Raw genomic sequence first — 56,101 nt, 5'->3', positions numbered from 1 at the left:
GGCGGCTCAGGTCGTGAGCCGGGTCCAGGATCATCTGGAAGGAACGACGGTGCAGGGCGTCGAGCTCGGCGTCGTTGGTCTGAATGACGGAGGCCAGCTCCAGGTCCCGCGTCGAGATGAGGCGGGCGACGTCCCTGCCGGCGCGCACCGCCAGGTCCGCCATCTCCAGGATGAGTCCCAGGACCGGCTCGGGCAGCGGTGGCTCGGGGTAGCGGCCGCGGGCGATGGCCGCCACGTGGCGAGCCAGGTCGCCCTGGCGCTCCAGGGTCTGGGCCATGCGCAGCGCGGACAGGACGTTGCGCAGGTCCCCGGCCACCGGCTGCTGGCGGGCCAGCAGCATGACGCACAGGTCGTCGATGTCGCGCTGGAGGTCGTTGATGCGCTCGTCGGCGTCGATCACCTGCTCGGCGATGACGATGTCCCCCTGGCGCAGGGACTCCGCGGCCCGCTCGATCGCGGTGGCGACCTGGTTGGCCATGGACTCGAGGTCGGAGCCCAGCTGCTTGAGCTCCTGGTTGAAGATGGCGCGCATGAGGTTGCTCCTGTTCCGGGCGAGGACCGATGGCTCGGGCCGGTCGGTGAGGTGGCGGGGCGGCGCTGCTCGACGATCCGGTCGAGGCCGCCGCCAAGGATGTTGTCCCTAAGCACAGCAGCCCTGCGACGCCGCCGCAAGCGGCACGCCCACAGGCGGTGCCGGCCGGTGGGTGCCGTCGGGGCTCAACTACCCTAGAGGCGTGGGCCTGACCGTCATCGTTCTCCTCCTCGCCGCCGCCGCTTTCACGTGCCTGGGGGCGGCGATCGGTGTTGCGCTGTCCCGGCGCGAGCGCAGGGCGGCCACGAGCGCCGCAGACCTGGCAGGCCTGGCCGGGACCGACACGGCCGTCCCGGTGCTGGCGGCACTGCGCTCGACAGTCGTCGTCCTCGATGACGACGACGAGGTCCTGCGCGCCTCGGCGTCGGCCTACACCTTCAACATCGTGCGCGACGACGCCGTCATCGAGCCGACCGTGGCGGCGATGGTGGGGCGCGTGCGCGCCTCAGGCCAGGCGCAGGACGCGGCCGTCACCGTGGCCCGGGGGAGGGTGCCGGGCGCGGGCCAGTTCCACCTGCAGGTGCGCGCGGCCGGCATCGGCCAGGGGCGCGTCCTCATCCTCATCGAGGACCACACCGCCGCCCGCCGGGTGGAGGCCATGCGTCGCGACTTCGTCGCCAACGTCTCCCACGAGCTCAAGACCCCGGTCGGCGCGATCCAGCTGCTCGCCGAGACCGTCGAGGCCGGCGCCGACGACCCCGACTTCGTGCGCGACTACTCCGGGCGCATGCGCAAGGAGGCCCGCCGCCTGGGCGTCCTGGTCCAGGAGATCATCGAGCTCACCCGCCTCCAGGAGGGTGACGCCCTGGCCGAGCCCGAGGTCGTCGACATCGACGACGTCGTCGCCGAGGCCGTGGACCGGGTGCGCGTCGAGGCCGACGGCCGCCAGATTGCCCTCGTGGCCGGCGGAACCAAGGGACTGCGGGTGCGCGGCGACGCCGCCCTCATCACCACCGCCGTGCGCAACCTGCTGGACAACGCCATCCGCTACTCCGAGCCGCGCACCCGGGTCTCGGTGGGCGTCTCGCTGGACGCGGAGGACCCCGACATCGTGCGCATCGCCGTGGTCGACCAGGGCATCGGCATCCCCAAGGAGGAGCAGGAGCGCGTCTTCGAGCGCTTCTACCGCGTCGACAAGGCCCGCTCGCGCGCCACCGGGGGCACCGGCCTGGGTCTGAGTATCGTCAAGCACGTGGCCGCCGACCACGGCGGCACCGTCGAGCTGTGGTCCGCCCCGGGACGCGGCTCCACCTTCACCCTCGTGCTGCCGCGCCTGGGCGAGGGCGAACCGGTGAAGGGCGAGTCGGTCGGGGCTGGTCCGGTCCAGGACCAGCCCGCCGACGTCGCAGCGGAGCACACCCCCGGGAGCGGGTCATGAGCCCGGCAGAGCGCTCCGCAGGGACGGGCGCAGAGGCTGGTGCGGCGTCGGGTGCGGGGGCGCCCGCCCCCTCCGGTGCACCGGCCGCGTCGTCGATGACGCCGGTGAGCGGCCCAATGCGGATCCTCCTGGTCGAGGACGAGGAGAACTTCCGCGACCCACTCGCCTTCGGCCTGCGGCGTGACGGCTTCGAGGTGGTTGAGGCCGAGGACGGCCAGCGCGCCGTCGAGATCTTCGAGGCCTCCCGGCGCCCCGGCGGCGTCGGCCCCATCGATCTGGTCCTGCTGGACCTCATGCTGCCCCGCCTGGACGGGATCGAGGTGTGCACCCGGATCCGGCGCTCCTCCTCCGTGCCGGTCATCATGCTCACCGCCAAGGACACCGAGCTGGACAAGATCGTCGGCCTGGAGATCGGGGCCGACGACTATGTCACCAAGCCCTACTCCTACCGGGAGCTCCTGGCGCGCCTCAAGGCGGTCCTGCGTCGTAGCCGTGCGGCCGCCCCGGAGCCCGAGCCGGTGCTGGTCGCCGGCGGGGTGCGGATGGACGTCGAGCGCCACGAGGTCAGGGTCAACGGCGAGGTGGTCGCCATGCCGTTGCGGGAGTTCGAGCTCCTGGAGCTGTTTCTGCGTCACCCCGGCCGCGTGCTCACCCGCAACCAGATCCTGGAGCGCCTGTGGGGGCCCGATTACGAGGGCGACACGAAAACTCTGGACGTCCATGTCAAACGGCTTCGCGGCAGGATTGAGGCCGACGCCTCCAAACCGGTTCTCATCACCACGGTCAGGGGGCTCGGCTATCGCCTGGACGGGGATTCTGAGCACTGATTCTCCATTGCGGGTGGCACCGCAGTTCTCGCCGCCGGTCCCGGGCCGCGCCCGCCGTGACCTCTGTGAGATACGTCCCCGATCTTTGCGCGGAATGACCTGATAAACTAGAGATCCGCAAACCAGTCTGGAGAGTCATCCTTATGACCTATGAAGTCGGTGAGACTGTCGTCTACCCGCACCACGGGGCCGCCCGGATCATTGATATCCGGCAGCGCAAGGTACGCGGTGAGGAGAAGACGTATCTGCAGCTCGAGGTGGCCCAGGGTGACCTGACCATCTTGGTTCCCGCCGAAAGCGTTGAGCTCATCGGCGTCCGTGACGTGGTTGATGAGACCGGTTTGGAAAAGGTCTTCGAGGTGCTGCGGGCGCCGCTGACCGAGGAGCCCACGAACTGGTCTCGCCGTTTCAAGGCCAACCAGGAGAAGATCGCCTCCGGGGATGTCATCAAGGTTGCCGAGGTCGTGCGGGATCTCTCCCGTCGTGACACGGACCGCGGCCTGTCTGCCGGCGAGAAGCGCATGCTCGCCAAGGCCCGCCAGATTCTCGTCTCCGAGCTGGCCCTGGCCCAGAAGACTCCCGAGGAGGAGGCCGAGTCCCGCCTGGACGAGGTTCTCGCGTCCTAGTACCGCGCAGCGCTCGTGCTCAGGTTGTCGAGGACGCGGTAGCGTCCTGCCCGTGAGCACCAGCCCTTCATCCCAAGCATCCGCCCCGCCCGAGTCTGCTCCGGGTGGGGCGGTCGCCGTTCTCACCGCGGCGGGCTCCGGCTCCCGCCTGGGCGCCGGGGTCCCCAAGGCCCTCGTCCCGGTGGGCGGCGTCAGCCTCCTGCGGCGGGCGGCGGCCGGGCTCGTCGCCTCGGGCGCCGTCAGCCACGTCGTCGTCACCGCCCCCGCTGAGGAGGTCGACCGGTTCCGCGCCGAGCTCGAGGGCCTGCTGGACGCATCGGCCGGGGCCGTGGCGGGACGATGCGGCGGGATCGAGGTTGTTGCCGGCTCTCCCCGATCCAGGCAGGCCTCCGTGGCCCTGGGGCTTGCAGCGGCCCTGGCCGCCGTGCCGCAGGCCGACGTCGTCATCGTCCACGACGCCGCGCGGGCGCTGACGCCCCCGGAGGTGACGCAGCGGGTGGTCGCCGCCGTGCGGGCCGGACACGAGGCCGTGGTCCCGGCGCTGCCCGTGACCGATACCGTCAAGGAGGTCGAGCCCCGCCGGGAGGGGGAGCCCGAGCCCGTCGTCGGCACCCCCCGACGCGACCGGCTCCGGGCGGTCCAGACCCCCCAGGGATTCTCGACCCCCGTGCTCGTCGCCGCCCACCGGGCCGGGGCCGGGCGGGCCGGAGACGAGGCGCTCGCCGCCTCCGACGACGCCGGCCTCGTTGAGGCCTGCGGCGGCAGCGTCGTCGTCGTCGCCGGTGACGAGCGCGCCATGAAGGTGACCACGCCGATGGATCTGGCCCTGGCCGAGCTGCTCCTGGAACAGCGGTTCGCCGGGGGGAGGCGCCCTGCGCAGGCCAGTGGGGAGAACTGACAATCAGGTCTGTTCCCCTTTCGGTACCGCTGCCGGCCCGGATGGTTCTATCGTCTCTCCCATGAGCACGACAGTGACTGCTCCGACGCAGGCCGGCTCCCGCACCCGGCTCCTGTCCTGGCCCGTCATCGCCTGGGGCCTGTGGGACTGGGGGTCGGCGGCCTTCAACGCGGTCATCACCACCTTCGTCTTCACCGTCTACCTGGTCAGCGACTCCTTCGGGGCCAAGGCGGACAACGAGTCGGCGCTGTCCCTCGGGCTGGCCATCGCCGGGCTGTTCATCGCCCTGCTGGCGCCGGTGACCGGGCAGCGCTCGGACCGAGGCGGGCGGACCGTCTTCTGGCTCGGGGGCTACACCGCGGTGGTGGTGGCGGTCTCGGCGGCCCTGTTCCTGGTACGACCTGAACCCGGCTACCTGTGGTTCGGCATCGTCCTGCTGGGGATCGGCAACATCTTCTTCGAGCTGGCCTCGGTCAACTACAACGCCATCCTCAACCACCTGGCCTCCAAGGACCGCATCGGTGCCGTCAGCGGCCTGGGGTGGGGGATGGGCTACCTCGGCGGCATCGTCCTGCTGCTCATCCTCTACGTCGCTCTCGTGGGGCCGAGCCCCCTGGTCTCCTTCTCGGCCGGAAGCGGGATGGGGGTGCGCGTCGCCATGCTCGTGTCAGCGGCCTGGTTCGGCCTGTCCGCACTTCCCGTCCTCATCAACCGCTCCCGCAGGCTCGGGCGCTCCCGCGCCGAGGACGTCGGGGAGGTCAGCGAGGGGATGACGACCGCTGAACCGGGACGGGACCGGGCCGCCATGGAGGCTGAGCCGGTGGAGGCCGTCTCCCACCAGGGCAGGCGCAAGGAGTCGATCCTGACCTCCTACAAGCTGCTGTGGCGCACCCTGCTCTACCTGCACAACTTCCAGCCGCGCCTGCTGTGGTTCCTGCTGGCCGCCGCCGTCTTCAGGGACGGGCTGGCAGGGGTCTTCACCTACGGCGGCATCATCGCCCAGAACACCTTCGGCTTCTCATCGGGCGACGTCATCATCTTCGCCATCGTGGCCAACATCGTGGCCGGCATCGCCACCATCTGGGCCGGGCGGCTCGATGACCGCTTCGGGCCACGCAACGTCATCATGGCCAGCCTCATCATCCTGGTGGTGGCCGGACTGCTGGTGTTCTTCCTGCACACCGCCGGGGCCGTGGCCTTCTGGGTGCTGGGCCTGCTCCTGTCGGCCTGCGTGGGGCCGGCCCAGTCGGCCGCCCGTTCCTTCCTGGCCCGCCTCATCCCCGAGGGGCAGGAGGGAGAGATCTTCGGGCTCTACGCGACCACCGGGCGGGCGGTCTCCTTCATGGCGCCCGCGATGTACGGCATCTTCATCTACCTGGGGACGCGCCTGGTCGGGCCGGGCGCGAACTACTGGGGGATCCTCGGGATCGTCGCGGTGCTGGCCATGGGGCTGCTCCTCATGCTGCGCGTGGGCGACCCCGTCGCCGAGGAGGAGTCGGCCGCGTAGGCCGCCGTCGCGTTCGTCCCTTGTGCCGCGCGTTCGGGGGTTCAGGGTACGAACTCGCGACCTACCCTACGAACGCGAGGCGCTTCATCACGGCGAGGCCCTCCTCGGCGCCGAAGCCGAGCGCCCTCACCCCGGCCCGCCTGTGCCCCGAACCGGCCTACTCCACGAGGGTGGGGATCTACTGGCCGCGGGTTGTGTGTACTGCACGAAGGCCCCACCTACCTGGAGTACTCCCGACCCTCCTCCAGTGGCACCCCACCCTCGTGGAGTGGGCATGGCCAGCAGCTTGGTGTCCATGACGCTGACATCAGCTCCGCACCGACGCGGCACGCCGAAGACCAACCGCGGAATTTCAACGATTCTCAAGGGGGCTTCAAGGGTGGGCTCGTTGATGTCAGCGCTGTGGACACTGGGCGGAGGACGGGATCGACTCCGTGGAGCCTTGGAAGCGAAGCCGGGCGCGAACTACTGGGGGATCCTCGGGATCGTCGCGGTGCTGGCCATGGGGCTGCTCCTCATGCTGCGCGTGGGCGACCCCGTCGCCGAGGAGGAGTCGGCCGCGTAGGCCGCCGTCGCGTTCGTACCTTATGCCGCGTGTTCGGGGGTTAAGGGTACGAACTCGCGACCTACCCTACGAACTCGCGGTGTTTCAGTTATCGGCGTGCAGACGGGCCGATAACCTCCGAGAAAGGACTCGGCCCGCGGTTCGGAAGTCCGAACCGCGGGCCCAAGCCTCGCGAGGTCCCACCTGCAACCCGGGGTCCCATGCACCCGAGGAGGCGGTTCCTCCTTCGCCGAAACGATGATGTCAGGCTCCCTATGACCCAACTTCATCTCAGGGGATCGATCTGTCACTGGGCTCCCCAACCCTCGAGACCGTTCCTGTCCGGCGGCGACTACTATGTAACGCCCTCACCCTGTGAGGATGAGGGGCAGATCCCTGGGAAAAATCTGGGAAATTCGCGGACGGGTTGGTTCGTTGACTCAAGTCTTCCCCTGAGGGGGATTGGGGCTCAGTTCCGCTCAGGAGACAGGGGAGAACCGCACCGCGGTGCCTGAAGCGGTCACCATGAGCATGCCGTTGTCTGTCCCCAGTGCCTCGTAGTCGATGTCGACGCCGACGACACCTTCAGCGCCGAGCTCCTGGGCACGCTGCACCATCTCCGCCAGGGCTGTCTCCCGGGCCTGGATCAGCTCTTCCTCGTAGGACTGGGAACGGCCACCCACGAAGTTTCGGAACCCCGCGGCCATGTCCTTGAGGAAATTGACTCCTGCGACGGTCTCACCGCAGACGACTCGCAGGTACTGGGTCACGGGGTAACCCTCGACGGTGGGGGTGGTGGTCACGAGCATGACGACGATTCCGTTCTTGTGGGGTGGTGGTTGGTGCAAGCACCCTACAGGAGGCCTTATGATGCGGCCCGCTTCGCCAAGCGCAACAGGCGGCTGTAGCGCTCGCTGATCCGCGCATGGGGGACGGGCTCCCCGTCGAGGCTCCAAGCCAGGAGGTGCTCCAGGCTGAATCGAGAGGCGCAGCGCGAACATGAGACGGGTGAGGTTGGACGGCGCATGCGGTCCACCTCGTGGCCCGCCGGGCACCTGCCCACCCAGCGTCCCCGTAGCCGCGGAGCCTGGGCGTCAATGAGCCGCCGGCCTGTCGCTCCCAGTCGAGTCGCCTCGGCGGCCCAGACGGCGTCGTGCCCGTGGTGGGGGCCGACGCGGGCATGGGCGATCTCGTGCAGGATCGTCTCGCGGACCTGGGCCTCGTCGTACAGGCTCATGAGATGGCGGCTGAGCGTGAGCCGACGTCGTGCATGATCCGTCTGGCCGGCCCGCCGACGCGCCCGGTCGAAGGCCAGATCCCAGTCGCCGACGTCGGCCTCCTCCATGAGGGAGCGCGCCAGGCTCAGGACGTCGGGAAGATTCACGGCCCCACGGTATGCGACGGCGGACTCACCCGGCCGACGGCGGTGCTGTGGGACGCATCGCCTCCCGTCGAATCCCGGTCGGACAGTCGTCTTGGGAAGCCCGGGCTGCTTCGGGCCGTGCATCGGCCCGTTATGTGACACGATGGCGCTGATGTCCCACCATCCCTCCGGCCGACGTCCGCGGCCCCAACGAAGCACCGCAGGATCCGGCTCGCCTCAGCCCGCACGAGCGCCGCGCAGTGCCCGCCCGGCCGCGCAGCGCGGTACCGATCACGCCCGGCGGGAGGATGCGAGTCGCCGTTCCGGGCGGGCGAAGAGGAGTCGAGGAGGCCGTGGGCGCTTCGGGCTCCTGCGCGCCGGTGCCAGACGGAGGCGGGGGCGCAGGGGCGGTGTCCGTCATCCCTTCCTGAGAAGCCCGATCGGCGTCGCCCTGGTCGCCTTCCTGGTCACGCTCCTGGTGGGACTCATTGTGCTGCGTGCAACCGGTTCCTCACTGGGTGGCTTCGCTCTGGGGTGGGGACGGGCCTCTGATACCGGAACAGCTTCTGCGCCAGCACCCCTGGTGCCCGACGCCAGCGGCTTCAACGCCGCCCGCATCATTGATGACGAGGTCTTCTACGACTCCCAGGCCATGACGCGCGAGGAGATCGCCGCCTTTCTCACTAAAGTCAACGCTGGCTGCCAGCCGGGCAGTGACGGCACCGAGTGCCTGGCCACCGCCACCTTCTCCGTGCAGGCCCGCCCGGCCAGCACCTTCTGCCCCGGAGGCATCGAGGCCGCCTCCGGTGTCAGCGCGACCGACGTCATCTGGGAGGTCTCCCAAGCCTGCGACATCAATCCCCAGGTGCTCCTCGTCCTCATTCACAAGGAGCAGGGGCTACTCACCGCCTCTGGCGCGAACCTGAACGCTCGCGACTATGAGGCCGCAGCCGGTTACGCCTGCCCCGACCACGGGACCTGCGACCCCCAGTGGGCCGGCTTCCCCTCCCAGCTCTACGGGGCGGCCTCCCAATTCCATCGCTACCGTCTCGACCCGGGCAGCTACGACGTCGTGGCGCAGCAGCCCAGACAAATCGCCTACTCGCCCGATGTGCTGTGCGGCAGCGGCGAGGTGACGGTGGCCAACCAGGCGACGGCGGGCCTGTACAACTACACGCCCTACCAGCCCAATGAGGCCGCCGCCCATGGCGGGGACCAGTGCACCTCGTGGGGCAACTGGAACTTCTACGGCTACTTCAAGACGCTCTTCGGCGCTCCGACGTCGGCCTGAGGGTGTCCAGTGCAGGGGCGGATTCCGCAGTATTTCAAGGGGTTTGAGGGAGGGCGGCAGCACGTTCGGAAGACCGTGACCGTATCGTCATCAAGCGTCACCATTTAGATGCGCGATTTCCAGTCTTCTCTCAGACAGCATCGGCAGAGTCGTAGTCACCGCTGAACGGTGGCGACCGTGAGGTACTGGGGAGTACCACTGACCGGCCATCACTGAGTCCGGGCCACAGCCAAGGGAATGTGCTCGGACGTTTCGGTGAAGGAGGACCCGCTGCCGAATGGGAACCGGTAAGCGACCTCGTTGCGAAGGGCCCGACCCGGTGGTTCAACCGGGGCGGGCCTTCGCAGTGCCTGGGCGCAGGACCACCCGGTCCGCGCCCAGGTATGTTTGCGGGGACCTGTCAGTGGGCATGACATGATGCGAGTATGACGCTGCCGCCGGTACTGGCGACCACCTGGGTCGTCATCGAGTACCTCATCAAGATCGCCGCACTGGGCACGGTTCCGGAGAACCGCCGCCCGTCGTCGTCGACCGCCTGGCTGCTGCTCATCTTCCTGCTGCCCGTCGTGGGGCTCCCGCTCTACCTGCTCATCGGCAGCCCGTGGGTGCACGGCACTCGGCGCCGCCAGCAGCACACCGTCAACGAGATCACCCTCGACTACACCCGCTCCATGCCGGACCTGCCCAAGGGCGCCCGGCCCTCGACCTACCTGGCCGGGGCGGTGCGTATGAACCGCCGGTTGACCGGCCTGCCCTGCGTCAGTGGTGAGGTGGTGGCCGTCCACGCCGACCCCCGCAGCACCTATGAGGCCATGGCCCGAGCCATCGACGCCGCCACCGACCACATCCACGTCGAGTTCTACATCATGAGCTGGGACGAGGTCACCGACGTCTTCTTCGTCGCCCTGGAGCGCGCGGTGGCCCGCGGGGTCACGGTGCGACTCCTCCTGGACCACCTGGGCAGCCGCAAGTACCCCGGCTGGAAGCAGTTCTGCCAGCGCATGACCGACGCCGGCATCCGCTGGCGTCTCATGATGCCGCTGCTGCCGCTCAAGCGCCGCTGGCGCCGCCCGGACCTGCGCAACCACCGCAAGATCCTGGTCATCGACGGCGAGAAGGGCTTCATCGGCAGCCACAACGTCATCGACCCCTCCTACCGGACCCGGCGCAATGTGCGGGCCGGGCGCCGCTGGGAGGACCTGTCTGTGGAGGTCACCGGCGAGATCGTCCTGGAGGCTCAGGCCGTCTTCGCCATGGACTGGTTCTTCGAGGCCGGTGAGCAGCTCGAGGCCTTCGACCTGGCTCTGGGGACGCCGACCGAGACCCTGCCGGAGATGGTGGGGCTGCCGGGCATCCCGGTGGGCACGCCGGCCCCCAGGCCTGGGCGGCCGGGCGCCGTCGTCAACGCCATGCAGCTCATCCCCTCCGGGCCGGGATACCCCACCGAGCCGAACCTGCGGATGTTCCTGGCCCTCATCCACGGGGCCAAGCGGCGCGTGTCCATCACCAGCCCCTACTTCATCCCCGACGAGGCGCTGCTGGCGGCGATGACGTCAGCCGCCTACCGGGGGGTGGAGGTCGAGCTGTTCGTGGGCAAGGAGTCCGACCAGTTCATCGTCAGCCACGCCCAGCGCTCCTACTACTCGGCGCTCCTGGCGGCGGGGGTGCGGATCTACCTCTACCCCTCGCCGACTGTCCTGCACTCGAAGTACATGACGGTCGACGACGAGGTCGGGGTCATCGGGTCCTCCAACATGGACTTCCGCTCCTTCGCCCTCAACTACGAGGTCATGCTGCTGGCCTTCGGCGGGGACCTCGACGACCTGCTGCGCACCAACGACGCCGACTACCGGGCTACCTGCACCGAGCTGACCCCCGAGCTGTGGGCCACCGAGCCCTGGTACAACCGCTACGTGGACAACGTCTGCCGCCTCATGTCCGCCGTGCTGTGACGATGGCGGGGTGAGTGCTGCTCCCAGCCGCGTTTCAGATTTATAGAAAACATACAATGTGTGGCCGCTTGGGTCGTGTGTGCCATAAGGTCGGATTTGCTGGAAGGATCCGTGTGAAAACGACTGTCAGGGGGCGAGTGTAGGAATCGCCAATATTTGTCACATTATCTGATGTGGAGTGTTTGTGTGGAGGGGTATGATGGTAACACCATTTACCCAATCGGTATATTGTGGTGAATGGCGGGCGGGGTGTTTGCTATCCTGCCTGGGTTCGATGACTTCGAAGGAGAGATCACGATAAGTGTGGGACGAGTGCTGGGGCGGATTGGTGCTCCGGTGATGGCTTTTGTTGTGGCGATCGGAATGTTCTTTGGTGCGGCGGGTCAGGCTGTGGCTGCACCTCATCCGGTTGCGCAAAGTTCTGAGCAGGCGAAGGTGGCGGAGCTTCAGGCCGAATATAAGGCGGAAGCTTCGGCTGAGGACTACCAGAAAGCCGTTCAGACCTATGATCGACTGGTCGCGGGGAAGCCTGACCCTACCGAGGTGCCGGCCTCGACATGCGTCACCATCCCCAAGTGGGCTGTTGTTGCCTATGGCTGGTATCTGATGACTGCTGGTGCGGTAACGGGTGTCGCTGGAGGTGCTGCGGATGGGACGATCGTCGGTCTTCCTGCTGGTGTGGTGCTCAATGGTATTGGTGCTGCTGAAGGGCTTACTGGGGGTGCGCTCGTGTATTGGACCGATCACACCTCTTGGCCTAAGCGGATCTGCGTTTGATGTGGGTCTTTGATGCTGAGATCGCGGTGCAGGTTTGGTGCTAGTTGTGCGCAAGCCTGCACCGGGGCTCTCGCATCAAAGAATCTGAGTATCGCTCCGAGTTTGAGGGGTTGCTATGTTGTCATGGCTAATTGGGATGATTATTTTCTGGCTGTGCATGCTAGCTGGGGGGTTGATTCGCTATTATCGCACTCGACAGAAAAGTGAGTATCGGCATCGAGGTGATGATGCGCAAGATTGAGATGTCAGCTGTTCCGTTCTGAATTAGATGAACCTGGCGGCGGGGTGAGGAGGTGTTGCCATGGATATCCCGCAGTGGGTGTGGGCGCTAGCAGTTGGTTGGAGTGGAGTTCTGGTGGGGACGGGAGTCCGTCTGTACCGGACCAGGCGCTCCTGGACGCGCAAGTACCGGGAAGACCAGCCTCGGCGCTGAACGATCCGGGCTGTCCGCATGGACGTCGTCGGCCCCCGCACCGCGATGGTGCGGGGGCCGACTGTGTGGAACCGGAGAAAGAGTCTGATGGGACGCGTGAACCGGTGACTCAGGCGTCGCGGTGGGTGAAGACGACCGCGGCGATCGCCAGCGGGACGACGGCCCAGACGGCGAAGATGGCGATGGCCTGCCAGTGCTGGAGGAAGACGGCGGTGCCGGCCTGTCCCCACTGGTGAGCCAGGCTGAAGGGGTCGGAGACGGCGGTGGACAGGGTGTCCGGCAGGAGTCCCAGGACCTTGTTCGCCCACTTCCAGTGGCCGGCTATGAGGTTGAAGGGAATCGGGACGACGAACAGCACCGACACCACCATGGTGATGGCCCCCGCCGTCGAGCGAGTGAGGTAGCCGACCCCCTGAGCCATGAGCGCGATGAACGCGAAGACCAGGCCGGTGCCCCAGAACAGCCCCAGGTAGTGGGCGTCGGTGAGAGAACCGGCGTGGCCCTTCATGAACGGGTAGGAAACGGCGTAGGACAGCGCCACGCAGAGGACCCCGAGGATGAAGGAGAAACCCGATACGACGAGCGCCTTCGCTGCGAAAAGACGTCCGCGGCGGGGAACGGCCATCAGTGAGGAGCGGATCTGCCCCGAGGCGTACTCGCCGGTGATCATCAGGGCCCCTAGGACGGCGACGACGACCATGCCCAGCACCGAGCCCATGGTGATCATGGTCTTGGCCTCGTCGACCCGACTGGGGGAGCCGGCGTAGTTCACGGCCAGGCCCGCGCCGAACATGACCGTGATGACGACCGTGATGCCCGACGTGACCCAGGTGGAGGTTAGGGTACGCAGTTTGATCCACTCGGCGCGCACCGCGCCTAAGAAGGACTGCCGACCATCCACGCGGGGCCGACTGGGCCAGATGGCGGCCTCCCGGACCCGCTCCCGTCTGGCGCGGGGTGTCCGAGAGACGGGGGTGGTTTTCTGGGGGGCCTCGAACCGGTTGACGCCCATGGCCGGGCCGGCTGCGGCGTCGATAGTGGTGGTCATAGTGCGTCAGTCCTCGGGATGCTCGTGGCCTTTGTTCTTCCTGAACGATTCCAGGTTAGGAGGGCTGGGTCCCGGTGTGATCGTCCCGGTGGCTGAACACGGTAGGGGCGGTCTCCTCCCCCTGACGGAGGAGGGGTCGTCTGCGGGGATGATGAGTCGTTGCTTGGTCCGCGGGGTGCCCGGTGGCCGCGGGGCGAGGGGTCGGGCGGTCAGCTGATCTGGGCGCAGAGTTTGGTGATGCGCTGGAGGCTCACCTTGCGGCTCGTGCCCAGAGTTTGGGCGAACAGGCTCACCCGCAGCTCCTCCACCATCCAGCGGGCCTCCTCCAGGAGGGCCTCGCGCTGCGGGTCCGCCGGCAGCGAGGCCGCCTTGGCGCGGGCCTTGTCCACCACCTCCTGGGCCTGGGAGACCTGGAAGGCCAGGGCCGCATCCTGGGAGGTGGCCGACGGCGATGAGGCCGCCTTCTCCACCCGCATCACCAGGGCCCGCAGGTAGCGCTCCAGATGCGCCAGGTGCTCCGGCGGGGTGGCGGTAATGAAGCCGCCCGGAACCAGAGAGGCCGCGTGCTCGCGCACCTCCTGAAGCGTGCTCAGCAGCGTCAGGGAGGTGTGCTCACCCACCACGCGCTCCACCTCCCGGGCCGCCGTGAGCGCCGCGGCCGCATACCGAGCCACCCGGTAGACCTCGTCCTCGAGCTCATCGCGCATGACCCCGACCAGCGCCTCGAAGACCTCCCGGCTGCGCACCTCCGCCAGCGCGCAGCCGGAGGCCGACGCCGCCCAGTGCCCGGCCACGATGCGTGCGGCGGCCGCCTGCACGTCCTCCACAAGAGCCTCCGTCGTCCGGTAGGGGCTGGCCGCCAGGATGAGCGACTCCTGGGCACTCCACCGGCTCGTCACCCGAGCCGCCGGCAAGGCCGTGCGCGCCAGGGCCAGCGCCGTCACCCCGGCGCCATGAGCACCCAGCTGGGCGGCGGCGTCGGGCAGGATCCGCAGGTCTGCGCTCCTGGCCCCGTTCGCCACCAGGGCGGGGTAGCCGCGCACCACCAGCCCGGCCCGGCCCGCGGACTCCACCGAGGCCGGGATCGTCGAGGCATCCGGGTCGCCCAGGCCCGGCACGCCCCGAGGCCAGTCGGTCAGACCCCGGCGCTCCTCCAGGCCGGCGCCGCTTCCAGCAGCGGCCCCTGAGCCTCCTAAGACCCCTGCGGTCCCAGCGGCGCCGCCCGGACGCTGGGCGGCAGCCGGCCGCCCATCCTTCTTCTTACGGCCCTTGCGGCCCGACTTCCCGCCCTGCGCGCCCTGACGCTCCTGGGCCTCGGCCATCGCCTGGGCCAGCGCACCGCGTACCACCGAGCGCACAGCAGCCTCCGTCTTGCCCGACAGCCGCTGCTGGAGCGCAACCAGGTCCCGGCCACGGCCAATAACCCGCCCCCGCGCATCCAGGGCCGCGAAGCCCATCGCCAGGTGATCCGGCAGCCGCTCTGCCGCCTCGGCCCAGTCGGCCTCCGTGATCTCCACGCCCTTGAGGCGGAGCACCACCCGGCTGAAGGCCTCCTCGAAGGGCACCTCGGGGCAGCTCGCACCCGGCGGCGTCGGGAACTCCTGGGCGATCTGGGCCCACACCTGGGCACCCACGTCCGGGGCCGGCACCAGCTGGCGGCGCACCCGCTTGGGCAGCGCCCGGATCGTGGCCACGCACAGCTCGGCCCGCATCCCCGGCACCAGCCAGTCGAAGCCCTCCGGGCTCAGACGCCCCAGCACCTCCACCGGCACCTGGACACTGACCCCGTCCTCGGGGTGGCCCGGCTCGAACACATAGTCCAGGCCCAGGGTCAGGTCCCCCTGCACCCACGTGTCCGGGAAGCCGCTCGCGTCGCCGCCACCGGGCAGCAGCAGCTCCCGGGTGAAATCCAGCAGGTCCGGGGTGGCGCGCCGCTGCTCCTTCCACCAGGCGTCGAAGGCCACCGCGGAGGTCACCTCCTCGGGGACGCGGTCGTCATAGAAGTCGAACAGGGCGGCGTCGTCGGCCAGCAGGCCGTGCTCGCGCCGACGCCGCTCCACATCCTGAAGCTCCTCGATGAGTTCCCGGTTGCGCTCCACGAAGCCGTGACGGGCGTGCCAGCCGCCCTCCACCAGGCCCGAGCGGATGAACATCTCCCGGGCGACCTGGCGGGCCGAGTCCGTCCCCACGCTCGCCAGCGTCGCCGGCCGGTCCGCCACCAGCGTCATCCCGTAGAGCAGCACCTTCTCGTGAACCATGGCCGCCCCCTGGCGGGTCGACCAGTAGGGCTCACCGAAGACGTGGCGGGTCAGGCCCGCCCGGTCCGCCACCTGCTCGATCCACCGGGAGTCCACCTTGGCCACGGTGCGGGCGAAGAGCCGGGAGGTCTCCACCAGCTCGGCGGTCATCACCCAGTCGTAGGTCTTGCGGCGCAGACCCGAGCCCGGCCAGATCGTGAAACGGGTCCCGCGCGCGCCGGCGTACTCCCGACGACGCTCGTCCCAGTTGCCCACATTGGACAGCAGCCCCACCAGCAGCGAGCGGTGGATCGCGTCGGCGTCGGGAGTGTCCGCGCTGCGCCCCAGGGCCACGACGGCGGTCGCCACACCCCCGTTGGCGATCTGGGCGGCGTGGCTGCCAGGCTCCAGGGCCTCGGTGGCCGCCCGGATCGAACGGGCCGTCGGCAGCTCCACCGGGGCAGCGTCCAGGCCCAGGGGGCGTGCCAGCTGGCGCAGCTGGGTGTGGACGTCCTGCCACTCGCGCACCCGCAGGTAGTGCAGGAACTCGGCGCGGCACATGCGCCGGAAGGCCGAGCCGGACAGCTCGCGGCTCTGCGTGCGCAGGTAGCGCCACAGGTTCAGGTAGGTCAGGAAGTCACTCGTCGGGTCCGCGAAGCGCCGGTGCAGGGCGTCGGAGGCCTCCTGCTTGTCCGCCGGGCGCTCACGCACGTCCTGGATGGACAGGGCCGCCACGATGACCATGACCTCCCCGACACAGCCCAGCTCACCGGCCTCCAGGAGCATGCGCCCCAGACGCGGGTCAATGGGCAGGCGCGCCAGGCGCCGCCCGATCTCCGTCAGGCGCGGCCCCCTGCGGCCCCGGTCGGGGGCGTCGTCGGAGCGGGCCGAGGCGGCCCCGGCCGGCTCGATGGCGCCGATCTCCGTGAGCAGCTGCAGACCGGAGCGGACCTGGCGGGAGTCCGGGGCGTCCAGGAAGGGGAAGTCCTCCACCGCCCCCAGCCCCAGGGCCGCCATCTGCAGGATGACGCTGGCCAGTGAGGTGCGCAGGATCTCCGGCTCGGTGTACTCCGGGCGCGCCTCGAAGTCGGCTTGCGAGTACAGGCGGATGGCGATGCCGTCGGCCACGCGCCCGCAGCGGCCCGCCCGCTGGTTGGCGCTGGCCCGGCTGATCGGCTCGATCGGCAGGCGCTGGACCTTGGTGCGGTTGGAGTAGCGGGAGATGCGCGCCAGGCCCGGGTCGATGACGTAGCGGATCCCGGGAACCGTCAGGGAGGTCTCGGCCACGTTCGTGGCCAGGACGATGCGGCGCACCCGGTGGGCCTCGAAGACCCGGTGCTGCTCGGCGGCGCTCAGGCGCGAGTACAGGGGGACGACCTCGATGGCCCCCGGCGTGCGCGAGCGGCCGTCGGGCGTGTAGCGCGCCCCCAGGTGGTCGATGAGGGCCACCTCGGTGTCGCGGATATCGCGCTCACCGGCCAGGAAGATGAGGATGTCGCCGCTGGGCTCACCCAAGAGCTCGTCGACGGCGTCGAGGAGCCCGGTCACCTGGTCCTTGGGCTCCCCGGACTTGGCAGCCGCGGAGCCGGCCCGGCCCCGGCCCTTACCGCGAGCCCCCTGGTTGCGGGGCGTGAGCGCGGTGGGGCCGGCGCCGGAGCGAATGGCCTCGCGGCGGGCCCGGGCCGCGGCGCGCACGGCCGGGTCGGGGGAGGTCAGGGCCTCCAGCTCGGCCTCGCTCAGCTCACCGGGTCCCGCCGGGCTGGGCCGGGGGACGGTGGTGCCGTCGGTTGGTGAGTCGCCGGTGCCCTCGGAGGCGGGGTCGACGTCGTCGGGAGCCAGCGGGCGGTAACGCACCTCGACGGGGTAGGTGCGCCCGGAGACCTCGATGACCGGGGCGGGAACGATGAAGGGCTGCCCCCGGTCGCCGGTCTGCTCGCGGCCGAAGTGCTCGGCGAAGCGCTCGGAGTCGATGGTGGCCGAGGTGATGATGACCTTGAGGTCGGGACGCTGGGGCAGCAGACGCGCCAGGTAACCCAGGATGAAGTCGATGTTGAGGCTGCGCTCGTGAGCCTCGTCCACGATGATCGTGTCATAACGACGCAGCTGGGGGTCGGACTGGATCTCCGCCAGCAGGATGCCGTCGGTCATGAGCTTGACCAGGGTGTTCTCGCCGACCTCCTCGGTGAAACGCACCTGGTAGCCGACGACGCCGCCCGGCCCGATCGGGGTGCCCAGCTCGGAGGCGATGCGCTCGGCCACGCTGCGCGCGGCAATGCGCCGCGGCTGGGTGTGGCCGATCATCCCGGTGATGCCCCGACCCAGCTCCAGGCAGATCTTGGGCAGCTGGGTGGTCTTGCCGCTGCCGGTCTCACCGGCGACGATGACGACCTGGTGCTCGCTGATGGCGGCGGCGATCTCCTCACGGCGGGCGGAGACCGGTAGCTCCTCGGGGTAGACGATCGCCGGGACTGCAGTGGCGCGGGCGGCGAGCTGCTCGGGGGAGTACCCCTTCCAGGCGCTGCGACGCCGCCCCCCGGCCCGGCCCGGGCGCCGGCCCCGGCGCCTGCCGCCACCGCGCGGCTGCGCACTCTCGGTGCTGCGCGCACCGAGGTCGCCGTCCTGCTGGCCGTGATGCCCACCGACGTGATCGTCGCCCTGATTCCGCTTGCGGTGCTCGCCCTGTTCCATAGGTGACCCATTGTCCCTCATGGGTGCGTCATCGCCCGATCACCTCGCGACAGGACCGCCGGCGAAAGGCCGCGTCGGTAGGGGCCCTGCGTGGAATACTCACCGACATGACGGATACTCCCCAGTGGCCGGGCCGCTCCTCAGGGCCCTTCTCTCACGGTGCTGGCGGGCCTCAGCCTCCCTACGGTCCGCAGGCTTCTCAGGCCGTTCCGGCTCCCGACGGCGTCCAGGGCGGGGTAGGTTGGCAGAATCCCCCCGGGGTGGGCGGCGCTCCGGGGCAGCCGGCCCAGCCTCCCTACCTGCCGGCAGGGGCGCCCGTGCCGTACCAGACCGGCCCGGTCTACCCGGCCGCCCCCGGTGAGGGGGCGCCCAAGCGCAGACGGCACACCGCCGTCATCGTGACGGTCGTGGTCGTCCTGGTCCTCGCTGTCGCCGGAGGGGGAGCGGCCTACTGGTGGCTGCGCGGCCGGGATGGAAAGCCCGCGAGTCTAGGGACGTCGTCGGGACCGGGATGGACCAAGGCCTGGGCCAACGGCTATAAGGAGGTCTGGGCTCTCGACGCCCCCAAGAACGAGCCCTCCACTGGGGCGAGCGTCTCGGTCGAACATGAGGGCGACAAGCTCATCCGTGGTATCGCCGAGGGCACTGCGGTGCATGCCGAGGTGTTCTCGCTGGCGAAGGTGGCTCCGGAGCTCCTGTGGGAGGAGGACTTCGATGCCGGGGTTGAGGGCTACCACGTCGATGTGTGGCAGGGGAAGCTCATTGAGAATGACAAGCTCGTCGACCTGAGCACCCGGAAGCATGAGGGCGCCCCATGGAAGGCCGGAGCCAAAGTGACTCTCCAAGGGGACAACGCGATCTCCTGCGAAGGGACGACGTGCACCATGTGGTCCTCCCCGAGCCAACGCGTATGGCAGGAAAAGCTTCCCTTCGAAGAGGATCCCGAAGGTATCTCCTTCACCTCCCGTGTTGATCACTATGCGGAGGCGTGGACGTACCAGGAGAAGGATACGCGTTACGTGGTCGTTGACCTCAACACCGGGAAGGCTAAGAAATTTGAGGGAGCCGAGCCGGGCACCACACCGAAAGACCTGAAGGACGGGTGGATGCTCTTCGACTCCCAGCCCCCATCCTCGGGGCGGCCCGATACCGTGACCCTCCTCAACCCCGATGGCTCAGTCAAGGAGACCTTCGAGGTAGGCGTTCCCGACGACTTCACCGACTACCCGTGGTCACCCCAGGACCTCACCCTCGACCAGGCGCGCGCCTGGCTCAAGAACGGTGACACCTCCTGGGCGCCGTCGACATACTCGATCAACAAGAATGACAAGGAGTGCACATCCATCACGGTGGCGGGCCAGAGAATCGACCTCGGCGAGAACAACTCGCTGTCCTCGAAGCTTCCGAGTGGATGTTCCGGTGCGCCCATCCAGGGCGTCTACCACGCCGGAGACGGGGAGATCGGCGTCTTCTTCGAGCGCAAGAGCGACGACGAGACGGTTCTGCACCTCGTCGACATGTCCACCGGAAAGAGCCCCGCGCCGCTCCCCCTGGGGGACTGGGGCGGCTACATCACCGAGGGCGACTTCCTCATCACCCACGAGGACAACGGGGCGGTCAAGGCCTACCGCCCGTCCTGACCCGCCCCGACCCGCCTCGCGCGTGCCGACGACGGTGCAGTGACCACCCGGCTGAGGAGCCGGGCGGCCGCTCAGCGCAGGCGGCGCTGAGCCCACTCCAGGCTCAGGCGGGCGACCTCCTCCTGAGCCTGCTCCAGGGTCTCGGCGTGGACATGGACCATCTGACTGGAGTCGGGCAGCAGTGGGAAACCCTCGGCGGTGGCCTCGGCGGTGTCGGGCAGCTCGTTGGACAGCACCCCGTGCACCATGAGCACCGGCCAGGGCAGGTCCGCCAGGGTGCGCTGCGGATCCTGCATGGAGAAGTCGGCCAGCGTCTCCTTGGACAGGACGTTCCACTTCCGCGAGTTGGGGTTGTCGTCCACCAGGCGCGTCAGCCCGTGCTGGGCGAGCTCATCGAGCTGCTCGGGGGAGAAGATCTCCTCCCACAGGATCGACTGCGGCCCCACGATGGCGCCCACGAGCACCGCCGTGCGCACATGCTCGGGCCTCGCCAGGAGCGCCGCCGTCGCCCCGAAGCCGTTGGCGTGGATCATCTGCCGGGTGAAGCCCAGGCCGGCCAGCCAGCTGGAGGCCGCCCGCAGGTCCTCGGCCTCGCCCGCCAGCGTGATGACGTCGTCGTCTGACTCGCCCAGACCCGAGAAGTCCAGGTTGAGTGTGGCCAGACCCGCCTGGCGGTAGCGGGCACCGATCCAATCCAGGCGCCCGCCCTGACCGTGACGGTCGGTGAGGAAGTCGTGCGCCAGCAGGACCACGCCCTCCGGTCGCGCCTGCGGGGGCGCGGCGTCCTCCGACGTCGTGGAAACCTCCAGATCGATGGGGGCGGCTCCGGCGGGCAGCTGGAGGGTGCCGGCCAGGGTGATCCCGCGTGGGGTATCGATGCGGACGTCGTTCATGGGGTCAACCTAAGACAGAAAATAGGGGTGAGCATGGGGGAAGCGTCGGTAGTTCTTCCGATTGCGCTTCGAGCGTGACTGGGGGCGTCGAAACCGCTGGTTGCCGCCAGGACTGTGGATAACGACGAACCGTGAGGATTCTCCGGCAACGGTGGAACCCGGACCGGGGACCAAGGGCCGAGGAGGGTGACAAGGGCGCCAGGCCGGGTGCGCACCCGAGTCGCACGGGGCGCCCACCCGGCCTCAGCCGCCGTCGGGCGGGCAGGGCAGGGACGGGCGGCGCTGTCGAGCTACTCGGGAAGCGGCACCGCGCGGACCGCCTCGACGGCGCGGCGCACCAGGGCCTCATCGGTGCGCTGGGGCTCGTCGGGCGTCAGCCCCTCGCGGGGGCAGCGCATGTGGACCTCGCGCACGCCGGTGGACTCCACCAGGTCGACCAGGCCGTCGGGGCGCACGGCCCCGGCCGCGACCACGGTTGGCCCGCCACTGGCCACCAGCCCGGCGATCACCGAGGCGCCGTCGGCCGCGGTCTGGGCCGCCCCACTGGTCAGGACGTAGCGCACGCCGAGCCCCTCCAGGTCCCCGTAGGCCTCCACGGTGTCGCGGCACTGGTCGAAGGCCCGGTGGAAGGTGACTGGGGCGCCATTAGCCATGTCGACCAGCAGACGCACGAGTCCGCGGTCAATGGTGCCGTCCTCGGTCAGGGCGCCGACGACGAAGCCCAGGTCCACGGCCGGCGGCAGCGTGGTGCGCCCCCCGCCCGTGGCCTGGGGGCGGGTGAATTCGGCCATCTCCAGGGCCAGGGTGGCGATGCGCCGCACATCGGCGATCATGGCCCGGCCCTCATCGGCGTCGTAGACGAAGGACCCGCCCCGGGGTCGGATGAGGATCCGCAGGCCGAAGGGGGCGGCGGCCTCGGGCTTGTCCGCCCAGTGGGCACCGGCCTGGGCGCGGCGCTGCTCGACCTGCTCGGCGGCGGCGAAGATGGCTGCCTCAATGGTGCCGATCGAGGGGGTGGTGCCGGCGGCGGTGAGGTTGTCGCCCAGCTCGGCCCGGTCGGCCCCAGCCCGTGCGGAGATCCTCACGCCCTCGACGTCCTCGACGCAGGTCTCCAGGACGACGTGGTCGGGGTGGCGCCAGGCGGGGACGGGAGCGGTGATCGTGTGCTGGCGCAGCGACGGTGCTGATCCGGTGAGCCTCATTGCGTTCATGGGGCTGAGTCTGACATGTCCTCACGTTGATGGGAACCGAGTTGACGTCAGATGTCCTCAGATGTCCTCCAGATCCTCATAGGACTTGGGGTCCTCGATGGGCTCCAGGTGCGCCGAGATGCGCAGGCTGGTGTCGGCCTCGATGAGCTCGTCGATGACCTGCTCGGTGAAGTCGTGCCCCTTCTTGACGCTCCAGGCCGCCGGGACCAGCACGTGTAGCTCCATGAAGCGCCGGTTGCCGGCCTCGCGTACCCGCACCGCGTGGAAGTCGATCGTGCCCGCCTGGCGGTGGCGCGCCAGAACCTCTTCCACGGTGCGCAGCACCTCGGTGGACGGGGCGATGTCCATGAGACCGCCCACCGAGTCGCGGATGAGCGTGAAGCCGGCCCACATGATGTTGAGCCCGGCCCCCAGGGCGACGACGGCGTCGAGCACGGCCGAGCCGAAGACGGCCACCAGCGCCACCCCGACCAGGACCGCGGCGGAGGTGACGACGTCGGTGGCCAGGTGCTTGGCGTCGGCCACCAGGGTCATGGAGCGCTCGCGGCGCCCGGCTCGGTAGAGCGCCCACGCCACCGCGCCGTTGAGGAGCGAGGCGATGACCGAGACCGCCAGACCCACCCCCAGCTGCTCGGGCATCTGCGGGTCGATGAGGCGCTCGATGGCGGAGATGATGATGAAGGCGGCGGCCACGAAGATCATGACGCCCTCGACGACGGCCGAGAAGTACTCCGCCTTGGAGTGCCCGAACTGGTGGTCGGCGTCGGCGGGCTTGGCCGCGATCTTCAGCACGATGAGGGCGACGACGGCGGCGACGAGGTTGACCACGGACTCGGCGGCGTCGGAGAGCAGACCCACTGAGCCGGTCAGCCAGGCCGCGGCCCCCTTGAGCGCGATCGTGGCCAGTGCGGCACCGATGGACAGCCACGCGTAGCGGCTCAGGTCCTTGGGGGGCGAGTAGCGGGAGGACACGCGCCGATCATGGCGCGGACCGGAGCGCCCTGACCACCTGAGGTTTCGTATCGCCGCAACGCGCGATCCGCGGCGGCCGGGTGCCCGTCCCGCGCTTCGCCGTGGGCTAAGGTGCCGGGTAACGGCGGGCTGCCGGGCCGGCACCGGGGTCGACGGCGGGACGCCACCATGACAGGAGTGAAAGGCGGGCAACCGGGGTGCTGGACCTCTCTTCGCTCATGCTTCACACGCCGGCCTCCCTGACCGACACCTTCCGGCTGCTGGACCTGTGCGGGGTCCTGCTCAACGGGATCCTGGGCGGGCTCATCGCCCGGCGCAAGAACTTCGACCTGGTGGGCTTCGTCGTCCTGGCCATGCTCACGGCTACCGCTGGCGGCATCCTGCGCGACGTCATGATCCAGGCCGGCCCGCCCTTCGCCCTGACCGACCCCTACTATCTCTACACGGCCTGTCTGGGGGCGACGGTCGCCTGGTTCGTGCCGCTGCCCTCGCGGCCCACCCGGCGCCTGCTCGTGGTGGCCGACGCCGTCATCCTGGGGTGCTGGGCCGCCACCGGGGCCTCGAAGGCCCTCACCCACGGGCTCGGAGTCATGCCGGCGCTCCTGCTGGGCTGCCTCACGGCCATCGGCGGCTCCATGATCCGCGACGTCGCGGTGGGGGAGACCCCGGCCGTCTTCGGCGGCAACAAGCTCTACGCGATCCCGGCGCTCATCGCCGCCGGCACGCAGGTCGTGGCCGTCAAGGCGGGGGTAGCCGACGCGCACGCCATGCTCGTGTCCACCGTGGTCGGTGCGGGCCTGTGCGTGCTCGCCTACTGGCGCTCCTGGCAGCTGCCGGTCATCTCCGACAGGGAGCGGCGCCGGGCCGGGCGGCGCGAGGCGAGCGGCGCGCTGGTGGGCTGGCGCCGGGCGCTCATGATGGGGCCGTTCAAGGCCCCCTCCTGGCGCGGCCGCGGCGGGCGGACGGCACAGCAGGGCGCACCCTCCCAGCGGCCCGAGCAGGGCTAGGGGCGGTCTGCGGCGTCAGCCGGCCTCAAGCTGACCTCAGGAGCTCTCGCCGACCGGGCGCACACTGGCCTGTCCGGCGTCGACGGGCTGGGACTGGACGCTGTCCTTGGATGACGGCGCCCCGAAGAGCCGCTCCTTGACGACGTCGGCGACCTTCTCGGTGACGGCCTCGCCCTGGGCGCGCACGGCCTGCTTGACGTGGCTGGAGGCGGCGTCGACCCGGGTGCGCACGAAGGGCTGCTCGGCGACCTTGGAGGCCGCGGTCTTGATGCGCTCGTACTGGGCGCGCCCCGCGCGGGTCCCGAGCACGTATCCCGCGCCGAGTCCGAGGATGAAGGGGATCTTGCCGGCCATATCGTCTCCTGAGCTTGACGGAAGCACTGCTTGGTGCGCCATCACCATACCGGCCGTGGGCCGGGGCGACTGACGCGACAGGGCCTCGGGGGCCGCGTGATCGCCCACAGCGTCACGCGCGGGACCACTGCGGGGCTGCTACGGTCCTCGCCCCCGGAATCACACGGTTTCCTCCGAGGAGCCGCCGGTGGAGGGGATCGAGCCCGCCGCAGGGGCCTGGGTGCTGGTGCCGTGGGCGCTCGGCTGGGAGGCGATCAGGCCGTCCGGCGTGACGGTGGTGATGTAGGAGCGGCCGCCCAGGATGACGCCGAGCGTCACCAGCAGCCCGGTGCCCAGGAGGGTGGCTACCTGCAGCACGTTGAGGTCGGCCAGGATCGCGTGGCGGCGCAGCGAGGCCGCGGTCGAGGTGGCGGAGCCGGTGGGGCCGGTCGGGCCGGTCGGCTCTGTCGGGCCGGTGGAGTCTGTGGAGAAGCGGGTCATGTGGTTCCTCCTGTTTGCTGGGGATGGGAACGGGGGCGTTCGCCCCGATGAACCCAGGTAACCGCCGGGGCCTGTCGTCCTTGTAGGGCGGGCCTGTGCCGTCCCTGTGAACCGGGTGGGCCATGGGCCGATCCGCATGCTGGCGGGGATCGTCGTCGGCGGAGGGGCCTGCGTGAGACATGCCGCATGGAGGGGGTGGCTGAGAATCGTGCCCGACGCCGGCGGTGGGTGCTGTGAGGCCGTCAGCGGCGCGGCGCGACCTCCAGCAGCTCGCGGGGCAGGAGCCGGGCCAGCTCATAGCCGTCGGCGCCCACGACGACAGGCACGTCGGCCTCGGCCAGGGTCCGGGCCTCGGGCCCGATACCCATGGGGTGGGCGGTCAGCCCTCCGGCGAGCACCTGCTGGGTGGCGGTCAGGTGGCGGATGGCGACGGCGGCGATCCGGTCGGCGTGGTGGCGGGCGGCCTCGCCGTAGATGTACGGGTCGTGCTGGCCGTCGTCGCCGAAGAGGATCCAGGTGATCTGGGGCAGGTCGATCATGAGCCGGCGCAGCTCGGTGCGCTTGTGCTCGATGCCCGAGCGGAACCAGCCGGTGTTGGTCGGCCCCCAGTCGGTCATGAGCGCGGGCCCCGAGGGGAAGCCGTGGCGGGAGAAGAAGGAGCGCAGGGTGGGGACCACGTTCCAGGCGCCGGTGGACAGGTACATCATCGGGGTGCCCGGGTGGGCGGCCTGGATGCGCGAGTAGAGCTCGGCCATTCCGGGGACGGGCTCGCGCGCCGAGGAGTACTTGACGAGCTGGTTCCAGGCGGCCACGAGTACGCGGGGGACGTGCGTGACCATGGCGGTGTCGTCGATGTCGGAGATGATGCCCAGGCGCGGCCCCTCGGGGATGATGAGGACCTTGGCGGCGACCGCCTGCGCCCCCGTCGCCTCGATCCTGGCCTCGTGCCAGCCCGGCTCCAGGCCGTGATCGCGCACGACGACGTCGATGTAGCCGCCGCGGTCGGCCCGGGTGCGCACACTGGCCCGGCCCACGTGGACCGTCACCGGCAGGAAGGCCACCGGCACCTCAATGAACAGGCGCCAGCCCCGCTGGGCGTCGAGCAGACCGGTCATGGCGAAGCTGCGGGCCTGGGCGGCGCTGACGGGAAGGGCGTCGGGCAGGGAGCGGAACAGCGGCCCCTCGGCGGGGGCGTCCTGGGGGCGCATCACCATGCGGGCCAGGACCCGGGCCATAGAGGCGGGTCGGGTGGGCTGGGAGGAGCCGGAGGAGGCTCCGCGGGATGCTGAGGCGGAGGGGCGGTGGGCTCCGGCCGCGCTGCGCTGGGCCGCCGTGTCCTGGTGCTGCTCCTGGTGACGCTGCGCCGTCGGGCCGGGCTGGGCCGGGGCGCTGGTGCCGTAGCCGTCGTAGGGAATGACGCGGGGGCGCCAGCCCTGGCGCTTGAGGACGGGGACGGTGTCGCGATGGAACTGGTCCTCGACGGCGCGGGCGATGTCGGAGAGGGGCACCCCTGGATCCTAGACGACTCAGTGGTTCCGATCTTGTGCGTTCGTAGGGTAGATCGTGCGTTCGTAGGGTAGGTCGCCGGTTCGTACCCTTAACCCCCGAACGCGAGGCATAAGGTACGAACGCGAGCGCCCCTCAGCGGCGCAGGGCCCTCAGGCGCCGGCCGCTCGCCCACCACAGGACGGCTCCGCAGCCCAGCGCCCACCAGGTGTAGCTCGAGCCGACGGCCTTGGCCCAGGTGGGCCAGTTCTGCTCCACATGGTTCTGCTCGGGGAACCACCACTGCATCGCCAGGATGAAGACGAGGAACCCGGCGGCGCCGGCCACGCCGAGCGCGGTCGAGCGCCAGCGCCAGGTCGCCGCCGCCACCGACATGAGCGTGGGCAGGCACCACACCCAGTGGTGCGACCAGGAGATGGGGGAGATGAGCAGGCCGAGCACCATGACCACGCTGATCTGAAGGGACAGGACCAGGCCGTCGTCCTGCCCGGGACCTTCGGCCGCGTCGCCGGCACCCCGCAACCGATCCAGCCGGCGGCACAGGAGCCAGGCCGCCACCACGGCGAGCAGGGAGCAGACCGCCCAGGTGAGGTTCCAGGCGGACTCCGGCAGGCCCCGGGCAATCGCCCCCTTGAGGTTCTGGTTGCCCGAGTAGTCGGCGAAACCGGCGCGTCCCGGATCCCACATGGCCGAGGTGAAGAACTCCCAGGACTCGGTGGGGGCCGCCAGGGCGGCCAGGAGCGTCAGCCCGACGGCGCTGCCCGCCATGGTGGCCGCCGCCCGCCACTCCCGACGCGCCAGGAGCACCAGGATCGCGACCGCCGGCGTCAGCTTGATCGCGGCGGCCAGGCCGCTGAGGGCCCCGCGCCAGCGCGAGCGCTGGGGAACCAGGAACAGGTCCACGGCCACCAGCGCCATGAGAATGGCGTTGACCTGGGCGTACTCCATGGTCTTGGGGAAGGGCTCCAGGGCGATGACCCCGATGAGTGCTAGCCAGGGCGACAGGGTGTGGGCCATCCATGACCCGACTCCCAAGCGCCTGAGAACCGCGTAGGTGGTCACGGCGGCGCACAGCGGCGTGGCCACGATCAGCAGCACAGTGGCCGACTGGTACGACATCCAGGTCAGTGGCGCGATCACCCAGGCCGCCAGGGGTGTGTAGGTGAAGGGCCACAGATGCTGGGCCGGGTTGGCGTACCAGCTGTAGAGGTCCCCGCCGTCGAGCCACTGACGGACGGCCTCGTAGTAGACGAAGGAGTCCAGCTTGAACAGCCACTGGCCGGTGTCATCCACCAGGGACCAGTAGGCGGGCACCAGCAGGGCCAGCCACCCCAGAATGGCGACGACGGGCGCTGAGACGACGGCGCGCGCAGCCGCCACCAGCCGCGCAGGCCGGGCGGCAGGCGTCCCGCTCCCAGGGGCAGGGTGGTCCGTGGGGCCGGTGCCCGACTGGGAGGGACGGGAGACGTGTTGTGGATTTCCTGCGATCGGCATCGTGCTGAGTGTAGAAGAGGCACCAAGAACGCTGGGAATCGAGCCGCCCGCCGACGTCACTCAGTGACCGCCCAGAGAGCCGCTGGTCCGTGCTCGCCTGAGCGCGGACAGCCCCAGGACGCCAACCACGACGGCGCCCCAGGCGAAGGCGGCCACCGCCAGGTACCCGGCGCGCGAGCCGCCGGCGTCCGTGGCCTGCCCCGCCAGAAGGGAGCCGATCGAGACCCCGATGTTGAGCGCCGTACTCACCCAGGCCAGGCCCTCGGTCAGCTGGGAGGGGGCCACCGTCACCTGCACGATGTTGTTGCCGCTGGTCAGGGTGGGGGCGATGGCCAGCCCCGTCAAGAGGGCCAGGACGGACAGCACCACCAGGCTCGGTGCGAAACCGAAGGTTGAGGCCCCCACCGCGAGCCCCACCAGCCCGGCCATGAGCTGCTTCCACAGCGGCCACCCCCACGTGCGCGAGCCGTAGAGGAGGGCAGCGACGAAGGAGCCCACGCCCCACACCGCCAGGATGAGTCCCGAGGCGGACTTGTGCCCTGCCTCGGTGGCGAAGGCGACTGCGGCGACGTCGTTGGCCCCGAACAGGGCCCCCAGGATGAGGAAGACGACGGCGATGGACACCATGGCGCCGTAGCGCATCACCGCAGGGTGCTCCGCGGCCTGATCCGACTGCTCGGTGGCCTCAGCGGTGCGCCGCCGAGTCGGGTGCGGCGTGGGCTCGGTGGCGCGCTGGCTGAGGAACCACAGCCCCCCGAACAGCTGCATCACCACACAGCACACCCAGCCCGAGGTCACCGGCAGGAACGGCGTCGTGCACAGGGCCGTGGCCAGCACCGGCCCGAGAATGAAGGCCACCTCGTCCAGGGCCGCCTCCAGGGAGAAGGCCGCGTGAACCTCCTCGGGGCGGGTGAGCATCGCCGTCCAGCGCGCCCGCACCAGTGAGCCCATGGAACCGGCCAACCCTCCCGCCAGAGCCGACAGGGCGGCCAAGACTCCCAGGTGCGTGCGCATGGCGGCGGCGAGGACCAGCCCCACCAGGCTCAAGGACGACACGAGGACCGCGGGCAGCATGACCCGCGACTGGCCGTAGCGGTCGACGCAGCGGGCAAGGATCGGTGCCCCGATGGCCATGGCCACGAAGTTCGCGGCGCTGACCAGGCCCGCGGCCGTGTAGGAGCCGTAGAGCTCCTCGACCGCGAGGATCGTGGAGATCCCCACCATGGACATGGGGAAACGGGCGATGAGCCCGGCACTGGTGAAGGAGCGGGCACCGGGGTGAATGAGGATCGTTCGGTAGGAGGTGGCCATGTCGGACGTCGTGTGCTGCTGGAAGGTGAGGCTGACAGAACGGGTCGGAGCCCCGACGGGCGGGGCTCCGACCTCGGGTAAGAGTGATCAGTTGCCGCTGTGGGTGGTGGAGGTGACGCTCTGTCGGCTGAGAGTGAAGCCCTGACCGTTGACCTGGTTCCAGCAGTGCATGCCCTGATCGGTCGACTCGCAGGCGAAGGCGGAGTGCTTGGCGGCCGAGCCGTAGCTGAGGCTGACGCCCTTGGTGGCGAAGGTCGACCCGCAGCTCTGGCTGGACTTCCCATCGGCGTCGATCGTGACCGTCAGCGGCTTCGAGGAATCGCAGGAATCGGTCTTGGCGTGCTCGTTGATGACGCAGGTGACGTTCTGGTCGTTCAGGGTGCAGGTGATGTTGCCGCTGGGGGCGTCGAAGGCGGACAGCTCCTGGGCGTTGGCGGGCGCCGGCGCCTTGAACGTGGGGGTCGCCGAGGCGCTCGGGGTGGCCGAGGCCTTGGGGGAGGCGGACGGGGAGGCCGGGGAGGGGCTGTCCTGAGCCGCGGCCTGGCCGGAGTCGGCCGGGGCCTCGGTGCCCGAGTCGGCGGCCGAGCCCTTGCCGCTGCCCCCGGAGAGGTACCAGGTCGCCAGGAAGACCAGGACGGTGGCCACCAGGAGCGCCAGGATGAGCAGGATGCGGTTGGAGGTCAGGAAGGAGGAGGGGGGCTGGGAGTCGTCGTCCTCGGTGCCGACGCCGAAGACGCCGTCGTCGCCGGTCACTGCGGGGGCCTGCTGCACGGGAGCCGGAATGACCGGGCTCTGCGCCTGGGAGACGTTCGCGGACTGCTGGAAGGTCTGCTGCAGGGCGGGCTGAACCGGCCGGGCCGGCGACTGGGAGGCCATCGCCTGGGCGGGGCGGGACGCGGGGACGGAGACGGTCGGGTCGCCCGCGGCCTGGAAGCCGTCAACCTGTGTGTTCGCACCGGCTGCGTTGAAGGCGCTCGGTGCGCTCGCGGCGCTCCTCGAGCTGGTGGCGGAGATCGCAGAGGCGCCGGAGGCCGCGCTGCCGGGCTGGAGCGAACGGGGCAGGGTCACCTGCGTGGGGGCCTCGGAGGACCTGGCCGATGGTGCGCTCGGCTGGGCGCCGGGGGGCGAGACTACCGCCAGCTGAGGCGATGACTGCGCCGACGGCGCTGACTGGGGCTGGCTGTCGCGAGAGGCCAGGGCTGCGTCGACCGCGGGGTCCCCCAGGGTTCCCAGCCACTCCAGGAGAGCGGGATAGGTGCGTGGGTTGGCGGCGATGTAGGGGCGCAGGCCGGGGTAGTTCTGTGCCAGCTGGTGGAGGGTCTCCAACTCTGCATTGGGATCCTGCGCTCGCGCGACAAGCTCGTCCTTGGCCTGAGACATGCTGGGTCCTTCGAGGGTCGGGAAAACGACGTCGGTCCAGGTTGTGACCGGCACCTGGTGCCGTCGTGGGTCGGGTTCGGGCCACCCGTGATACCGAGTCAGGGAACGCAGTACCATCTCGGCGGCATGTGGGTCGGTCAGCCGGCCACGTTGGAAGACTACCTGAGGACACCGTGACTCCGACTGCCTGACGGGTCACGGCCGCAGCTCGTCAGTGTCTCACGACGGCGGATCGTCGCCGTTGGCGGCGGCGGAGGGACCCGGTCGGTGGGCGCAGCGGGGGCCGGCGCCGCTGGCCTGCGACTCGGTGCAGGCTCCCACATGATGGAATTGGGGCGGTGGTGCGGTGGTTCCGGACGGGGTGCTGGGGTTTACTAGGGGAGTGCATGCGACGCAAGGGAAAGGGAGCCGATGACCGAGCACGTTCGTGCTGATGCCGATGCCATCGCGATCCGCGGTGAGGACGGCATCAGGGCCTCGGAGGTCGTTGTCGGTGCGGCTACTGACGTGGGGCGCCTGCGGACGATCAACGAGGACGGCTACCTCGCCATCGCTCCGGCCTTCGTCGTCGTCGACGGGATGGGCGGGCACGCCGCCGGCCGTATGGCCACGCAGGTGGCCCTCGACTCCCTCTACTCGCTGGCTGGGACGATCGTCACCGACGTCGACACGGTGGTTCGCGCGGTGGTGGCCGCGCAGGAGGCGATCATCGCCATCCCGTCCCACGCCGCCTACCTGCCCGGAGCGACGATCGCCGGCGTCATCCTGGCCTGGATGGTGGACGAGCAGGGGGTGATGCGACCGACCTGGGTCATCTTCAACGTGGGGGACGCCCGGGTCTACCTGCTGCGCGACGACATGCTCTCCCAGGTCACCCGCGACCACTCCCGGGTCCAGATTCTCATCGAGACCGGTGAGCTCACCCCCGAGCAGGCGCGCCGCGACCCCCGCCGCAACATCGTCACCCGGGCGCTGGGCGGAGGTATCGCCGACTCCGGCGTCCCGGACCTCTACACCGTTCCGGTGGCCGCCGGGGACCGGTTCCTGATCTGCTCCGACGGGCTCAGTGACGAGCTCGACGACGAAGCCATCGCCACCGTGCTGGCGGCAGGCTGCACGGCGCAGCGCACGGCCGAGCTCCTCGTGGCCGCCTCCCTGGAGGGCGGAGGGCATGACAACACCACCGCCATCGTCGTCGACTCCCTCCAGGTGCCGGCTCTTCCATCGACGGCGCACACGCCATCCCTCGGTGGCGCGAGCAGTCAGGAGGCGCGGTGACGGACTCCCCGGTTCCCTCCCCCTGCCCGCCACGTGAGCGCGTCCCGCTGCCCGAGGGGCTGACGCGCCTGTCGGACGGCGCTCTGCGGGTCGACGGCGTTGACGGGACCGCCGTCATCAACCCGGCTGCCGGCTGCGAGCCCGGTGGCGTCTCCGTGGAGACCGGCCTGCGGGTCCTGCAGGCCCTGGGCGGCACCTACCTGCCGACGGTGGGGCCGGCGGCCCCGAGCGGGCCCTCCCCTCAGAACGCCGCGCCCTCGCAGGCCGCAGCGCTGCGGCGCTCGGCCCCGCGCTCCATGGCATCGGAGCCCACCGGCATCATCCCGGCCGAGCCCAGTGACGAGACCACGCTGCTCAAGCCGATCCCCCCGATCTCCCCGGCCTCGGGCTCGCCCCGGGAGACGGCTCCGGAGCCCTTGCAGGTGCCTTCTCCCGCCCCGGCCGATTCTTCCGCCGCGGCCTCTCCCGTCATGGCCTCTCCTGCCGAGGCTGCTTCTCGTGCCGGATCCGACAGGTCCGCGGACTCGGCTCCCGAGCTGCTGGAGACGGGTGTCTGGGAGGACCCCGACGACCCCTTCGAGCCTCCGGAGCAGCAGCACCCGGAGAACACTGAGGCCACTGCGGAGGACCTGGACACCGGCGACGTGAGCCCGTTCCCGGACTACCCCGAGCCGGAGCCCGGCTCGGGGCGTCGGCGTCGCGGCGCCCACCGGGCCCCCACCGCCCCCTCGGCGAGCTCGGGCGGCAGTCCGACGGCCAACACCCCCACTGCACCGGACAACTCCAAGAGCAAGCAGCCCCAGCCCGTCCGGGAGCCCCAGCCCTTGGAGGCCCTGCCCGACACGGAGGTCGTCTCCGCCTCCGAGGCGGCGCTGATCGCGGCGCCCCCCGTGCGGGCCTCGATCTGCCCCCAGGGGCACGCCAGTCCTCCCGAGCTCCGGGAGTGCCTCATCTGCTCCCAGCCCCTGACGGGAGTGATCTCCTACGTGCGCCGGCCGGCTCTGGCCACGCTGACCCTGTCGACCGGCGCCGCCGTCGAGGTCGCCGGCGACGTCGTCGTCGGACGGGCCCCCCAGGTGCAGGCCGGGGGCGATCCGCACATCGTGACCCTGGTCCCGGTGGCCAGCCCGCAGCACATGGTCTCGCGCTCCCACCTCATGCTCACGACCTCGGGGTGGAGCATCCTGGCCCAGGACCTGGGCTCGTCCAACGGCACGGTCCTGGCTCGCCCCGGTGCGACGCCGGTCCTGCTGGGACCGGGAATGCCGACGCCGGTCTTCATGGGGGATCTCATGGACGTCGGCGACGGGGTGACGCTCCGTATTGACCCGCCGTCGTGGCTGAGGTTCCGTAGTGGCTGAGGTCACTGTCCGAGTGGTCGTGCTTCGCCGGTGCGGCTCCGGCTTCTCAGTAAGACTGGACCCGGGTGCCGATCATGAGCCGGGACCGTGGAAGGAGAATTCATGAGCGACCTGACGTGGACAGAGATGCCGGAGGTCAATCCTGAGCAGCCCGACGAGCTCGTCCTGGACTTCTCCGGAGAGATCTACCGGGTCGCTCCGGCCGACGCCTTCGTCATCGGCCGAGGCGGAGACCTCGATATTGACGACAACCCCTACCTCCACCGCCGATTCCTGGTCTTCGCTCACTCCGAGAACCTCTGGTGGATCGCCAACGAGGGGTCGCGGTTGTCGGCCACCCTGACCGACGGTGAGGGACTGGTCCAGTCCCGACTGGCCCCGGGCGCCCGCATGCCGCTGGTCTTCCCCCGGGTCATCCTCACCTTCTCCGCCGGCCCGACCACCTACGAGATCAACCTCATCACCTCCGGGGAGGACCGTTTCTCCGGGATCGACGGCGTGCGTCAGTCCTCCGGCCAGACCACCATCGGGGTGACCCCGATGACCCGCTCCCAGCTGCTGCTCGTCCTGGCGTTGTCTGAGCCGGTGCTCAAACGGGCCGGGACCGGGGCAGCCGAGATCCCCTCCTCCGCGGCGGCCGCGGCGCGCCTGGGCTGGCCGCTGACCAAGTTCAACCGCAAGCTCGACAACGTCTGCGAGAAGCTCGACCGGGTGGGGGTGCGTGGGCTGCGCGGCGGCCGTGTGGCCGGAGCCGCCTCCAACCGGCGTACCGCCCTGGTGGAGCACGCCGTGTCCACCCTCATGGTCACCGCCGAGGACCTCTACATGCTTGACGAGGAGCTGGCCGCCAACCAGGCCCCCGCCGACCAGGCCCCCGCCGACCAGACGGCCGAGCGCTCGGCGAGCACCGCCCCGGTGGCCCAGAGCTCGCCGTCGGCGCCGAGGCGATGACGTGACGCGGGGAGTGATGAGTCGCCGGGGAGACGTGGACTCGCCCCGAGTGGAGAGGGACGTCGTCGAGGAGGAGTTCCCCAACCGGGCGCTCCTCGACGAGGTCCTGGCGGACGATCCCGAGGAGGATGAGCTCTTGGAGAAGGACTCCTCGCAGGAGGAGCTCTCGGACGGTGACCGTCCCCGCCCTGCCCGGCGACGTCACGTGTGGCGGTGGCTGGCGGTCCTGGTGGTGCTCGTCGTCATCCTGAGCGCCGGGGCCGTCGGGGCGGAGTACCTCGTGCGCGGGCAGGTCGACGCCGCCGTGCGCTCCGCCCTGCCGGGGCTCAGCCCGGACGCCCGGATCGCCACCAGGGGAATCGTCCTGCCTCAGGTCGTCGGCGGCTCACTGGACAGCCTGAGCGTGGACTCCTCGAGCCTGACGCTCACCTCCAAGGGCCAGAGCAACGCCTCGGTCACGCTCAGCGACGTCGACGTCGATCTGAGCCACATCAGCCTGCACAAGCCCTATCAGACGGACGCCGTGGCGGCGTCGGGCACCATCAGCTGGCAGCAGGTGGCCGAGCTCGCCGCCGCATCGCACCCGAAGCTCAAGGGCGTCACCCTTCAGGCCAAGCGCACGGGGACGAGCACCCAGGATCCGGGGGCCATCCAGGCCTCGATGTCCCTGCTTGGTCTGAGCGGTGAGGCCGAGATCGTCCCGTCGTTGGGTGCCGACGGCAGCCTGGTCCTGACCATCACCTCCACCCGGATGGGTGGGAGCAAGCTCGGCGTCGACGTCGACACGGGGCAGGACAGCATGCTCAGCTATATCGGGCTGGACTCCCCGCAGATCACGATCCCCGCGAAGTCCCTGCCGCCGGGGCTGCGCCCGACCAGCGCCATCGTCACCAACGACGGGCTCCGGCTGAGCCTGGCCGGGAGCCGGGTAAACCTCGGCCAGCTCTGACCCCGGGGCGGCGACCCCATGACGATTCGTCTCACATTTCCTTCAAAGTGGCGCGAAACCGGTGAAAAATGGAGGCCTGCCGGGGCTGTGGGGAGGACTTCCCCTCCGCTCGTGCCCCAGGTGGCCCCGGCTCGTATAGCCTGCCAATGCGTTGCCTATCCAGGCGCGAGCACGTGGCGCGAGGAATCAAGCCAGAACTGAGCGAGGAGAACCATGAGCATGCAGCCCGAGCACCGCGCCCAACCCGGCAGTCAGCCGGGTGGCTGGGGTAGTGGCCAGCAGTACGGTCAGTCGAGCGGCCAGCCGGCGGCCCGACAGACCGGTCAGCCCACCGGCTCCTCCGCGGGGCAGGGCGCTGCGGCCTCGGCGCAGCAGCCGCCCTCGGTCCCTCCTCAGATCGACCCGCAGGCCGCCGGGGCCCGCTCCGTGCCGACCGCATCATCCAGGATGACGGTTCCCGGCTACCCCTCCGGCCCGGCGGCGCCGGCCGAGGAGAAGGTCGACACCGGCCCCCTGCCCTCCCGTGAGGCGCTGCGCCGCGAGGCCCGGGCCGCCTCCAGCCGTCGGGGCGCCGGGGACGCCGACGTGGAGCGCGCCGCTGAGCTGCTCAAGTCCGTGGCCAACATCTTCTCCCAGCGCGTCGTCGGTCAGGAGCAGCTGCGCACGGCCCTGGTGACCGCTCTCATGTCCAGTGGTCACATCCTGCTGGAGTCGGTGCCCGGCCTGGCCAAGACCACCGCCGCCCAGACGCTGGCCTCGGCCGTCTCCGGCTCCTTCCGGCGCATCCAGTGCACGCCCGACCTCATGCCCAACGACATCGTCGGCACCCAGATCCTCAACTCCTCCACCGGCGAGATGACCACCCAGCTGGGGCCGGTCCACGCCAACATCGTCCTGCTCGATGAGATCAACCGCTCCAGCGCCAAGACCCAGTCGGCCATGCTCGAGGCCATGCAGGAGCGTCAGACCTCCATCGGCGGCGTCGTCTACCCGCTGCCCCACCCCTTCATGGTCCTGGCCACCCAGAACCCCATCGAGGAGGAGGGCACCTACGTCCTGCCCGAGGCGCAGATGGACCGCTTCCTCATGAAGGAGGTGCTCACCTACCCGCGGCCCTCGGAGGAGGCCGACGTCCTGGACCGCATCTCCAACGGGACCTTCGACCAGCCCGTGACCGGTCGGCCCATCTCCACCGACGACGTCGAATGGCTTCAGCGGGCCGCCGAGCGGGTCTATGTCGATCCCGTCATCAAGCAGTACATCGTCGCCCTCATCAACACCTCCCGCGGCGGGGGGCCGCGGCCCGTGCCCGGCCTGGACCGGCAGGTGCGCGTGGGGGCCTCCCCCCGTGGCGGCATCGCGCTGATGAAGGTGGCCCAGGCCGTCGCCCTCCAGGAGGGGCGCACCTACGTCATCCCCGACGACGTCCGCTTGCTGCGCCACGGGGTGCTGCGCCACCGGCTGGTGCTCACCTATGACGCCCTGGCCGACGGAGTCGCGCCCGAGGCGATCATCGACGCCATCTTCGCGGCCGTCCCCACGCCCTGAGCCCGGTGGGGACCAGCACAGCGATGAGCACGGAGGTACATGGCGCCCCCGAGGCGCCCGAGTCCGATTCCGGCGAGGGTCGGCGCGGTACGCGGATCGAGCGTCTGCGCGCGGCTCTGAGCCTGCCGACCCTGCGCCGCGCCACAGGGCTGCTCGACGGGCGCCACAAGTCGGTGTTTGTCGGGCGCGGGCAGGACTTCGATGACATGTCCTTCTACCGGCCCGGCGACGACATCTCCGACATCGACTGGAAGTCCTCGGCCCGCCTGGGGCAGCCGGTCATCAAGCGCTACCAGCGCGAGTCCATGATGCCCATGGTGCTGGCCGTGGACACCGGTCGGACCATGGCGGCGATGACCCCCACGGGCGAGGACAAGCGCGACCTGGCCCTGGGAGTGGCGGAGGTCTTCGCCTACCTGGCCCGGATGCGGGGGGACTCGGTGGCGCTCGTGGCCGGTGACGCCGGCCGGATGGTCTCGCGCCCGGCCCGTTCTGGGGCCAAGCACGTGGAGACCCTGCTGGCGCTGCTGGCCCGCACCTTCGAGGACCTCGACGCTCCCGTCGAGGGGGCGCCCGGCGTCTTCGAGCTGGCCCCCGGGGCCCCGCCCTCCAGCCTGCCGCACCTCATGGAGCGGGTGAGCACCTGGCACCGCCGACGCAGCCTGGTCATCCTTATCACCGACACCGCCCACCCCGGCCCCGATGCCGCGACCTGGCTGCGGCGCCTGTCGATCCAGCACGAGATGATCGTCGTCCAGATCGAGGACGACGACCCGCTGCGCCAAGGCGGCGGCCGCGGGCGGGACATCGACCTGCCCTTCGAGATCCCCGCCTTCCTGCGCGCGGACTCCTACCTGGCGGCTCACGCGGCCGTGGTGCGCGAGCAGTGGCGCACCACCGTCGAGCAGGTGCTCGACGCCCGGCACCTGGAGTACGGCGTCGTCTCCTCCGAGGAGACGCTCATCGACTCCATCGCCGAGCTCCTCCAGCGTGAGCGCGCCGCCGTGGCCAGAGGGAGGCGGTGACCCCATGCAGATCATGCCCCCGGTTCTCATGCCGATATGGATGGTCATCGTCATGGTCGTCGGTCTCCTGCTGGTGACCGCCTGGCTGCTGCGGACCTTCCTGGTGACCCGCCGCGACCTCTCCCAGGAGGTCGGAGACATCCCCATGGCGCCCCGTGAGCGCCGCCAGTGGGGTGAGCGTCTCGGTGAGATCTCCCAGCGCTGGGACGCCGGTGACCTGGACCTGCGCGAGCTGCACCTGGAGCTGGCGGCGCTGCTGCGCGGCTTCGCCGAGGCCCGCAGCGGGGAGGAGATCACCACCGCCACGGTCTCGGAGATCCTCGACATGGCCGCAACTGCCGGGCCGCGCTCGGTGGAGGAGCGGCGACGCAGCGTGCGCGCGGCGGGCCGTCCCCTGGACATCAACCCGCTGGGGCACGTCGGAGAGCTGCTCGCCGTGTGGGAGCAGCCCTCCTTCGACCGTGAGCCGCAGGCCGCCGCGCAGGAGGCCCTCACCCACGCCAGGGAGGTGGTCACCCGATGGTGATGCTCTGGTTATTCATCGTTCTTGTCGTCATCGCGGCCGCGACGATCATTGCGGTCTTCATCATCGACCGCCGTTCCAGCGGGGACCCCACCGTCAGGGCGCCCAAGCGTTTCAGGGTGCCCTGGAGCCGACGGGGCGAGGATCAGGCCGTCGAGCTGCCCCGCCGCCTGGCCAACTCGGCGAGCCTGTTCCAGCTGCCGGCGGTGCGCAAGCGCATCCGGGCTCAGCGCTGGCTGCATGCGCTCCTGGCGGTCATGCTGGTCTCGGGCCTGGTGAGCGCCGCCGCCATCGCTGGTCGGCCCGTGCGCGTCACCGAGCGCTCCGACGCCCTGGCCAACCGTGACATCGTCCTGTGCCTGGACGTGTCGACGTCGATGGTCAGGATCGACTCCTCGGTCTTGACGACCTTCTCCGAGATCCTGGAGGACTTCGACGGCGAGCGGGTGGGGATCGTGGCCTGGAACTCATCCGCGCAGACCATCGTCCCGCTGACGGACGACTACGAGCTGCTGCGTGACCAGCTCACCGAGCTGGGCGACGTGCTGGACATCGACCCGGAGAACGTCACCTTCAAGCAGCAGCTCGCCTACCAGGAGGCCTTCGGCGGCACGATCAACAACAGCATCAACGGCTCCTCCCTGGCTGGTGACGGGCTCGCCTCCTGCGCCCAAGCCTTCGACAACCAGGACCTGGATCGCTCCCGCTCCATCATCCTGGCCACCGACAACCAGGTCATCGACCCCGACAACGAGCAGATCTACCCCCTGACCGACGCCGTCAAGCTCCTGACCGAGCGCAAGATCCGCCTGTTCTCCATCTACGGCGCCGACAAGGACCAGCCCTACCAGAACCTCCTCGACAAGACTCCCGAGGAGTCCCGCGAGGAGCTCAAGACCGTCACCGAGGAGCAGGGCAAGGGACGCTTCTACGACGTCGAGGACTCCGGCACCGGGGGACAGATCGTCAAGGAGCTGGAGAAGACCGAGGTCTCCGCGCTCGGGGGGCGCAAGCAGACCCGTCGTACCGACGTCCCCCAGCGGCTCGTCATCACGCTCTCACTGGTGCTTCTGGGCTACCTGGGACTGACTACCTGGAGGCGAGCATGAAGCCGGTTCCGATCATTGGGGACTTCGCGCTCATCCCGGTCACCTGGTGGATTCTCGTCCTGCTCCTGGCGGCCGCCCTGACGGGGCTGCTCATCGTCTCCCGACGTCGACTGGTCCGTGACGATGCCGAGCCGGCCGCCCGCCGGGCCTGGTGGAGGCGCCTGGCCATCGTCGTCGTCATCGTGCTGGCGCTGGCGGGGCCGGCGATCCGCGGCAGCGAGGCCATCAGCGTCTCCAACGTGGAGATCTACATGGTGGTGGACCGCACCGGCTCCATGGCGGCGGAGGACTACCAGGGCAAGGGGCCCAAGGGCGTCGACCAGTCGGCCTCCACCAGGCTCGACGGCGTGCGCGCGGACATGCGGGCCATCCGCGAGGCCTTCCCGGACTCGCGCTTCTCCATCATCGCTCTGGACAACTCCGCAGCCCGGGAGCTGCCGCTGACTCACGACACCAACGCCGTCGACGCCTGGATCGGCTCCTTCAAGCAGGAGGTCACGGGCCACGCCACCGGGTCCTCGCTGGAGGTGGCGCTTCCGCTGCTGGGGCAGACGCTGGCGCAGTCCCGTCAGTCCGACCCCAAGGACATCCGCCTCGTCCACATCTTCTCCGACGGCGAGGCCACCGACGAGGGCCGCGGCGCACAGGTGGCCGACAACGCCGGCATCTCCTGGCAGTCCCTGGACGGCCTGGTCGACGGCGGCGCAGTGCTGGGCTACGGCTCCACCGAGGGCGGCAAGATGCGCAGCTACGACGGCTCGCCGTCCACCGGCGAGCACACCCAGTCCGACTACATCACCGACGGCCAGGGCGGGCAGCCAGGGGTGTCGAAGATCGACGCCGACGAGCTCCAGAAGGTGGCCAAGGAGATGGGGCTGCCCTACTACCACCGCACCGGCGGGTCGGGCGACGACCCGACGAGCAAGTTCACCAACCTCGACATCGAGGCCGTCTCCGCCGACGGGCGGGCCAAGACCAACGCCCGGGTGTACCTGACCTGGCCACTGGGACTCATCGCCTTCGGTCTGCTGCTGTGGGAGATCATCGATCTCATGCGAGCCGACCGTCGCCTGCGTCTTCTCATGGGAAGGGGAAGATGATGACGATAGGAAACACCCCCGGCGAGGTCCCCGGGCAGGGCAGCGGCGCGACGCTGCCCGGTGCCGTCGAGGGAGCGCAGGGTGACGCCGGCGCCTCGGAGCAGGTGCCCGACTACCTGCAGGAGGCGGACCCGAATGACGGGACCTCCTCACCGGACCCCTCGGCCCCCGAGGACCCCAGGCGGCGCGAGGCCCGTCTCAAGCGGCGCCGTCGGCTCCTGGCGATCGGCGGGGTGCCCGCGGCGCTGGCCACGATCATCTCCCTGTGGCTCGGCTCGATCTTCCTCATCTCCCTGGCCGGAAACCGTGCCGCGGCAGCCGGCCACTACGACACGGCTCTGTCGCGCTACCGCACGGTCGCCAGGATCAACCCCTGGCTGGAGCAGTGGCGCGTCCACTTCAACCTGGGCACCGGTCAGCTCGTCGCGAAGGATCCGACCTCCGCGGTGGCGACCCTCAACCAGGCTCTCAGTGAGGCGCCCGCCGCCAAGGTCGACTCGAAGACCAAGGCGAAGGAGGCCGGCTCCCCGGAGTGCATGGTGCGTACCAACCTGTACGTCGCCCACCTCACCCTGGCGGCCCAGGCCCAGGAGAGCGGAAGCTCCGCGGCAGTGACCGAGCACATCGAGGCGGCCAAGAAGGCGGCCGATACCTGCGAGGTGCCACCCCCGCCCGAACAGAATCCCTCCCCGAGCCCGAACCCCTCGGCCACGCCCAGCAGCGACCCGAGCGCGAACCCCTCCTCCCAGCCCAGCAGTGACCCGAGCTCCAGTCCGTCCTCGCAGCCCAGCAACGACCCGAGTTCGAGCCCCTCGTCGTCGGCGTCGAGCTCGCCGGGCGAGACCTCCTCCAGCACCCCGAGCGCCAAGCCGACCCCGACCCCGGTCGACGACCGGGCCAAGCGCCTACGGGACCGCAACAACGGCAGCCCGGGAACCACTGAGGATCCCGGAGGCAGTGACAGCAACAAGGGAAAGCCCTGGTGAGCGACTCCGATACGGGGAGGACCTCCCGCCTCGTCGTGGCGGCGGCGGTCCTGGACGATCTGGAGCATCCGACCGCCCTGCTGTGCGCGGCCCGTTCCTACCCGCCTGAGCACGCCGGCCAGTTCGAGCTCCCCGGCGGCAAGGTCGAGCCCGCTGAGCGGCCCGAGCAGGCCCTGGCCCGCGAGCTGGACGAGGAGATCGGCCTGAGCGTCCGCCTAGGACCCGAGCTCGTCGTACCCCGGCAGCTGGCGGTTGTGGCGCCACCGGACAGCGGCCCCGGCGACGACACCCCGGCCTGGCCGGCCATGCACGGCTTCAGGATGCGAGTGTGGCTGGCCGAGCCCGCCCGACCCGGGGACCGGGGCAGAGTCGGAACCGACCACCAACGGTTGGAGTGGGTGCGCCTGGAGCCGCCGGATCAGCTGCGCCGGCTGCCGTGGCTGGAGGCGGACCTGCCGATCATTGACGCGCTCGTGGACGCCCTGGGGCGCTGATGGGCACTGGGATGACGGCGGCGGGGTTGAGACGGGTGGCCCTCCTGAAGGCCTCGGGCTCGAGCCTGTCGGCAGTCCCGCGACGCCGGCCCTTCCCAGTTTCTGACACTTCTATCACTCGCGTCATCTCGTAAGTTAGGGTTGCCTCATGCCGAAGATCCTGGGTTCCTCACTGGCCGAGCATCGAGAGCGCACGCGCACCGCCCTGTTCCAGGCGCTGTCCGAGCTCATGAGCCAGCGCAGCTTCGACAAGATCACCCTGTCCGACGTCGCCAACCACGCGGGTGTGGGGCGCACCGCCGTCTACAACCACTTCGCGGACAAGGAGGACCTCCTCCTGGCCTTCATGGAGCACGAGGCCGGCCGCTACGCCGAGGAGCTCTCCCGGGCGCTGGCCGGCACCCAGGACCCGATCGACCGCCTGCGCATCTACGTGCGCCAGCAGGCCCTCATCGCCCGGCACTTCCACTTCCCGACGTCGGGACCGCTGTCCGGGGCGGTCTCGCGCGGGACTGCCGGTCGCTTCAAGGCCCACGGGGCGCTCCTGGCCCAGATGCTCTCCTCGATCCTTACTGACGCCATGGACCAGGGGCTCATCCCCGCCCAGGAGCCCGAGCAGGTCATCCCCCTCATCCACGCCACCGTCATGGGTGGGCGCCCGACCCCCACGGATCCGGAGCAGCGCCGGGCCTACCTGGAGAGCCTGGACGTCTTCGTGCTGCGGGCGGTGGGGGCCCGTCAGCCCGCCCACGCGGTTCCGACCATTGCCCAGCCCCACGCCACCGAGCCCCTGGAGGGCGCCGAGGTCCCCGGTTCGCTTCATCACAGCGCGGTCGGCTGACAGCGTGAGCCATGGCCTGCCACGCAGGCGGGCGGGCCTGGCAGACTTCCGCTCGTGAACCTGAGCTGGACTGACACCTGGAACGACCTGCTGAACCGCGCCTCGAACGTCGTCGGCCTGGATCCCGGCGTGCTGTGGCCAGCGCTGGCGATCCTCCTCATCGTCCTGGCCTGGGCCCCGGCCCGCCGCTGGGGACGCACCCTGGTGACGATCGTCCACGAGGCCGGGCACGCCGCCGTCGGCCTCATGGTAGGGCGGCGCTTCCGCGGATTCGTGGTGAGCCGGGACCTGTCCGGGCACGCCGTGACCGCCGGCAAGCCCACCGGCCCCGGCCGAGTGGCCACCTCCTGGGCCGGCTACCCCGCCCCGGCCGTCCTGGGCGCCGTCGTCGTGCTCCTGGCCCTCAAGGGCTGGGCGAGCGCGGTCCTCCTGCTGGGACTGGTGCTCCTGGCGGTCCTGCTGGTCATGTCCCGCTCCGTGCGCACGGTCCTGCTGGTCCTGCTCGTGGCCCTCCTGACCGGGGCCCTGTGGTGGTGGGGCGGGCAGTGGCGCGACGGCGTCGTCGCCGGGGTCGGGCTGGCCCTGCTGGTGGGGGCCTGGGACTCCCTGCGTGACGTCGCCGCCTCACGCGACCCGAGCCAGGACCACCGCACCCTGGCCCACCTGACCCGGGTTCCCGCCGGCGTGTGGCTGGCCAGCTGGTTCCTCGTGGACGCGGCGGCTACCGGCGTCGTCGTGCTGGCCCTGCGCGATCTCCTGTGAGGTGAGGGCGGGCCTCGCGTCCGAGCCCGCCGCCAGCATGGCCTACGCTTCCTCCTGGCGACGCGGGGCCCGCAGTGCCCTCCCGCCGTCCCCGCCCGACGTCGCTCACCGTGAGCCCACAGGCGCCGTTGCGGCCCCGGGCTCACCCCGCTCCCGGGCACTCCGGGATTCCCTCAAGGAGAACACATGATGCTGTCCCGCAGGACGTTCGCCCTGACCTCTCTGGGGCTGGCCGTCTCAGCCACCCTCGCCGCCTGCTCGTCGAAGTCGAAGGACGGAGCCACCGAGGAGGGCAAGATGGCGCTCATCGTCTCCGATGAGGGCGAGGCCGCCGCGGAGGCGCTGTCCAAGGCGGTGGAGGCATTTACCAAGGACACCAAGGTGGAGGTGGACATCAAGCCCGTCTCCGACGTCTCCCAGGAGCTGGCCCGCGGGATCACCGCCGAGCCGACCATCGACGTCGTCGTCCTCAACCCGGCCCAGCTGTCCAGCTACGCCGGCTCCCTGCACCCCTGGGACAAGGGGTCGGCCGCTGTCAAGGACGCGCACCCCGCGCTGCTGACCAGCGCCACCCGGCAGGAGAAGATCGCCGCGGCGCCCCGGGACGTCTCCACCCTCGCCCTGTACGTCAACACCTCGCTGTGGTCGGCCGCGGGCCTGAGCGACTCGGACTACCCGACCACCTGGGAGCAGCTCGACCAGGTGGCCGCCAAGCTCACCTCCGGTGGGGTCGTCGGCCTGACCCTCGATGCCTCCTACGCGCGCGTGGGCGCCTTCCTCATCCAGGGCGGTGGGGGCCTGACCAGCGCCGACGGCACGAAGGCCACGGCCTCCTCCGAGGGCTCGGTGGCGGGCCTGACCCAGGTCAAGACGCTCCTGTCCTCCGGCTCGGCCGGATGGGGCGCCGACCTGCCCGCCGGTTCCGCCGCTGACGCTTTCGGCCAGGGGCAGGCCGCCATGGTGATCGAGACCGAGGCCCTGGTCAAGACCCTGGCGGACACCTACTCGGGCGTCTCCTACAAGGTGGTCGAGCTGCCGGCCGGCAGCGGCGGCAAGGGGACCCTGCAGTTCCCGACCTTCTACGGCGTCGTCGAGGCCTCCAAGCACAAGGCCGACGCCATCAAGCTCGTGGAGTACCTCACCGCCGCTGAGCGGCAGGTGGCCCTGGCCGGCGCGGCCGGCACGGTCCCCGCCGGCAAGTCCGCCGGCGAGACCTGGAAGGGAAAGCACGCCGACCAGGCGGCCTTCCTGGCCGGCGTCGAGTACTCCCAGCCCGTGCCCTCCGCCTCCGGCACCTCGGACATCATCGCCAACTTCGACAACGAGCTGCCCGGGCTGGCCGGAGGCGACCCGGCAAGCGTCCTGGGCAGCGCCCAGGTGAACCTGCAGGCCGTCCTGTCCTGACCCCGGGGCGCCGTCGGTCAGTGCTGGCCGGTGCTGGCTGGCACTGGCTGGTGCTGGCTGGCGCCGTCGGGGCCGTGCAGCAACGAACGAGGGCCCGAACCGTGACGGTCCGGGCCCTCGGGCTGGAGCGGGTGACGGGAATCGAACCCGCGCTGTCAGCTTGGGAAGCTGAAGTTCTACCATTGAACTACACCCGCGTGGCACCAGTGGATGTGCGTCCCAGGTGCGTGCGGAAGTCTAACCCAGACTCCGGTCGTCTACGCAAATCGGCTTGCGGAGGGGCCTCGTGGACCGCGCCGGCGACGCCTTCGCCACTACACTTACTCACGGATTCCCTGACGTCTTCATACGTGTGGTGAGTGCATGACTGATCCCTCCAACTCTCACGAGCCCGCCGAGCCGACTGAGCCCGCTGCGAGTCCCGGCCCGGACGCGCCGGCGCTGCCCGCGGGTTCCGCCCCCACGGACTACCCGTCAGGCGGGTACCCGCCCTATGGCGGCCCCTACGGTCCCGGTGCCCAGTCGGGGTATGACCCGCAGTGGGCCTACGCGCCCCCGCCCGGTTACGGCACGCCTCCTGGGTACAGTGCGCCTGCCGGCTACGGTCCCGTCCCCGGCTACGGTCCCCTCGTCTACCCGGGCAAGTCCAAGGTGGCCGCAGGCATTCTGGCGCTGCTCCTCGGAGCCTTCGGAATCCACAACTTCTACCTGGGCTACACGGGCAAGGCGCTCTTCCAGCTCCTGGGCACGCTCTTGACCTGCGGGATCCTGGCTCCTCCGATCGCCATCTGGGCCTTCATCGAGGGCATCCTCATCCTGGTGGCCCGCCCCGGCGAGGCGCCGTGGGGTGTTGACGCCTCCGGCATGCCGCTGAGCAGCTGAGGCGCGGTCCGGGCCTCTCGGATCCCCCAGGGCCGGAATCCGTGTGACGCCTCCAGGAGGACCTGGCACAATCGGGACCGTGCTGCTCTCAGACCGCGATATCCGCACCGAGCTCGACGCCGGGCGGGTCGTCCTCGACCCCTACGATCCCGAGATGATTCAGCCGGCCTCCATCGACGTGCGCCTGGACCGATGGTTCCGTCTCTTCGACAACCACCGCTACCCGGTCATCGACCCGGCCGCCGACCAGACCGGGCTGACCCACCTGGTCGACGTCGGAGCCGACGAGCCCTTCGTCCTGCACCCCGGGGAGTTCGTCCTGGGGGCTACCTACGAGCGCATCACCCTGCCCGACGACGTCGCCGCCCGCCTGGAGGGCAAGTCGAGCCTGGGGCGCCTGGGGCTGCTGACCCACTCCACCGCTGGATTCATCGACCCGGGCTTCACCGGGCACGTCACCCTGGAGCTGTCCAACACGGCCACGATGCCCATCAAGCTCTGGCCGGGGATGAAGGTGGGGCAGCTGTGCTTCTTCCGCCTGTCCAGCCCCGCCCAGGCCCCCTACGGCTCGGGCGCCACCGGCTCGCGCTACCAGGGCCAGCGCGGACCGACGGCCTCCCGCTCGCATCAGTCCTTCCACCGCACCCGCATCCCCGACACCCCGGCGGCCCCCGCCGACGGCGCCGCTCCCATCTCCCAGGAGAAGCACGCATGAGCGACTCGACCGACTTCGCCGTCTCCCTGCCCACCGACACCGGCACCTTCACTGCCGCCTCCATGCTGCCGGTCGGGCTGCTGGACACCAACCACGTCCTGCTCCTGGCTGACGACGTCGCCCCCGACGAGGTCGAGGCCCTGGCCCTGTCCCAGGACATCCAGTCCGGCTGGGTGGGGGTCTCCAGCCTCCAGCTCTTCCCCGGGGTCTCCCTGCTGGGGCCCTGGAAGGTCGACGCCGAGATGCGCAGCCTCCTGGGGGCGCCGGAGTGGACCACCCAGCTGATGATCCTGGACTGCCCCCGCATCCGTGCCGGCGCCCTGCCGGCCGAGCTCGCCGGCCTGGACCCGCTCTCCGACGCCTTCCCCCGCGCCCAGCCCACGGGGGCCGAGCTGGTGGCCCTCACCCGCCTGCGCGCCATCGCCCGGCGCCTGGCCGGGGCCCTGCGGCTCATTCCCGGAGGGGACGACGAGGAGCCGGTGCTGGTCGAGCCCAGCCCGGAGGTCTCGGCCTCCCTGACCGTCTACGCCCCGGTGTGGCTCGGGCCGGAGGACCTGGTGGCTGTCCTGCAGCCCGTGGCCCCCGAGGTGAGCACCGCTCTGGAGGTCGTTCAGCCTCGCGGCGCCGTCGGGCTGGACGCCATTGACCCCGAGCAGCTGGAGAGTCTCGTTGAGCGCATCGGCCCGGACGTCTTCGAGAAGGCCTGGCGCGGCTCGGAGAAGGTCCGCCAGGACACGATGCGTCAGGAGATCGTCGCCGCCGCCACCGGCAACGTCATTGAGGAGGTGCGTGACGGCTACGCGGTCGTCACCCCGGTCGACCCCGAGCACGAGGGCTGGGGGCGCATCGAGGTGCGCGCCGGTGCCACCGACGGACTGCCTCTGGCCGTGCGCGGTGAGCCGTGGGCGCGTGGGGCGGTCCTGTCCTACGACTTGCGCTGGATCCCCCTGGACCAGGCCGACGCCTACGCCGAAGTGGTCTCCCGCTCCCGGCGCCGCGAGCGCCAGACCGCCCGGGACCTGGTCGAGGAGCTCGCCACCGTCCTAGTGGCCGCCGTCTCCGGGGTGGCCGTGGACGACGACGGATTCCTCGTCTCCCTGGGTGAGGACGCCGAGGAGGCCTGAGAGGTCTCGTCAGGGCGGTGTGGGCGCCGCGCGGCCCCCGGGGAGGCGTTGTCGTGAGACTTCCGGTACTGTACGAGGGCGGGGTGCCACTGGGTGAGGTTCGGGGGTACTCCGCGCGGGCCGGGCCCTCGTGCGGCACGCACAACCCCTGACCAGTCCACCCCGAGGCTCGTGGACTAGCCTGCCGGGACGTGGCCGACTGAAACGGGGACTGCGTTTTCCTCCCAGAACGTCCTTCTCCCGCAGACAACTGAGGCCGTACCCCAGTCGCCTGCGGGACAACGCAGTCCTCGTGGGAGAAGTAAGTCCCCGATCAGGGACGGCGCGGTGGCATCTGGCCCGGTGGCCCCGGCACTGCTCGCAGCCCGGAGGCCTACTGACGCGGCCCCGCAGACTCGGGCTTGGGACGGGCTCGCTCGGCACCCGGCGTGGTGCGCGCCGTCAGACGCTCGACGCCATCCCGCGCCCTTGCCGCGTCCCAGTGCCAACCGGCGAAGCGGCGAGCCTCAACGAGCGAGCGGACCCAGGCCACCGGCTCCTCGCCGCGCTGAGCCCCCACCGCCAGATAGTGGCGCAGCAGGCCAGCAGCGGCCAGGGCATCGTCGAGCGCGTTGTGGTGGCGGCCGATCTCCACCCCGGCCACCTCGCAGCAGGTGGTCAGCCGGCGCGACGGCGTCGTCATGAAATGGCGCGCCCACTCCATCGTGCACACCCGCGGCACCCGCGCGCCCCGGTCAAGCAGCCCCCGCGTCCCCAGCGCCTGGGTGAGGAAACCGACGTCGAAGCGGGCATTGTGGGCCACCACCGCCCGCCCGGCCAGGTTGGCCACCAGCAGGTCGGCGACGTCGTCGAAGCCGGGCGCCCCAATGAGATCCTCGGCGACGAGACCGTGGATATGGGTGGGGCCGACGTCCACGCACGCACCGGGGTCGATGAGCGTGGACCAGCTGCGCTCGACGCGCCCGGCGGCGTCGGTGAGCACGAGCGCGACCTCCAGGATCGAGTCCGTCGTGGGGGACAGGCCGGTGGTCTCCAGATCGACGACGGCGTAGCCGACACCGGCGGCCTCGGCCAGCTCAGCGGGTGTGGGAGCGGCGGCCGCCTGGCCGGGGGCCATGGGGGAGCGGCGGGGGCGCAACGGGCCGCGGTCGGCGGGCGGGCGGTGGTAGAAGGGCATCGCTCTGATCCTCTCGCGAGCCGGCAGGTTTCGCCGACTCACGGCGCGCCGGGGCGCTGACCGGGGTGGTCCGGGCTGGCTCCGGGAGCTTCAGCAGGCCGGCGCTCGCGGCCGTGCCAGACGGCTCGCAGACGGAAGCGGGGGTCTGGTCCTCGTGGCGTAAGGTACGGTCGCGGGGGCGCTCGGCCTGCCGCGTCGAGAGCCGGTCCAGGTGAGGAGGAGCGATGACCATCCCGGACACCCCTCAGGCGCCGGCTCCTGCTCTGTCGGCGCTGGCCGCCTTCCCCTTCCCGACCGCCCTCGTCGTGACCGGCAGGTCCGCCGCCGGCGACGGCGTGCTCTTCGAGGCCGGGGACATTGACGAGATCTTCCCTTTCGCCTCGGTGACTAAGCCGATTGTCGCCTGGGCGGCCCTGGTCGCCGTCGATCGGGGACTGCTGGACCTGGAGGCTCCCGCTGGTTCTCCCGCGCCCGACGGCGCGACCATCGAGAACCTGCTGTCCCACTCCTCGGGGATCGCGGCCGACTCCGACGAGCGCCTGGCGGCCCCGGGCACGCGCCGCATCTACTCCAACCGCGGCATCGAGATCCTGGGTGAGCGCCTCGAGGAGGCCACCGGCACGCCCCTGGAGACCTGGGTGGAGACCACGGTGCTCGAGCCCCTGGGGATGGCCAGCGTCCTCATCCCCGGCTCGCCCGCCCACTCCGGGGAGGGCAGCGCCCGCGACCTGTCCCTGTTCGCCCGCGAGCTGGCCGCGCCCAGGCTCGTCTCGCCCGCCCTCGCGCAGCGCGCCCGCACTCCGGTCCTGCCCGGCCTCGACGGCGTCCTACCCGGCTATGGGCGACAGACCCCCAACCCCTTCGGCCTGGGGGTGGAGGTGCGCGGAGCCAAGTCCCCGCACTGGACCGGGACCGGCAACAGTGAGCAGACCTTCGGGCACTTCGGCCAGTCGGGCTCCTTCATCTGGGTGGATCCGGTCGCCGAGCGCCAGGCCGTCTTCCTGGGGGCCAAGCCCTTCGGGGCGGTTCACCGGCGGACCTGGCCCGAGCTCGGCGACCAAATCCTGGCCTTGTAGGGGACTGCGGACGAAGGACGCCCGGTGTCCGTCCGCCCGGGCAATACTCGGCCGGGCAATACTCGGCCGGGCCGCTTGAGGTGACGCCGCTGGCCCGTTGCCGCGTGAGGGGCGTCCCTTGGGCCTTTGGTGTGATATCTGGCTCTCCAGGGTGACTTGTTCTGCTGGCGCACACGTGCTTAGTTCTGCTTGATGGGGAGAGTTGAGTTCCCGAGGTCGCGGACTGAAGCGGTCAGCCTGTCGGTGCTCACCTGCACCTCCGCGCGGCAGACGATCCGGTGGTCCCTGGACTGGCGAGTCACCCGAATGTTGCGGTCGACCGACCGGCCGGAGAAGTCCTCGTACTTCTTGCCACAGTCGACCTCCTCCGGCGCGTCGTAGAACTCCTCGGAGGCGTGGTCGGCGTCGCAAGAGGTCGCCTGCCCCTGACGGTTGAAGCACCGACGGAACTCGCCGCCGTCCTTGTAGCCGTTGTGGTCGTTGTCGGATGCCCAGATGTCCTTGAGTGACACGTGCGGCATTCCCGACGGCCTCTCGACGACGCACCGGTCCTCCGTGTTCTCAAGGGGTTTGACGTCGATGTTTGAGGCGAGGAGGTCAATGCCGGGCATGCCGCCCATGTGGAGGATGAGCGCACTCGTATCGCAGGAGAATCCGTCCGGTTTGGCGAACACCTCCCGCGAGTGCGGCGAGTCGCACGGCGTCGGAGTGTCTCCGTCGTAGCAGCCCGACACCGGTGAACCTGTTTGCGTGGAGCTCTCGTTGGCTGCAGCGGAGTGAGGCTCTATGGCGGGTGAGGTCGAGGGAGACTCGGAGGAAGGGGACTGGAGGGGGCCAGGCGAGGGCTGCTCGGCCTGCTGGGAGTACGTCAGCCAGGTGGTAGCCAGTGATGCGATTCCGATCGTCGCGGTGACCGCAAGGCTTGCTATGCCGACCGTCACGCCTCGTTTGCTGTCTTTTGCTTGCTCGACAGTGGCGGCCCTGGACTCCTGTTCCGTGACGATACGCGGTTTATCTGACGTGTTGTCGGTTTTGGAACGGAAGACCTTCATTCCGCCGCCTCCTGCTATTCCAGCCTCATATCGAACATGACGGCAGTGAGGGAGCTGGAGCCGTTGTACTTGAATCCGTCGCGATTTAATGGAATGAGATCGATCTTGAGTGCATTGACTTTGGTGACATCAATCTCAAGGGGCTTGATCTCATTGAAAGGGATATCGACAAACTGATCACTCTTCCCGTCCTTGTACACCTCAACTCTGAGGGTGAGGTCGGAGGATGCTGAATTATTGTCCTGTCCGGCATTGAAGGTGAGCTTGCGGAACCGGTTCTCCAGTCGAAGCTCGGCCTCAACGCCATCGCTGTCCCTTAAACGTGCACCAATCCCCTTCTTCTTGCTGGTCGTGGCCACGTTGTAGAGATCTTCTTTCAGGATGAATGGTGGGTTGAACAGGTCAGCTCGTGTGAGGTCGCGTCCCTGGGTGTTGGTGAGGCTTCCGCCCCCGGCCGGCGGGGTGGAGGGTGTCACGTCGTCAGTGCCGTGCGTGGGTGGCGTCGACGGATCGCCCGCTGTGGGTGTGGCCGTTGCCGAAGGGGAGCTGGTGGGTGTCGGAGTCTCGGTCGGGGATGGGGAGGAGGGGCCTCCGGTCTGCGGGGCTGGTGGTGGCTGTGTGCTGGGTTCAGAGGCGGCTCGCTGTTTCGAGCACGCCGCCAATGTCATGGCGGTCAGTGAGGAGAGGGTGAGGGCCGTACGTCGACTGACCGGCTTGAGCACATATTTCATACGGACATCATATGTCTGATATGTCGAGGTTCCGACGGGCGTGAAGTGTCATTTCTATACAAATATTCCCGGGACAATCTGGCTGGATTCTTGATTGTCTTCCATGGGTCAGACCGGTAAACCCGCGGCGTCAGCGAGCGGGTTGCGTGTCCGCCCCCAGCCGCTTCTCCCACCTGGCTTTCCGGGCCGCGGCCCTCGGCCTCAGCTGACCTCAACGATGACGGGGACGTGGTCGGAGGCGCCCTTGCCCTTGCGCTCGTCGCGGTCGATGGCGGCGCCGGTGACGCGACCCGCCAGGGCCGGTGAGGCGTAGACGAAGTCGATGCGCATGCCCTCGTTCCTCGGGAAGCGCAGCTTCTGGTAGTCCCAGTACGTGTAGTTGGTGACCCGCTCGCGCGTGACCTCACTCAAGCCCGCCTCGGCGAAGGCGGCGAAGGCCTCACGCTCCGGTAAGGAGACGTGGGTGGCGCCCTCGAAGACGCTCATGTCCCACACGTCCTCGTCCCTGGGCGCCACGTTCCAGTCGCCCACCAGCGCCAGCGGCAGGTCGGGCTCGGCCTCGAGCCAGGCGGCGACGTCGTCACGCAGCACCCGCAGCCAGTCGAGCTTGTACGTGTAGTGTGGGTGGGTGAGCTCGCGGCCGTTGGGCACATACAGGCTCCACAGGCGCACCGGCCTCGCATCCGAGGCCGCACCCACCGTCGCCCCCAGCGCCCGGGCCTCGACGACCGGCTCGGCCTCGGGCTTAGCCGCCCAGGCGGGTTGGCCAGGGAAGGAGGTGGTGACGTCGTCGAGGCCCACGCGCGAGGCGATCGCCACCCCGTTCCACTGGTTGAGGCCGTGGATGGCCAGCTCGTAGCCGGCCGCCTCGAAGGGCTCGACCGGGAACTGGTCGGGGCGGCACTTGATCTCCTGCATCGCCAGAGCGTCAATGTCCTCGCGCTCCAGGAAGGCCAGGACGCGGTCGACACGGGTGCGGATGGAGTTGACGTTCCAGGTGGCCAGGCGCATGGCAGCAGGGTAACCGGCGGCAGGGCGGGTTCCCATTGATCGCTCAGTAAGCGTCCTTAATCTGCCGCCATGGGAACAGCACTTGTCACCGGGGCCACGAGCGGCCTCGGCCTGGAGTTCGCCTGGCAGCTCGCCCAGGCCCGTCATGATCTCGTCCTCGTGGCGCGCACCCCTGAGCGCCTGCGGAAGGTGGCCGAGGAGGTGCGGCAGTTCGCAGGCGTCCAGGTGGAGACTCTGCAGGCCGACCTGTCCGAGCGCGATGAGCTCGAGCGCGTCGCCGAGCGCCTGCGGGACAAGAGCAAGCCCGTGGGGCTCCTGGTCAACAACGCCGGCTTCGGGCTGGGGCAGCAGTTCGTCGAGGGAGACCTGGCCCGCGAGGAGCAGGCCCTCGACGTCATGGTCCGGGCGGTCATGGTGGCCTCCCACGCGGCGGCCGGCGCCATGGTGGAGCGCGGACGCGGTGCCATTCTCAACGTCTCCTCTGTTGCCGCGCACAATGTCGTAGGTACCTACGCGGCCCACAAGGCCTGGGTGCTGCGGTTCACTGAGGCACTGGCCGTCGAGCTCGCCGGCACCGGGGTGAGCGCCACGGCGCTGTGCCCGGGGCTGGTCCACACCGGCTTCCACGCCACGGCCGGCATCGATGAGACCCAGTGGAAGGCGCCACTGTGGCTGGACGCCGAGCGCGTGGTCAGTGACGGACTCGCTGCGGTGCGCCGCGGCCAGGTCATCTGCACCCCGAGCCTGCGCTACCGCAGCGCCAACGCCATACTGCGACTGGCACCCCGCTGGCTCGTGCGCCGAATGGCCAGTGAACCTGAGCGCTCCGGTCGAGGGCACGACTGAGGTCGTGGAGGCTCACTGACGGCGCAAAGTGTCACAGATGGCGACTATTCGGGGGCTATTCGCATTACTGCCGACCTTCCCGAGGCGCTGACCAGCACAGATGCGGCGAGGTCGGCGGAGACTGCCTCTAAAAGTCGCCGATCGTGACAGATCCGGGCGCGAGAGCCGGCTTGCGGTCCGATCCCACCGCGGAATCGCCCAGGGCTGAGTGCTCCCGCTGGCCAGGGGAGCCGTGACCTGCAACCATCACACCATGGCTTCCATTACCTTCCACGGAAACCCCGTCAGCACTGTCGGCGAGCTGCCCGCTGTGGGCTCGGCCGCACCCGCCTTCGACCTCGTGGGCGCCGACCTCGCCCCGGTCACCAGCCAGTCCCTGGCCGGCCGCCGCGTGGTCCTCAACATCTTCCCCTCGGTGGACACCGGGGTGTGCGCCGCCTCTGTACGCCAGTTCAACAAGTTGGCCTCCGAGCTGGACAACACGACCGTGGTCTGCGTCTCCGCCGACCTGCCCTTCGCCGGCTCCCGCTTCTGCGGCGCCGAGGGTCTCACCAACGTGGTCACCGGCTCGACCTTCCGCTCCACCTTCGGCGCCGACTACGGCGTCACCCTGGCCGACGGCCCGCTGGCCGGTCTGCTGTCGCGCGCTGTCGTGGTCCTCGACGAGTCCGGCAAGGTCGTCTACACCGAGCAGGTCCCCGAGGTCGGTCAGGAGCCCGACTACGACGCCGCCGTGGCCGCCCTGTCCTGACTCCTTCTTCCGCTGAGCCCCCAGGAGCCCGCCCCATCCGCGCCGCGCGGATGGGGCGGGCTCCTGCCGCGGCGGGTGTCTACCCGTCGCACGGCCCCCGAATCCCACTACCATCGGAGCCGTGAGCACCAACGACTCCCACATCACCCGCCTGGCCGAGCTCGTCAACGAGCTGTCCGTCGTCCGCGGCAAGGTCACCCTCGCCTCCGGCCTCGAGTCCGACTTCTACGTGGACATGCGCCGCGCCACCCTCCACCACGAGGCCGCCCCCCTCATCGGCCACGTCATGCTCGACCTCCTCGAGGAGGCGGGCCTGGGCACCGACGAGATCGACGCGGTCGGCGGCCTGACCATGGGGGCCGACCCCGTGGCCGCCGCCATGCTGCACGCCGCGGCCTCGCGCGGCCTGGACCTGGACGCCTTCGTCGTGCGCAAGGCCGCCAAGGACCATGGCATGCGCCGCCGCATCGAGGGGCCCGACGTCGCCGGGCGCCGTGTGGTGGTCCTGGAGGACACCTCCACCACCGGCGGCTCGCCCCTGGAGGCCGTCGAGGCCCTGCGTGAGGCGGGCGCCGACGTGCGGGCCGTGGCCGTCATCGTGGACCGAGCCACCGGGGCACGCGAGCGCATCGAGGCTGCCGGCCTGCCCTACTACGCGGCGCTCGGTCTGGCCGACCTCGGCCTGGAGTGAGCACCCGACGGCGCCCGCGGGTGGGTGAGGCGGAGCCTGAGGCCCCTGCCGACCTGCCTGAGGGGGAGCACCTGCCCGCGGCCTCCGCCGTGGATTCTGTGCCGAGTCCGGAGGAGGACCGGCCGGCCGACGTCCGTCAGGTCGGCGTCGGTCCCTGGCCCGGCGGCCCCGGGGCATGGCCCTCCGACCCCCGCTACGATCGCGGGCTGCTCGCCGCCGGTGACCGGCGCAATGTCGTTGACCGCTACCGTTACTGGACCGTCGTGGCGATCCGCGCCGACCTGGCCGCCCGCGCCCACCGGCTGCACATCGCCATCGAGAACGTCAGCCAAGACCTCAACATCGGCTCCATCGTGCGCAGCGCCAACGCCTTCAACGTGGCCGGCGTCCACATCATCGGCCGACGCCGCTGGAACAAGCGCGGCGCCATGGTCACCAACCGTTACCTGGACGTGCGCCACCACCCCGAGCCCGGCGAGCTGCTCGCCTGGGCGCGGGCCGAGGGCTACGAGGTCGTCGGCATCGATAACGGCCCCGGGGCCCAGCCTCTGGAGTCCGCCGATCTTCCCGAGCGCTGCCTCATGGTCTTCGGCTCCGAGGGTGAGGGCATCAGCGCCGAGCTGAGCGCCGGCTGCTCCCGCCTGCTGCGCATCGGCCAGTACGGCTCCACCCGCTCCATCAACGTGGCGGCCGCCGCGGCCGTGGCCATGCACACCTGGATCCTCCAGCACGCGGGGCCGGCGCCCGACTGACTCCGGGGGCCGTTGCGGCCCGCTGCGACGGCCCGCCTCATGGACAGCGGGAAAACCACCCCTGAACAGGGCATGGCGCCCGACCGCTGCCCGACCTGGGACCATGATCCGGTTCACTCGGCCTCGAATTCGTGGAACAATCGGCCCCGAACCACTGACTCACACAGACAATCAGGAGGCACCCAGTGGCCATTGCAACCCCGGAGTCCTACGCCGACATGCTTGACCGCGCGAAGGCCGGCAAGTATGCCATCCCCGCGATCAACGTCACCTCATCGCAGACGCTCTCCGCCGCCCTCCAGGGCTTCACCGAGGCCGAGTCCGACGGCATCGTCCAGGTCTCCAACGGGGGCGCCGCCTACTGGTCCGGCTCCTCCCGCGCCGACAGGGTCAAGGGCTCCCTGGCCATGTCCGCCTACGCCTACACGATCGCCGACCTGTACCCGATCACCTTCGCGCTGCACACGGACCACTGCCCGCGCAAGCTGGTCGACACCTGGCTCAGGCCGCTGCTCGAGATCGAGATCGAGCAGGCCAAGCGCGGCGAGCCCAC

52 protein-coding genes and 1 tRNA gene (2 of these 53 only partly in view) are annotated in these 56,101 nt (G+C 70.2%); 34 read left to right on the top strand and 19 right to left on the bottom strand.

The features are described from left to right. Nucleotides 1–532: the 5' portion of a phosphate signaling complex protein PhoU gene (phoU, locus tag RIV14_RS04495; RefSeq protein WP_075372382.1), read on the bottom strand. The gene continues 149 nt to the left of window position 1, outside the view; the window shows 532 of its 681 coding nt (coding positions 1–532); the start codon lies at nt 530–532; its stop codon lies beyond the left edge, outside the window. Nucleotides 533–734: 202 nt separating this feature from the next. Between phoU and RIV14_RS04490 the strand changes: the two genes are divergently transcribed. From RIV14_RS04490 to RIV14_RS04465, 6 genes are all read left to right on the top strand, one after another. After that, nucleotides 735–1,970, top strand: coding sequence for a sensor histidine kinase (locus RIV14_RS04490; protein WP_075372381.1), 1,236 nt, complete (start codon nt 735–737; stop codon nt 1,968–1,970). Nucleotides 1,971–2,065: 95 nt separating this feature from the next. Further along, nucleotides 2,066–2,797 (top strand): response regulator transcription factor, encoded by a 732-nt coding sequence (locus tag RIV14_RS04485; protein WP_081379575.1) that lies wholly within the window; start codon nt 2,066–2,068, stop codon nt 2,795–2,797. Between the two features lie 143 nt (nt 2,798–2,940). Beyond that, nucleotides 2,941–3,423 (top strand): CarD family transcriptional regulator, encoded by a 483-nt coding sequence (locus RIV14_RS04480; RefSeq protein ID WP_003779424.1) that lies wholly within the window; start codon nt 2,941–2,943, stop codon nt 3,421–3,423. A gap of 52 nt (nt 3,424–3,475) precedes the next feature. Then, nucleotides 3,476–4,321 (top strand): IspD/TarI family cytidylyltransferase, encoded by an 846-nt coding sequence (locus RIV14_RS04475; protein ID WP_075372379.1) that lies wholly within the window; start codon nt 3,476–3,478, stop codon nt 4,319–4,321. A 61-nt stretch (nt 4,322–4,382) separates the two neighbouring features. Beyond that, on the top strand, nt 4,383–5,828 hold the full coding sequence (locus tag RIV14_RS04470; protein ID WP_075372378.1) for an MFS transporter: 1,446 nt from the start codon (nt 4,383–4,385) through the stop codon (nt 5,826–5,828). A gap of 442 nt (nt 5,829–6,270) precedes the next feature. Further along, nucleotides 6,271–6,393 (top strand): hypothetical protein, encoded by a 123-nt coding sequence (locus tag RIV14_RS04465; protein WP_256695060.1) that lies wholly within the window; start codon nt 6,271–6,273, stop codon nt 6,391–6,393. Between the two features lie 458 nt (nt 6,394–6,851). On the opposite strand, the gene RIV14_RS04460 is transcribed toward RIV14_RS04465, so the two are convergent. Together RIV14_RS04460 and RIV14_RS04455 are read right to left on the bottom strand one after the other, a co-directional pair. Then, nucleotides 6,852–7,181, bottom strand: a complete 330-nt coding sequence (locus tag RIV14_RS04460) for a putative heavy metal-binding protein (protein ID WP_075372377.1) — start codon at nt 7,179–7,181, stop codon at nt 6,852–6,854. Nucleotides 7,182–7,237: 56 nt separating this feature from the next. After that, nucleotides 7,238–7,756, bottom strand: a complete 519-nt coding sequence (locus tag RIV14_RS04455; RefSeq protein WP_075372376.1) for a SprT-like domain-containing protein — start codon at nt 7,754–7,756, stop codon at nt 7,238–7,240. A 151-nt stretch (nt 7,757–7,907) separates the two neighbouring features. Here RIV14_RS04455 and RIV14_RS04450 point away from each other — a divergent pair, with 151 nt between their 5' ends. From RIV14_RS04450 to RIV14_RS04440, 3 genes are all read left to right on the top strand, one after another. Next, complete coding sequence (locus tag RIV14_RS04450; protein ID WP_256699275.1) at nt 7,908–9,026, top strand: hemagglutinin; 1,119 nt, start codon at nt 7,908–7,910, stop codon at nt 9,024–9,026. A gap of 425 nt (nt 9,027–9,451) precedes the next feature. Next, a complete protein-coding gene (locus RIV14_RS04445; protein WP_075372374.1) occupies nt 9,452–10,978 on the top strand; it encodes a phospholipase D-like domain-containing protein in 1,527 nt (508 codons plus the stop codon). A 237-nt stretch (nt 10,979–11,215) separates the two neighbouring features. Next, a complete protein-coding gene (locus tag RIV14_RS04440; protein ID WP_143224200.1) occupies nt 11,216–11,755 on the top strand; it encodes a hypothetical protein in 540 nt (179 codons plus the stop codon). 542 nt (nt 11,756–12,297) lie between these two features. Here RIV14_RS04440 and RIV14_RS04435 read toward each other — a convergent pair. Both RIV14_RS04435 and RIV14_RS04430 read right to left on the bottom strand, forming a co-directional pair. Next, entirely contained in the window at nt 12,298–13,236 is a 939-nt protein-coding gene (locus RIV14_RS04435; protein WP_081381831.1) for an ABC transporter permease subunit, read from the bottom strand. 209 nt (nt 13,237–13,445) lie between these two features. Continuing rightward, on the bottom strand, nt 13,446–18,182 hold the full coding sequence (locus RIV14_RS04430; RefSeq protein WP_256699274.1) for a DUF3418 domain-containing protein: 4,737 nt from the start codon (nt 18,180–18,182) through the stop codon (nt 13,446–13,448). 86 nt (nt 18,183–18,268) lie between these two features. On the opposite strand from RIV14_RS04430, the gene RIV14_RS04425 reads away from it, so the two are divergent. Next, complete coding sequence (locus RIV14_RS04425; protein ID WP_256699273.1) at nt 18,269–19,801, top strand: hypothetical protein; 1,533 nt, start codon at nt 18,269–18,271, stop codon at nt 19,799–19,801. 71 nt (nt 19,802–19,872) lie between these two features. Here the strand turns inward: RIV14_RS04425 and RIV14_RS04420 are convergent, their stop codons facing one another. The 3 genes from RIV14_RS04420 to RIV14_RS04410 form a co-directional block, all read right to left on the bottom strand. Continuing rightward, a complete protein-coding gene (locus RIV14_RS04420) occupies nt 19,873–20,694 on the bottom strand; it encodes an alpha/beta hydrolase family protein (protein ID WP_075372372.1) in 822 nt (273 codons plus the stop codon). Between the two features lie 290 nt (nt 20,695–20,984). Then, a complete protein-coding gene (locus tag RIV14_RS04415; protein WP_178387856.1) occupies nt 20,985–21,896 on the bottom strand; it encodes a copper homeostasis protein CutC in 912 nt (303 codons plus the stop codon). Nucleotides 21,897–21,962: 66 nt separating this feature from the next. Further along, nucleotides 21,963–22,877, bottom strand: a complete 915-nt coding sequence (locus RIV14_RS04410) for a cation diffusion facilitator family transporter (protein WP_075372371.1) — start codon at nt 22,875–22,877, stop codon at nt 21,963–21,965. Between the two features lie 218 nt (nt 22,878–23,095). Between RIV14_RS04410 and RIV14_RS04405 the strand changes: the two genes are divergently transcribed. Beyond that, on the top strand, nt 23,096–23,884 hold the full coding sequence (locus tag RIV14_RS04405) for a trimeric intracellular cation channel family protein (protein ID WP_075372425.1): 789 nt from the start codon (nt 23,096–23,098) through the stop codon (nt 23,882–23,884). 36 nt (nt 23,885–23,920) lie between these two features. On the opposite strand, the gene RIV14_RS04400 is transcribed toward RIV14_RS04405, so the two are convergent. The 6 genes from RIV14_RS04400 to RIV14_RS04375 all read right to left on the bottom strand — a co-directional run bounded on the left by RIV14_RS04400 (nt 23,921) and on the right by RIV14_RS04375 (nt 30,409). Then, a complete protein-coding gene (locus RIV14_RS04400) occupies nt 23,921–24,238 on the bottom strand; it encodes a protoporphyrinogen oxidase (protein ID WP_075372370.1) in 318 nt (105 codons plus the stop codon). Nucleotides 24,239–24,397: 159 nt separating this feature from the next. Next, a complete protein-coding gene (locus RIV14_RS04395) occupies nt 24,398–24,718 on the bottom strand; it encodes a hypothetical protein (protein ID WP_075372369.1) in 321 nt (106 codons plus the stop codon). A 242-nt stretch (nt 24,719–24,960) separates the two neighbouring features. Further along, nucleotides 24,961–26,226, bottom strand: coding sequence for an App1 family protein phosphatidate phosphatase (locus tag RIV14_RS04390; RefSeq protein ID WP_075372368.1), 1,266 nt, complete (start codon nt 26,224–26,226; stop codon nt 24,961–24,963). Between the two features lie 133 nt (nt 26,227–26,359). After that, on the bottom strand, nt 26,360–27,718 hold the full coding sequence (locus RIV14_RS04385; protein WP_256699272.1) for a glycosyltransferase 87 family protein: 1,359 nt from the start codon (nt 27,716–27,718) through the stop codon (nt 26,360–26,362). 60 nt (nt 27,719–27,778) lie between these two features. Beyond that, nucleotides 27,779–29,029, bottom strand: coding sequence for an MFS transporter (locus tag RIV14_RS04380; protein WP_075372367.1), 1,251 nt, complete (start codon nt 29,027–29,029; stop codon nt 27,779–27,781). An 87-nt stretch (nt 29,030–29,116) separates the two neighbouring features. Continuing rightward, nucleotides 29,117–30,409, bottom strand: coding sequence for a variant leucine-rich repeat-containing protein (locus RIV14_RS04375; RefSeq protein WP_075372366.1), 1,293 nt, complete (start codon nt 30,407–30,409; stop codon nt 29,117–29,119). 411 nt (nt 30,410–30,820) lie between these two features. On the opposite strand from RIV14_RS04375, the gene RIV14_RS04370 reads away from it, so the two are divergent. From RIV14_RS04370 to RIV14_RS04305, 14 genes are all read left to right on the top strand, one after another. Continuing rightward, entirely contained in the window at nt 30,821–31,687 is an 867-nt protein-coding gene (locus RIV14_RS04370; RefSeq protein ID WP_081379572.1) for a PP2C family protein-serine/threonine phosphatase, read from the top strand. Then, nucleotides 31,684–33,048, top strand: coding sequence for a hypothetical protein (locus RIV14_RS04365; RefSeq protein ID WP_075372365.1), 1,365 nt, complete (start codon nt 31,684–31,686; stop codon nt 33,046–33,048). The genes RIV14_RS04370 and RIV14_RS04365 overlap by 4 nt, the downstream gene beginning before the upstream one ends. Before the next feature lie 102 nt (nt 33,049–33,150). Further along, a complete protein-coding gene (locus RIV14_RS04360) occupies nt 33,151–33,999 on the top strand; it encodes an FHA domain-containing protein (protein ID WP_075372364.1) in 849 nt (282 codons plus the stop codon). Nucleotides 34,000–34,015: 16 nt separating this feature from the next. After that, nucleotides 34,016–34,948 carry an LmeA family phospholipid-binding protein gene (locus RIV14_RS04355; protein WP_075372363.1) on the top strand — a complete coding sequence of 311 codons (933 nt, stop codon included), beginning with the start codon at nt 34,016–34,018 and terminating at the stop codon, nt 34,946–34,948. Between the two features lie 219 nt (nt 34,949–35,167). Next, on the top strand, nt 35,168–36,496 hold the full coding sequence (locus RIV14_RS04350; RefSeq protein WP_428978863.1) for an AAA family ATPase: 1,329 nt from the start codon (nt 35,168–35,170) through the stop codon (nt 36,494–36,496). 23 nt (nt 36,497–36,519) lie between these two features. After that, entirely contained in the window at nt 36,520–37,521 is a 1,002-nt protein-coding gene (locus RIV14_RS04345) for a DUF58 domain-containing protein (RefSeq protein ID WP_075373151.1), read from the top strand. A gap of 4 nt (nt 37,522–37,525) precedes the next feature. Continuing rightward, nucleotides 37,526–38,047 carry an alpha-amylase gene (locus RIV14_RS04340; protein ID WP_070658171.1) on the top strand — a complete coding sequence of 174 codons (522 nt, stop codon included), beginning with the start codon at nt 37,526–37,528 and terminating at the stop codon, nt 38,045–38,047. After that, nucleotides 38,041–39,153, top strand: coding sequence for a vWA domain-containing protein (locus RIV14_RS04335; protein ID WP_075373150.1), 1,113 nt, complete (start codon nt 38,041–38,043; stop codon nt 39,151–39,153). The genes RIV14_RS04340 and RIV14_RS04335 overlap by 7 nt, the downstream gene beginning before the upstream one ends. After that, on the top strand, nt 39,150–40,253 hold the full coding sequence (locus RIV14_RS04330; protein ID WP_309324922.1) for a VWA domain-containing protein: 1,104 nt from the start codon (nt 39,150–39,152) through the stop codon (nt 40,251–40,253). The genes RIV14_RS04335 and RIV14_RS04330 overlap by 4 nt, the downstream gene beginning before the upstream one ends. Further along, nucleotides 40,250–41,239 carry a tetratricopeptide repeat protein gene (locus tag RIV14_RS04325; protein WP_075373148.1) on the top strand — a complete coding sequence of 330 codons (990 nt, stop codon included), beginning with the start codon at nt 40,250–40,252 and terminating at the stop codon, nt 41,237–41,239. The genes RIV14_RS04330 and RIV14_RS04325 overlap by 4 nt, the downstream gene beginning before the upstream one ends. Then, nucleotides 41,236–41,733: an NUDIX domain-containing protein gene (locus tag RIV14_RS04320; protein ID WP_075373147.1), complete on the top strand. Its 498-nt coding sequence runs from the start codon at nt 41,236–41,238 to the stop codon at nt 41,731–41,733. Before RIV14_RS04325 ends, RIV14_RS04320 begins: the two co-directional genes overlap by 4 nt. 148 nt (nt 41,734–41,881) lie before the next feature. Continuing rightward, nucleotides 41,882–42,574, top strand: a complete 693-nt coding sequence (locus RIV14_RS04315) for a TetR/AcrR family transcriptional regulator (protein ID WP_075373146.1) — start codon at nt 41,882–41,884, stop codon at nt 42,572–42,574. Nucleotides 42,575–42,628: 54 nt separating this feature from the next. Further along, entirely contained in the window at nt 42,629–43,336 is a 708-nt protein-coding gene (locus RIV14_RS04310) for a M50 family metallopeptidase (protein WP_075371248.1), read from the top strand. Between the two features lie 186 nt (nt 43,337–43,522). After that, the gene (locus RIV14_RS04305; RefSeq protein WP_075373145.1) at nt 43,523–44,740 is read left to right on the top strand and encodes a sugar ABC transporter substrate-binding protein; all 1,218 of its coding nucleotides are present in this window, start codon (nt 43,523–43,525) and stop codon (nt 44,738–44,740) included. Between the two features lie 123 nt (nt 44,741–44,863). Here the strand turns inward: RIV14_RS04305 and RIV14_RS04300 are convergent. Next, nucleotides 44,864–44,937 (bottom strand) — tRNA-Gly (locus RIV14_RS04300). Between the two features lie 166 nt (nt 44,938–45,103). Between RIV14_RS04300 and RIV14_RS04295 the strand changes: the two genes are divergently transcribed. From RIV14_RS04295 to RIV14_RS04285, 3 genes are all read left to right on the top strand, one after another. Next, the gene (locus RIV14_RS04295) at nt 45,104–45,622 is read left to right on the top strand and encodes a TM2 domain-containing protein (protein ID WP_256699341.1); all 519 of its coding nucleotides are present in this window, start codon (nt 45,104–45,106) and stop codon (nt 45,620–45,622) included. 79 nt (nt 45,623–45,701) lie between these two features. After that, nucleotides 45,702–46,337 (top strand): dCTP deaminase, encoded by a 636-nt coding sequence (dcd, locus tag RIV14_RS04290; protein ID WP_075371250.1) that lies wholly within the window; start codon nt 45,702–45,704, stop codon nt 46,335–46,337. Beyond that, nucleotides 46,334–47,461 (top strand): hypothetical protein, encoded by a 1,128-nt coding sequence (locus tag RIV14_RS04285; protein WP_075373144.1) that lies wholly within the window; start codon nt 46,334–46,336, stop codon nt 47,459–47,461. Before dcd ends, RIV14_RS04285 begins: the two co-directional genes overlap by 4 nt. Nucleotides 47,462–47,834: 373 nt before the next feature. Here RIV14_RS04285 and RIV14_RS04280 read toward each other — a convergent pair whose 3' ends face one another. Next, the gene (locus tag RIV14_RS04280) at nt 47,835–48,638 is read right to left on the bottom strand and encodes a 3'-5' exonuclease (protein WP_075373143.1); all 804 of its coding nucleotides are present in this window, start codon (nt 48,636–48,638) and stop codon (nt 47,835–47,837) included. A gap of 224 nt (nt 48,639–48,862) precedes the next feature. Between RIV14_RS04280 and RIV14_RS04275 the strand changes: the two genes are divergently transcribed. Beyond that, entirely contained in the window at nt 48,863–49,714 is an 852-nt protein-coding gene (locus tag RIV14_RS04275) for a serine hydrolase domain-containing protein (RefSeq protein ID WP_075373142.1), read from the top strand. A gap of 179 nt (nt 49,715–49,893) precedes the next feature. On the opposite strand, the gene RIV14_RS04270 is transcribed toward RIV14_RS04275, so the two are convergent. The 3 genes from RIV14_RS04270 to RIV14_RS04260 form a co-directional block, all read right to left on the bottom strand. Continuing rightward, on the bottom strand, nt 49,894–50,766 hold the full coding sequence (locus RIV14_RS04270; protein ID WP_075373141.1) for a hypothetical protein: 873 nt from the start codon (nt 50,764–50,766) through the stop codon (nt 49,894–49,896). Nucleotides 50,767–50,780: 14 nt separating this feature from the next. After that, nucleotides 50,781–51,497 (bottom strand): hypothetical protein, encoded by a 717-nt coding sequence (locus RIV14_RS04265; RefSeq protein ID WP_075373140.1) that lies wholly within the window; start codon nt 51,495–51,497, stop codon nt 50,781–50,783. Between the two features lie 201 nt (nt 51,498–51,698). After that, nucleotides 51,699–52,508, bottom strand: coding sequence for an exodeoxyribonuclease III (locus RIV14_RS04260; protein WP_075373158.1), 810 nt, complete (start codon nt 52,506–52,508; stop codon nt 51,699–51,701). A gap of 69 nt (nt 52,509–52,577) precedes the next feature. Between RIV14_RS04260 and RIV14_RS04255 the strand changes: the two genes are divergently transcribed. The 5 genes from RIV14_RS04255 to fbaA form a co-directional block, all read left to right on the top strand. After that, nucleotides 52,578–53,354: an SDR family NAD(P)-dependent oxidoreductase gene (locus RIV14_RS04255; RefSeq protein WP_075373139.1), complete on the top strand. Its 777-nt coding sequence runs from the start codon at nt 52,578–52,580 to the stop codon at nt 53,352–53,354. Between the two features lie 253 nt (nt 53,355–53,607). Continuing rightward, entirely contained in the window at nt 53,608–54,105 is a 498-nt protein-coding gene (tpx, locus tag RIV14_RS04250) for a thiol peroxidase (protein WP_075373157.1), read from the top strand. A 121-nt stretch (nt 54,106–54,226) separates the two neighbouring features. Then, nucleotides 54,227–54,796, top strand: coding sequence for an orotate phosphoribosyltransferase (gene pyrE / locus RIV14_RS04245; RefSeq protein WP_009747411.1), 570 nt, complete (start codon nt 54,227–54,229; stop codon nt 54,794–54,796). A gap of 20 nt (nt 54,797–54,816) precedes the next feature. Beyond that, complete coding sequence (locus RIV14_RS04240; protein ID WP_428978862.1) at nt 54,817–55,548, top strand: TrmH family RNA methyltransferase; 732 nt, start codon at nt 54,817–54,819, stop codon at nt 55,546–55,548. A 185-nt stretch (nt 55,549–55,733) separates the two neighbouring features. Beyond that, nucleotides 55,734–56,101: the 5' portion of a class II fructose-bisphosphate aldolase gene (gene fbaA / locus RIV14_RS04235; protein WP_075249897.1), read on the top strand. The gene runs 682 nt beyond the window's last position; 368 of the gene's 1,050 nt are visible here — the first part of the coding sequence; the start codon lies at nt 55,734–55,736; the stop codon falls past the right edge of the window.

The sequence above is a fragment of the Actinomyces acetigenes genome (assembly GCF_031296635.1).
GTDB classification, from domain to species: domain Bacteria; phylum Actinomycetota; class Actinomycetes; order Actinomycetales; family Actinomycetaceae; genus Actinomyces; species Actinomyces acetigenes.
Note: the sequence above shows the minus strand (reverse complement) of the source record. Positions and strands in the feature narration are given on the sequence as shown.

Bases quoted from the DNA above. Each gene is read 5' to 3' on its own strand.
- RIV14_RS04485 (WP_081379575.1), top strand. From the start codon at position 2,066: ATGACGCCGGTGAGCGGCCCAATGCGGATCCTCCTGGTCGAGGACGAG.
- RIV14_RS04480 (WP_003779424.1), top strand. From the start codon at position 2,941: ATGACCTATGAAGTCGGTGAGACTGTCGTCTACCCGCACCACGGGGCC.
- RIV14_RS04470 (WP_075372378.1), top strand. From the start codon at position 4,383: ATGAGCACGACAGTGACTGCTCCGACGCAGGCCGGCTCCCGCACCCGG.
- RIV14_RS04460 (WP_075372377.1), bottom strand. From the start codon at position 7,181: ATGCTCGTGACCACCACCCCCACCGTCGAGGGTTACCCCGTGACCCAG.
- RIV14_RS04450 (WP_256699275.1), top strand. From the start codon at position 7,908: ATGTCCCACCATCCCTCCGGCCGACGTCCGCGGCCCCAACGAAGCACC.
- RIV14_RS04445 (WP_075372374.1), top strand. From the start codon at position 9,452: ATGACGCTGCCGCCGGTACTGGCGACCACCTGGGTCGTCATCGAGTAC.
- RIV14_RS04440 (WP_143224200.1), top strand. From the start codon at position 11,216: ATGGCGGGCGGGGTGTTTGCTATCCTGCCTGGGTTCGATGACTTCGAA.
- RIV14_RS04435 (WP_081381831.1), bottom strand. From the start codon at position 13,236: ATGACCACCACTATCGACGCCGCAGCCGGCCCGGCCATGGGCGTCAAC.
- RIV14_RS04430 (WP_256699274.1), bottom strand. From the start codon at position 18,182: ATGAGGGACAATGGGTCACCTATGGAACAGGGCGAGCACCGCAAGCGG.
- RIV14_RS04425 (WP_256699273.1), top strand. From the start codon at position 18,269: ATGACGGATACTCCCCAGTGGCCGGGCCGCTCCTCAGGGCCCTTCTCT.
- RIV14_RS04420 (WP_075372372.1), bottom strand. From the start codon at position 20,694: ATGAACGACGTCCGCATCGATACCCCACGCGGGATCACCCTGGCCGGC.
- RIV14_RS04415 (WP_178387856.1), bottom strand. From the start codon at position 21,896: ATGAGGCTCACCGGATCAGCACCGTCGCTGCGCCAGCACACGATCACC.
- RIV14_RS04405 (WP_075372425.1), top strand. From the start codon at position 23,096: ATGCTTCACACGCCGGCCTCCCTGACCGACACCTTCCGGCTGCTGGAC.
- RIV14_RS04400 (WP_075372370.1), bottom strand. From the start codon at position 24,238: ATGGCCGGCAAGATCCCCTTCATCCTCGGACTCGGCGCGGGATACGTG.
- RIV14_RS04395 (WP_075372369.1), bottom strand. From the start codon at position 24,718: ATGACCCGCTTCTCCACAGACTCCACCGGCCCGACAGAGCCGACCGGC.
- RIV14_RS04385 (WP_256699272.1), bottom strand. From the start codon at position 27,718: ATGCCGATCGCAGGAAATCCACAACACGTCTCCCGTCCCTCCCAGTCG.
- RIV14_RS04380 (WP_075372367.1), bottom strand. From the start codon at position 29,029: ATGGCCACCTCCTACCGAACGATCCTCATTCACCCCGGTGCCCGCTCC.
- RIV14_RS04375 (WP_075372366.1), bottom strand. From the start codon at position 30,409: ATGTCTCAGGCCAAGGACGAGCTTGTCGCGCGAGCGCAGGATCCCAAT.
- RIV14_RS04370 (WP_081379572.1), top strand. From the start codon at position 30,821: ATGACCGAGCACGTTCGTGCTGATGCCGATGCCATCGCGATCCGCGGT.
- RIV14_RS04360 (WP_075372364.1), top strand. From the start codon at position 33,151: ATGAGCGACCTGACGTGGACAGAGATGCCGGAGGTCAATCCTGAGCAG.
- RIV14_RS04355 (WP_075372363.1), top strand. From the start codon at position 34,016: ATGAGTCGCCGGGGAGACGTGGACTCGCCCCGAGTGGAGAGGGACGTC.
- RIV14_RS04350 (WP_428978863.1), top strand. From the start codon at position 35,168: ATGCAGCCCGAGCACCGCGCCCAACCCGGCAGTCAGCCGGGTGGCTGG.
- RIV14_RS04345 (WP_075373151.1), top strand. From the start codon at position 36,520: ATGAGCACGGAGGTACATGGCGCCCCCGAGGCGCCCGAGTCCGATTCC.
- RIV14_RS04340 (WP_070658171.1), top strand. From the start codon at position 37,526: ATGCAGATCATGCCCCCGGTTCTCATGCCGATATGGATGGTCATCGTC.
- RIV14_RS04335 (WP_075373150.1), top strand. From the start codon at position 38,041: ATGGTGATGCTCTGGTTATTCATCGTTCTTGTCGTCATCGCGGCCGCG.
- RIV14_RS04330 (WP_309324922.1), top strand. From the start codon at position 39,150: ATGAAGCCGGTTCCGATCATTGGGGACTTCGCGCTCATCCCGGTCACC.
- RIV14_RS04325 (WP_075373148.1), top strand. From the start codon at position 40,250: ATGATGACGATAGGAAACACCCCCGGCGAGGTCCCCGGGCAGGGCAGC.
- RIV14_RS04315 (WP_075373146.1), top strand. From the start codon at position 41,882: ATGCCGAAGATCCTGGGTTCCTCACTGGCCGAGCATCGAGAGCGCACG.
- RIV14_RS04305 (WP_075373145.1), top strand. From the start codon at position 43,523: ATGATGCTGTCCCGCAGGACGTTCGCCCTGACCTCTCTGGGGCTGGCC.
- RIV14_RS04295 (WP_256699341.1), top strand. From the start codon at position 45,104: ATGACTGATCCCTCCAACTCTCACGAGCCCGCCGAGCCGACTGAGCCC.
- RIV14_RS04285 (WP_075373144.1), top strand. From the start codon at position 46,334: ATGAGCGACTCGACCGACTTCGCCGTCTCCCTGCCCACCGACACCGGC.
- RIV14_RS04280 (WP_075373143.1), bottom strand. From the start codon at position 48,638: ATGCCCTTCTACCACCGCCCGCCCGCCGACCGCGGCCCGTTGCGCCCC.
- RIV14_RS04275 (WP_075373142.1), top strand. From the start codon at position 48,863: ATGACCATCCCGGACACCCCTCAGGCGCCGGCTCCTGCTCTGTCGGCG.
- RIV14_RS04270 (WP_075373141.1), bottom strand. From the start codon at position 50,766: ATGAAGGTCTTCCGTTCCAAAACCGACAACACGTCAGATAAACCGCGT.
- RIV14_RS04265 (WP_075373140.1), bottom strand. From the start codon at position 51,497: ATGAAATATGTGCTCAAGCCGGTCAGTCGACGTACGGCCCTCACCCTC.
- RIV14_RS04260 (WP_075373158.1), bottom strand. From the start codon at position 52,508: ATGCGCCTGGCCACCTGGAACGTCAACTCCATCCGCACCCGTGTCGAC.
- RIV14_RS04255 (WP_075373139.1), top strand. From the start codon at position 52,578: ATGGGAACAGCACTTGTCACCGGGGCCACGAGCGGCCTCGGCCTGGAG.
- tpx (WP_075373157.1), top strand. From the start codon at position 53,608: ATGGCTTCCATTACCTTCCACGGAAACCCCGTCAGCACTGTCGGCGAG.